At 70.7% G+C, this 41482-nt stretch carries 39 protein-coding genes (1 of these 39 running past the window's edge); 26 read left to right on the top strand and 13 right to left on the bottom strand.

The features are described 5' to 3' along the window. Positions 1–154: 154 nt before the first annotated feature. Complete coding sequence (locus tag BWR60_RS10755) at positions 155–649, bottom strand: MarR family winged helix-turn-helix transcriptional regulator (RefSeq protein ID WP_088151011.1); 495 nt, start codon at positions 647–649, stop codon at positions 155–157. Positions 650–717: 68 nt separating this feature from the next. Here BWR60_RS10755 and BWR60_RS10750 point away from each other — a divergent pair, with 68 nt between their 5' ends. The 4 genes from BWR60_RS10750 to BWR60_RS10735 all read left to right on the top strand — a co-directional run bounded on the left by BWR60_RS10750 (position 718) and on the right by BWR60_RS10735 (position 3984). After that, positions 718–1170: a GNAT family N-acetyltransferase gene (locus BWR60_RS10750; protein WP_088151010.1), complete on the top strand. Its 453-nt coding sequence runs from the start codon at positions 718–720 to the stop codon at positions 1168–1170. Between the two features lie 28 nt (positions 1171–1198). Continuing rightward, positions 1199–1951: an NAD-dependent epimerase/dehydratase family protein gene (locus tag BWR60_RS10745; RefSeq protein ID WP_088151009.1), complete on the top strand. Its 753-nt coding sequence runs from the start codon at positions 1199–1201 to the stop codon at positions 1949–1951. Positions 1952–2083: 132 nt separating this feature from the next. Then, on the top strand, positions 2084–2608 hold the full coding sequence (locus BWR60_RS10740) for a cupin domain-containing protein (protein ID WP_218823438.1): 525 nt from the start codon (positions 2084–2086) through the stop codon (positions 2606–2608). Positions 2609–2790: 182 nt separating this feature from the next. Next, complete coding sequence (locus BWR60_RS10735) at positions 2791–3984, top strand: MFS transporter (RefSeq protein ID WP_088151008.1); 1194 nt, start codon at positions 2791–2793, stop codon at positions 3982–3984. Between the two features lie 15 nt (positions 3985–3999). Here BWR60_RS10735 and BWR60_RS10730 read toward each other — a convergent pair whose 3' ends face one another. From BWR60_RS10730 to BWR60_RS10715, 4 genes are read right to left on the bottom strand one after another with little or no spacing between them, the layout of a single operon-like run. Next, entirely contained in the window at positions 4000–4686 is a 687-nt protein-coding gene (locus tag BWR60_RS10730) for a response regulator transcription factor (RefSeq protein WP_088151007.1), read from the bottom strand. Further along, positions 4676–5059: a response regulator gene (locus BWR60_RS10725; protein WP_218823437.1), complete on the bottom strand. Its 384-nt coding sequence runs from the start codon at positions 5057–5059 to the stop codon at positions 4676–4678. Before BWR60_RS10725 ends, BWR60_RS10730 begins: the two co-directional genes overlap by 11 nt. 2 nt (positions 5060–5061) lie before the next feature. Then, entirely contained in the window at positions 5062–5703 is a 642-nt protein-coding gene (locus BWR60_RS10720) for a response regulator transcription factor (protein ID WP_088151005.1), read from the bottom strand. Continuing rightward, the gene (locus tag BWR60_RS10715; RefSeq protein ID WP_218823436.1) at positions 5700–8078 is read right to left on the bottom strand and encodes a PAS domain-containing sensor histidine kinase; all 2379 of its coding nucleotides are present in this window, start codon (positions 8076–8078) and stop codon (positions 5700–5702) included. The genes BWR60_RS10720 and BWR60_RS10715 overlap by 4 nt, the downstream gene beginning before the upstream one ends. A 210-nt stretch (positions 8079–8288) precedes the next feature. On the opposite strand from BWR60_RS10715, the gene pbpC reads away from it, so the two are divergent. From pbpC to BWR60_RS10685, 6 genes are all read left to right on the top strand, one after another. Then, the gene (gene pbpC, locus BWR60_RS10710) at positions 8289–10412 is read left to right on the top strand and encodes a penicillin-binding protein 1C (protein ID WP_088151003.1); all 2124 of its coding nucleotides are present in this window, start codon (positions 8289–8291) and stop codon (positions 10410–10412) included. A 323-nt stretch (positions 10413–10735) separates the two neighbouring features. After that, positions 10736–11212: a MarR family winged helix-turn-helix transcriptional regulator gene (locus tag BWR60_RS10705; protein WP_088151002.1), complete on the top strand. Its 477-nt coding sequence runs from the start codon at positions 10736–10738 to the stop codon at positions 11210–11212. Positions 11213–11215: 3 nt separating this feature from the next. After that, positions 11216–12349, top strand: a complete 1134-nt coding sequence (locus tag BWR60_RS10700) for an HlyD family secretion protein (RefSeq protein ID WP_088151001.1) — start codon at positions 11216–11218, stop codon at positions 12347–12349. After that, complete coding sequence (locus BWR60_RS10695) at positions 12349–13878, top strand: DHA2 family efflux MFS transporter permease subunit (protein ID WP_088151000.1); 1530 nt, start codon at positions 12349–12351, stop codon at positions 13876–13878. Before BWR60_RS10700 ends, BWR60_RS10695 begins: the two co-directional genes overlap by 1 nt. Before the next feature lie 54 nt (positions 13879–13932). Next, positions 13933–14205, top strand: a complete 273-nt coding sequence (locus BWR60_RS10690; protein WP_088150999.1) for a ribbon-helix-helix domain-containing protein — start codon at positions 13933–13935, stop codon at positions 14203–14205. Beyond that, on the top strand, positions 14192–14539 hold the full coding sequence (locus BWR60_RS10685; protein ID WP_088150998.1) for a type II toxin-antitoxin system RelE/ParE family toxin: 348 nt from the start codon (positions 14192–14194) through the stop codon (positions 14537–14539). Before BWR60_RS10690 ends, BWR60_RS10685 begins: the two co-directional genes overlap by 14 nt. 9 nt (positions 14540–14548) lie before the next feature. Here the strand turns inward: BWR60_RS10685 and BWR60_RS10680 are convergent, their stop codons facing one another. Further along, positions 14549–16501: a bifunctional 2',3'-cyclic-nucleotide 2'-phosphodiesterase/3'-nucleotidase gene (locus tag BWR60_RS10680; protein ID WP_088150997.1), complete on the bottom strand. Its 1953-nt coding sequence runs from the start codon at positions 16499–16501 to the stop codon at positions 14549–14551. Between the two features lie 203 nt (positions 16502–16704). On the opposite strand from BWR60_RS10680, the gene BWR60_RS10675 reads away from it, so the two are divergent. Next, entirely contained in the window at positions 16705–17616 is a 912-nt protein-coding gene (locus BWR60_RS10675; RefSeq protein WP_088150996.1) for an MBL fold metallo-hydrolase, read from the top strand. Between the two features lie 38 nt (positions 17617–17654). Here the strand turns inward: BWR60_RS10675 and BWR60_RS10670 are convergent, their stop codons facing one another. Continuing rightward, a complete protein-coding gene (locus BWR60_RS10670) occupies positions 17655–18521 on the bottom strand; it encodes a sigma-70 family RNA polymerase sigma factor (RefSeq protein WP_088150995.1) in 867 nt (288 codons plus the stop codon). Positions 18522–18630: 109 nt separating this feature from the next. Between BWR60_RS10670 and BWR60_RS10665 the strand changes: the two genes are divergently transcribed. After that, positions 18631–19083, top strand: coding sequence for a carboxymuconolactone decarboxylase family protein (locus tag BWR60_RS10665; RefSeq protein ID WP_088150994.1), 453 nt, complete (start codon positions 18631–18633; stop codon positions 19081–19083). A gap of 55 nt (positions 19084–19138) precedes the next feature. Here the strand turns inward: BWR60_RS10665 and BWR60_RS10660 are convergent, their stop codons facing one another. Further along, positions 19139–19321, bottom strand: a complete 183-nt coding sequence (locus BWR60_RS10660) for a YegP family protein (protein ID WP_088150993.1) — start codon at positions 19319–19321, stop codon at positions 19139–19141. Positions 19322–19558: 237 nt separating this feature from the next. Between BWR60_RS10660 and BWR60_RS10655 the strand changes: the two genes are divergently transcribed. Beyond that, positions 19559–20359 carry a GNAT family N-acetyltransferase gene (locus BWR60_RS10655; protein WP_088150992.1) on the top strand — a complete coding sequence of 267 codons (801 nt, stop codon included), beginning with the start codon at positions 19559–19561 and terminating at the stop codon, positions 20357–20359. Between the two features lie 260 nt (positions 20360–20619). On the opposite strand, the gene BWR60_RS10650 is transcribed toward BWR60_RS10655, so the two are convergent. After that, entirely contained in the window at positions 20620–22062 is a 1443-nt protein-coding gene (locus BWR60_RS10650) for a helix-turn-helix domain-containing protein (RefSeq protein WP_088150991.1), read from the bottom strand. 163 nt (positions 22063–22225) lie between these two features. On the opposite strand from BWR60_RS10650, the gene aceA reads away from it, so the two are divergent. Both aceA and BWR60_RS10640 read left to right on the top strand, forming a co-directional pair. Further along, positions 22226–23503, top strand: a complete 1278-nt coding sequence (aceA, locus tag BWR60_RS10645; RefSeq protein WP_088150990.1) for an isocitrate lyase — start codon at positions 22226–22228, stop codon at positions 23501–23503. Positions 23504–23528: 25 nt separating this feature from the next. After that, complete coding sequence (locus BWR60_RS10640) at positions 23529–23723, top strand: DUF4170 domain-containing protein (RefSeq protein WP_088150989.1); 195 nt, start codon at positions 23529–23531, stop codon at positions 23721–23723. Between the two features lie 274 nt (positions 23724–23997). On the opposite strand, the gene BWR60_RS10635 is transcribed toward BWR60_RS10640, so the two are convergent. Further along, a complete protein-coding gene (locus tag BWR60_RS10635) occupies positions 23998–24783 on the bottom strand; it encodes a hypothetical protein (protein WP_088150988.1) in 786 nt (261 codons plus the stop codon). Between the two features lie 625 nt (positions 24784–25408). On the opposite strand from BWR60_RS10635, the gene aqpZ reads away from it, so the two are divergent. Continuing rightward, entirely contained in the window at positions 25409–26131 is a 723-nt protein-coding gene (gene aqpZ / locus BWR60_RS10630) for an aquaporin Z (RefSeq protein ID WP_088150987.1), read from the top strand. A gap of 43 nt (positions 26132–26174) precedes the next feature. Here the strand turns inward: aqpZ and BWR60_RS10625 are convergent, their stop codons facing one another. Then, entirely contained in the window at positions 26175–26636 is a 462-nt protein-coding gene (locus BWR60_RS10625; RefSeq protein ID WP_088150986.1) for a GNAT family N-acetyltransferase, read from the bottom strand. Between the two features lie 104 nt (positions 26637–26740). Here BWR60_RS10625 and BWR60_RS10620 point away from each other — a divergent pair, with 104 nt between their 5' ends. The 5 genes from BWR60_RS10620 to BWR60_RS10600 all read left to right on the top strand — a co-directional run bounded on the left by BWR60_RS10620 (position 26741) and on the right by BWR60_RS10600 (position 33807). Next, positions 26741–27994 (top strand): winged helix-turn-helix domain-containing protein, encoded by a 1254-nt coding sequence (locus tag BWR60_RS10620; protein WP_088151019.1) that lies wholly within the window; start codon positions 26741–26743, stop codon positions 27992–27994. Between the two features lie 111 nt (positions 27995–28105). Next, positions 28106–29251 (top strand): alpha-D-ribose 1-methylphosphonate 5-triphosphate diphosphatase, encoded by a 1146-nt coding sequence (locus BWR60_RS10615; protein ID WP_088150985.1) that lies wholly within the window; start codon positions 28106–28108, stop codon positions 29249–29251. Positions 29252–29325: 74 nt separating this feature from the next. Then, positions 29326–30222, top strand: a complete 897-nt coding sequence (locus tag BWR60_RS10610) for a cytochrome c (protein WP_088150984.1) — start codon at positions 29326–29328, stop codon at positions 30220–30222. Between the two features lie 221 nt (positions 30223–30443). Next, the gene (locus tag BWR60_RS10605) at positions 30444–32525 is read left to right on the top strand and encodes a calcium-binding protein (protein WP_088150983.1); all 2082 of its coding nucleotides are present in this window, start codon (positions 30444–30446) and stop codon (positions 32523–32525) included. A 109-nt stretch (positions 32526–32634) separates the two neighbouring features. Continuing rightward, a complete protein-coding gene (locus BWR60_RS10600) occupies positions 32635–33807 on the top strand; it encodes a serine hydrolase domain-containing protein (protein WP_088150982.1) in 1173 nt (390 codons plus the stop codon). A 133-nt stretch (positions 33808–33940) separates the two neighbouring features. Here the strand turns inward: BWR60_RS10600 and BWR60_RS10595 are convergent, their stop codons facing one another. Further along, entirely contained in the window at positions 33941–34399 is a 459-nt protein-coding gene (locus BWR60_RS10595) for a c-type cytochrome (RefSeq protein ID WP_088150981.1), read from the bottom strand. Between the two features lie 249 nt (positions 34400–34648). Between BWR60_RS10595 and ykgO the strand changes: the two genes are divergently transcribed. The 5 genes from ykgO (at position 34649) to glcF (ending at position 39512) form a co-directional block, all read left to right on the top strand. Next, a complete protein-coding gene (ykgO, locus tag BWR60_RS10590; protein ID WP_026868615.1) occupies positions 34649–34774 on the top strand; it encodes a type B 50S ribosomal protein L36 in 126 nt (41 codons plus the stop codon). 125 nt (positions 34775–34899) lie between these two features. After that, positions 34900–36387, top strand: a complete 1488-nt coding sequence (locus BWR60_RS10585) for an FAD-linked oxidase C-terminal domain-containing protein (protein ID WP_088150980.1) — start codon at positions 34900–34902, stop codon at positions 36385–36387. 175 nt (positions 36388–36562) lie between these two features. Then, on the top strand, positions 36563–37738 hold the full coding sequence (gene glcE / locus BWR60_RS10580) for a glycolate oxidase subunit GlcE (RefSeq protein ID WP_088150979.1): 1176 nt from the start codon (positions 36563–36565) through the stop codon (positions 37736–37738). 89 nt (positions 37739–37827) lie between these two features. Then, a complete protein-coding gene (locus BWR60_RS10575; protein WP_088150978.1) occupies positions 37828–38088 on the top strand; it encodes a GlsB/YeaQ/YmgE family stress response membrane protein in 261 nt (86 codons plus the stop codon). Positions 38089–38219: 131 nt separating this feature from the next. After that, complete coding sequence (gene glcF, locus BWR60_RS10570; RefSeq protein ID WP_088150977.1) at positions 38220–39512, top strand: glycolate oxidase subunit GlcF; 1293 nt, start codon at positions 38220–38222, stop codon at positions 39510–39512. Positions 39513–39522: 10 nt separating this feature from the next. Here the strand turns inward: glcF and BWR60_RS10565 are convergent, their stop codons facing one another. Further along, positions 39523–41482 carry the 3' portion of a penicillin-binding protein 1A gene (locus BWR60_RS10565; RefSeq protein WP_088150976.1) on the bottom strand. The gene runs 620 nt beyond the window's last position, so only the last 1960 of its 2580 coding nucleotides appear in the window; the start codon falls outside the window, past its right edge; it ends in the stop codon at positions 39523–39525.

The raw sequence follows: 41482 nt of genomic DNA, 5'->3' as shown, positions 1-41482 counted from the left end.
AAGGTCGCCATCGTCGCCGTCATGCGCCGGATGCTCACCATCCTCAACGCCATGCTCAGGGACAACGCACCGTGGCAAAACCACGCCGCATGACACCTCTCTCCCAAGACAGTTGCTACCCCCCTCCCGCAAGGGGAGGGGGGACTCATTTGCTTCAACCGGCTTCGCCGTCCACGGCCTCTCCACCCTCCGCCGCCACCGCCGCGAGCCAGCGGCGGATCACCGCCTCCTCCTCCGGCGTCAGCCCGGCGGCCAGTTGCGTCTCCAGCACCAGCACCCGCTCGCGGCAGCGGGCCAGCAGCGCCTTGCCGCTATCGGTGATCTCCAGGGTCAGGATGCGGCCATGCACCGGGTGCGGCCGGCGCTGCACCGACCCGGCGCGCTCCAGATTGGCGATGATGACGCTGACCGTCTGCGGCGTCAGCACCGCCAGCCGTGCCAGATCGGCGCCCGACAGGCCGGGATAGGCGGCGACCATGGTCAGCGCCGCGAATTGCGGCGGCGTCACCTCCAGATCGGCCAAGGCGCGCTCCATCCGCAGCCGATAGGCGCCGCCGGCCTGGCGCAGCAGATAGCCGAAATACCCGGCCTCACCCCGCTTGCCCTCGCCCGGCCGCGGAATCGCCGGCCCGTCACTGCCCTTGACCATATTATCAGAGCTCTTATATATTGTTCGTGTTCTGATACTATCCCGACTCTCCGGAAAGGGCCATCGCCATGTCGGCCGTGCCTGACGCCGAACCCCTGGATCTCCGAGCCGTCGAGGACGAGGCCGCGGTCGCCGCCTGCTGGCCGGTGATGCGCCAGCTGCGGCCGCATCTGGCCTCGGCGGAGCAGTTCGTGGCGCGCTGGCGGCTGCAGGCCGCGTCCGGCTACCGGCTGGCCGCGCTGTGGCGCGGCGATCGCCCGGTGGCGCTGGCCGGCTTCCGCATCCAGGAGAACCTGGTCTACGGCCCGCACCTCTATGTCGACGACCTGGTCACCGACGAGGCCGAGCGCGGCGGCGGCCACGGCGCCCGGCTGATCGCCTGGCTGGCGGAGGAGGGCAAGGCCTTCGGCTGCGCCCGGCTGGTGCTGGACACCCCGCTGACCAACGTGCTGGGCCACCGCTTCTATTACCGCTGCGGCCTGCTCGCGACCGCGCTGCGCTTCGGCCTGCCGCTGGAGTGAGGCGGGCTCCGTTCCCAAGGAGGACATCATGACGTCCAGGATCTTCCTCGCCGGCGCCGGCGGCGCCGTCGGCCGCCGCCTGGTGCCGCTGCTGCGCGACGCCGGGCACGAGGTCTTCGGCACCACACGCGACCCGGCCAAGGCCGAGGTGCTGCACCGACTCGGGGCAGAGCCGGTGGTGGTCGACGTGTTCGACACCCGGGCCCTGTCCGACGCGGTCGCCGCGGCGCGGCCGCAGGTGGTGATCCACCAGTTGACCGACCTGCCGCCCGGCCTGGACCCGGCGCGCATGGCCGAGAGCGTGCCGCGCAACGCCCGCATCCGCAGCGAGGGCACGCGCAACCTGGTCGCTGCGGCGCGGGAGGCCGGGGCCCGCCGGCTGATCGCCCAGAGCATCGCCTGGGTCTACGCCCCCGGCACGCCGCCCTATGCCGAGGACCATCCGCTCGACCGGTCGCCCGACAGCCCGCGCCGGGTCAGCATCGACGGCGTGGCAGCGCTGGAGACGCAGGTGCTGAACACCCCGCCGCTGGAAGGGCTGGTGCTGCGCTACGGCCAGTTCTACGGCCCGGGCACCGGCGTGGATGCGGCGCCGGCGCCGGGCTCGGTCCATGTCGACGCCGCGGCCCGGGCGGCGCTGCTGGCGGTCGATCGCGGCCGCCCCGGCCTGTTCAACGTGGCCGAGCCCGGCGGCCCGGCCCTGGTCGAGAAGGCAATGCGGGAGCTCGGCTGGGATGCCGGCTTCCGGTCTCCTGGAAATGCTACTGGTGAGGCCGTCTGACGGCGGTTTCTGCGCTTCCGGTGCTCACGCACCAAATGTGCGCTGCGCTCCGGTTCTCGAAACCACCGCCAGCCGACTCACACCAGCGCATTTCCAGAAGACCTCCGGACGCTGTTGAGAGGGAGAATGCTCATGTCGGCCTTTCATCCCGGCCCGCTGCCGGCGCGGCTGATGGCCCTGGCGGCCGGCGGTGTGGTCCTGGTCGCCGCCGCGGCGCTGCTGGTCGCCCGGCCGGCCGGCCCGCCCGCCGCGGCTCCTGCGATGTCCGCCATGCCGGGCCATGTCCATGCCGAAGCCGCGGCCGGCGCCGTGCCGGGCGACCGGCCGGCCTCGGTGGTCAGGCCGGTGTCCTGCGAGGCGTTGCCGAACGCGCCCGGCAAGTCGATCACCACCGTCACGGTCGACTTTCCGCCGGGCGCCTACACCCCGGCGCACCGCCATCCCGGCTCGGTCACCGCCTATGTCATCAAGGGCGCGGTGCGCTCGCAGATGGCCGGCGGCCCGCCGCAGGTCTACGGCCCCGGCGCCAGCTGGTTCGAGCCGCCGCAGGCGCTGCACCTGTTCGCCGAGAACGCCAGCGCCACCGAGCCGGCGCAGATCCTGGCGGTGTTCGTCGCCGACGACAATTGCGGCCCGCTGGTGATCCCCGAGAAGTAGCCGCCGGATGGCGGAGCCTCAGGGAGACGCTCCGCAGGCAGTGCCGGAAGGAAGGGGATTCGCGGTAGGATAAGCCCGGTGCGTACCGGCTCGCCTCGTCAGGCGTCGACGATGGGACCGCCGCACCGGCCGGGAAGGACGAGGGGATGCTCCGAACGGCGAACAGGGAGCACAGCAGCGTCATGTCTGATATCCCGCACGCGCGCTCGACGGTCCGCGATCCCATGCCCCTCGTGGTCGGCGCGATCGCCGCGCAGGTGATCGGCGGGCTGGTCGCGCAGATGTCCCCCTTCATGATCGGCGGGGTCATGACCGGCCTCGCGCTGTCGGAGCGCGAAGCCGGCTTCGCCGCCTCCGTCGAGTTCCTCGCCCTCGCCGTCACCGCGATCGCCATCGCGCCCGCCTTGCCCCGGCTGCCGTGCCGACGTGTCGCGCTCGCCGCCGTCGCGTTGGCGCTGCTCGCCCAGGGGATGTCGATCTTCAGCGCCTCGCTGGCATCGCTCGCCCTGCTGCGCGGCCTGGCCGGCATCGGCGAGGGCGCGCTCTGGGCGGTGTCGCTCTCCGTCGTCGCCTCCCGGTCCCGCAATCCGGACAAGCTCTACGGCATCTTCCAGGTCGCCTGGGCCCTGGGCAGCGTCCCGCTCTTCGCCGCCGGCGGCCAGCTGACCGACGCCTATGCGCATCGCGGCATCCTGGCCCTGATCGCGGGCGTGACCCTGGCGTTGGCGCCGCTGCTGCTCCTGCTCCCGGATGCGCGCGCCAAGGGCAGCGGGGCCGCGGCGGACGCGGCGCGAACGTCGCCATGGCTCGGCATCATGACGCTCGCGGCGACCGCGCTCTACGTCGCGGGTTCCGCCGCGCTCTACGCCTTCAGCGCGTCGCTGGGCGAGCGCGCCGGCCTCGACACCGGCGCGGTTGGCTATGCGCTGACGATCGCGTCGCTGGTCGGCCTCGCCGGCGCGGGGGCCGCCACCGCGCTCAATGTGCGCTGGGGGCGGGTGGTTCCCATCTCCGGGTTCTGCACGGTCTTCGCGCTCGCCACGCTCGCGCTCTGCCTCTCGTACGACTCGGCCGTCTATGCCGTCGCCGTCGTCGCGTCGGTCGTCATCTACTACTTCTCGATCCCCTACCTCTTCGGCCTTGCTGCCGCGCTCGACCGCAGCGGGCGCTGGGCCGCGGCGGCGGGCTCGGCTTATCTGCTCGGCTTCGCCGCCGGCCCCCTGGCCGCCGGATCCGTGATCGCGGCGGCGGGCTATGCCGGCCTCGCCGCGGCCTGCGTCGCCGTCACGGCTGCCGCCTGGGGCCTCGCCATGGTCGTCGACCGGTGCCTCAGGGCAACGGGCCGCGCCACGCCCGCCGCCGACGCCACGGCGTGATGTCGCGAGGCGCCGTCAGTCCTCCGCCGCCTCGCGCAGCCCGGCCGGCAGCGCCTCCCAGGCGCGCACGAGCTCGCCGACGGAGGCCAGCTGCATCTTGTGCATGACGTTGCTGCGGTGGAGCTTGACGGTGACCTCGCTGATGCCGAGGTGATGGGCGATCTGCTTGTTGACCTGGCCCAGCGCCACGGCGCACATCACCTGCCGCTCGCGCCGGGTCAGCGTCCTGTAACGGTCGGCGTGCAGCCGGACGACCCGGGTCCTGGCGCGCTGCGCGGCGTCACGCTCGATGCCGACCGCGACGGCGTCCAGCAAGGTCTGGTCGCGGACCGGCTTGGTGAGGAAATCGACGGCGCCGGCCTTCATGGCCTGGACCGTCATCGGGATGTCGCCATGCCCGGTGAGGAAGATGATCGGCTTGGGGTTGCCGGTCCGGGCCAAGTGATGCTGCAGGTCGAGGCCGCTCGCCCCTGGCAGGCGCACGTCGAGGATCAGGCAGCCGGGGCTGTCGATGACATCGGCGTCGAGCAGCTCATGGGTCGAGGCGAAGCACACCGGCCGGAACCCCGCCGACCGGATCAGCTCCGACAGCGCCTCCCGGACCGGCGCGTGGTCGTCGACGATGATGACGAGCGGAGGGTCCGCCTCGCTCCTCAGCTGTGGCGGCGCCGATCTCCGCGGGAGCGGCTGGTCAAGTTGCATGATCACCTCCCCTGTCTTGATTGTTCAAGGCATTGCCGACGGCCTTCAGCAGGGCCTTGGCGTCGAAGGGCTTGCGGAAGACTCCGCTGATGCCGCGGGCCCGGTCCTGATCCGCGATCTCGTGGCGGCCGGTGATCAGGAAGACCGGCAGGTTCGGACGCGCCTTGATCACCAGGTCGCGAAGCGAGAAGCCGTCCAGGCCCGGCATCCCGATATCGGTGATCAGCAGGTCCAGGCCCGACAGCCCGCTGATCAGCAGCGACTCCGCCGATCGGAAGCTGCGCGTCCCATAGCCCGCGGACTCCAGAAGCTCCTCCAGCGATTCCAAAAGCCTCGGATCATCGTCGACGATCGCCACCACGGACTTGCGCACGCTCAATGTCCCCCCGCCCGGCGCGAATGCGTGATCGGGATGTCCAGCCTCTCCGCGATCCGCACGAGATCGGCGAGCGACGCCGCCGCCATTTTCTGCATCACGTTCCGTCTGTGGATCTGCAGCGTCACCTCGCTGATCCCCAGCTCGGCGGCGGCCTGCTTGTTGAGAAGGCCGCTCACCACCAGCGGCAGCACCTCGCGCTCGCGCGGCGTCAGGTCGAGATAGCGTTGCCGCAGCACGCCGAGCTCGGCGCGCTCCGACCGCTTGCCCCGATCCTGGGCGATCGCCGCCTGGACGGCGGCGGTCAGGGCGGCGTCGCTGAAGGGCTTGGTCAGGAAGTCCACGGCGCCGTGCTTGATCGCGCGCACCGACGATGGAATGTCGCCATGCCCGGTGATGAAGACGATCGGGGGATGGGCGTCGTGGGCCAACTGCGCCTGGAGCTCCAGGCCGTTGATATCGGGCAGCTCGACATCGAGGATCAGGCACGCCGGGACATCGGGCTTCGGGGAGGCGACATAGTCCGCGGCGGCCGCGAAGGTCTCGGCCCGCCATCCCAGGGATTCCAGCAACTCGCCGACCGCCTCGCGCACCCTGGCGTCGTCGTCGACCACGAAGACGATCTCCTCGCGCTCGCTCATGACGCCTCGCCCGGCGCTGACAAGGGCAGCATGAAGGCGACGGCGGCCCCCCGCGGCTCGTTGTTGGCGGTCCAGAGGCGGCCGCCATGCGATTCGATGATCGAGCGGCAGATGGCGAGACCCATGCCCATGCCCTGCGGCTTGGTCGTGAAGAACGGCTCGAAGACGCGCTCGGGGTCCTTGAACCCGGGTCCGGCGTCGCGGACCTCGACGCGGATCGCATCGGGACCGTCGCGGGAGGAGCGGATCTCGAGCGCGCGCGATCCGTCGCCCACGGCCTCCATCGCCTCGATCCCGTTCCGGATCAGGTTCATGAAGACCTGCTGCACCTGGACGCGATCGAGCGCGACCGGCGGCAGGTCCGGCTCCAGCGCCATCCTGACGCGGATGCTCTTCATCGTGATCTCGTCAGCCACCAGCCGGCAGACCTCCCCGATCAGCCGGTTGACGTCCTCCGCCGACCTGGCGTGCGGCGTGCGGCGGAACAGGGCACGGATGCGGCTGACGACATCCGCGGCCTCGTTGGCGTCGCGGGTGATGCGCTCGGCTGTGATCTTGGCGCGCTCGAGATTCGGTGGATCGGCGGACAGCCAACGGTGGCAGGCGTGGGAATTGGCGACGATCGCGGCCAGTGGCTGGTTCACCTCATGCGCGATCGAGGCGGACAGCTCGGCCAGGCTCGCCGCCTGCGTCGCCCGCGCCAGCTGGTCCGAGGCGCGCCGCAGCGCCTCCTCGGCATGCACCTGGTCGTCGATGTCGTGGCACAGGCCGAACCACTGGACGATGCGACCGTCCTGGTCGCGCATCGGCTCGGCGCGGCCCGACATCCAGCGATACACGCCGTCCGCGCGGCGCAGCCGGTACTTCATCGAGAAGCGCTCGCCGGTGACCAGGCAGCGGCCGAGCACGTTTCCCACCTCCTCGGCGTCGTCGGGGTGGAAGATGGTGCCGAACACCTCCTCCAGCTGGCTCTTGTCCCCCAGATCCATGCCGAGGAACTCGGCCATGTGCCGGTTGGCCAGGGTGGTCTCCCCGTCCGGGGTCAGGCGCCAGAGATTGCTCGGCACCATGTCGACGAGCAGCGACAGCTCCCGCTCGCGGCCGCGCAGCGCCTCCTCGGCGTGCAGCTGATCGTCGATGTCGCGACAGAGGCCGTACCACTGGACGATCCGTCCGCCCTGGTCGCGCATCGGCTCCGCGCTGCCCTCCATCCAGCGATAGACGCCGTCGGCGCGGCGCATGCGGTACTTCATGGCGAAGCTCTCGCCGGTGGCGAGGCAGCGCTTCAGCGCCTGGCTGAGGCCGGCGGCATCGTCGGGATGGACGGCAGTCTCGATGAAGGCGGCCAGCCGGCTGGCGCCGGGCGTGACAGCCTTGACCAGATCCAGGCCGAGGAAATCGATCAGGCGCTTGTTGAGGAAGTTCGGCTCGCCCTCCGGGGTCAGCCGCCAGAGATAGATCGGGACCATGTCGACGAACTGGGAGAGCTCCCGCTCCCGTTCGCGCAACGCCTCCCTTGCGCGCACCTCCTCGTCGATATCGAGGGACACGCCGTACCACTGCACGATTGCCCCGGCCTGATCGCGCCGCGGCTCCACGCGGCACTCCGCCCAGCGATAGGCGCCGCCCTGTTCGAGCCAGCGGAACCGCATCACGGCCGTGCCGCCGGTGGCGGACGTGCCCTGAAGCGCGCGCATGACCTCCGGAGCGTCCTCGGGATGGACGAGCTGCTGCAGCAGCACGTCGATGCGCGGCTCCTCGAGTTCCTCGAGATGCGGAACGACGGAGCGGAGATGATCCCGGTATCTCTTGTTGAAGTAGACCGGCCCGCCGGTCGACGCCGCGCTCCAGATCCGGATCGGCACGGCGTCGATGGTCTCCTGAAGCTGCTGCCGGCTCTGCCGCAGCACCTCCTCCGCCCGCATCAGGTCGTCGATGTCGTGACACAGGCCGTTCCAGTGGACGATGGATCCGGCCTGATCCCGCATCGCTTCCGCGCGGCTCGACATCCAGCGATACACATCATCGGCCCGGCGCAGGCGATACCTCATGGAAAAAGGCTCGCCGGTGGAGAGGCTATGGCGCAGCGTGTCCGCAAACACCGCCGCGTCGTCCGGATGGACCGTGGCCTCGATCATCGCCGCCAGCCGGGTCATTCCCGGCCTGTTCGTATCCGCCACGTCCAGGCCGATGAACTCCACCATGCGGCGGTTGAAGAAGCTCGGCTCGCCATCGGGTCCCAGGCGCCAGACATGGCTCGGGACCATGTCCACGAGCTGCAACAGCTCCCGCTCTCGGTCGCGCAGCGCCGCCACGGTCTTCTCGTGGACGTCGATATCGACCGACAGGCCCTGCTCGGGGCGTGCTGCTCTCATGATCGGCTGCTCCTGCCGGACACTGAACGCCAGGGACCGTGAACGCTCCGCCCAACGCTTGTCATCGACATCCAGGGTCGCACCCATCCTACCCCCGCCCTGGCCCGGGACGCACCTCATGGAAATCCATGCATCGCATCGCGGTGCGGCCGCCGCGGCCTCTGCCCGCTTCGGCCATCAATCCGCCATCGGCTGCGCTAGACTGGCGGCATGGCGGCGACTCGGGGCATCTGGCGAAGGATCGCGATCGAGGCGGGGGCGTTCACCGTCCTCGCCGTGCTGGTCGTCGGCACGGCGTTCTGGCTCGACGCCCGCTACCCGCCGGCGCTCGACCGCTATCTCGACCGCTCGACCATCGTCCTCGACAAGGACGGGCAGCTGCTGCGCGCCTTCACCGCCCGGGACGGCACCTGGCGGCTGAAGGCGATGGTCGGCGACGTGTCGCCGCTCTACCTCGCCCTGCTGCAGGCCTATGAGGACAAGCGCTTCCGCCGGCATCTCGGCATCGACCCGCTGTCCACCGCCCGCGCCTTCGGCCAGATGGTGCGGCATGGCGGCGTCGTCTCCGGCGCCTCGACCCTGACCATGCAGGCCGTGCGCCTGCTGGAGCCGCGGCCGCGCACCCTCGGCTCGAAGCTGATCGAGATGGCGCGGGCGCTGCAACTGGAGATGCACTATTCGAAGGACGAGATCCTCGGCATCTACCTGACCCTGGCGCCGTTCGGCGGCAATCTCGAAGGCGTGCGGGCCGCGTCCCTGGCCTATTTCGGCAAGGAGCCGAAGCTGCTGACGCCGGGCGAGGCGGCGCTCCTGGTGGCGCTGCCGCAATCGCCCACAAGGCTGCGGCCCGACCGCTTCCCGAAATCGGCGCGGGCGGCGCGCGACCGGGTGCTGATGCGCGTCGCCGCCGCCGGGGCGCTGGACCCGCAGGCGGCGCGCGAGGCGACCGAGCAGCCGACCCCGACCACCCGGCAGCCGCTGCCGTTCCGGGCACCGCACCTGGCCGAGCGGCTGCTGGCCGGCAACCGGGATGAGGAGGTGCTGCGCAGCACCATCGACGGACGGCTGCAGGCGGGGCTGGAGGAGCTGGCCGATCGGTCGCTGCGCGGCCTCGACGCCAGCAGCAACCTGGCCGCGGTGGTGGTGGAGAACGCGACTGGCCGGGTGGTCGGCTATCTCGGCTCCGGCACCTTCTTCGAGGAGCGGCGCGACGGCCAGATGGACCTCGCCCGCGCCGTGCGCTCGCCCGGCTCGGCGCTCAAGCCCTTCATCTATGGCATGGGGTTCGAGGATCGCATCATCCTGCCGGAGACGGTGGTGCTGGACCTGCCGATGCGCTTCGGCGACTACGCGCCGAGCAATTTCGACCCCGGCTTCTCCGGCGAGGTCTCGGTGCGCGAGGCGCTGCAGCGATCCCTGAACATCCCGGCGGTGCAGATGCTGGACCATGTCGGCCCGGCCCGCTTCGCCGCAAGGCTGCGCCAGGCCGGCGCGCCGCTGCGCTTCGACGACCCGACGGTGCTGCCCAGCCTGGCGGTGGCGCTGGGCGGCGGCGGCACCACGCTGCTCGACCTCGTCCGCCTCTATGCCGGCATCGCCCGCGGCGGCATCGTGCCCGACCTGGTCTGGCGCGCCGATGCCCCGCCCTCCGGCGACGACGGCCCGCGCATCCTCGACCCCTCGGCCGCCTGGTATGTCACCGACATCCTCGCCTCGGCCCCGCCGCCGGTGGCCATGGCCGATCCCGGGCTGATGCGCGACGGCCGCCGCATCGCCTTCAAGACCGGCACCTCCTACGGCTTCCGCGACGCCTGGGCGATCGGCTTCGACGCCGAGCACACGATCGGTGTCTGGGTCGGCCGGCCGGACGGGTCGCCCAGCCCCGACCGCTTCGGCCGCAACACTGCGGCGCCGCTGCTGTTCCGCGCCTTCGCCCTGCTGCCGCCGCCGACCCGCGACGTGGTCGGCCCGGCGCCGTCCGGCACGCCGGTGCTGCGGGCGGAGGACCTGCCGCCGCGGCTGAAGCGGCTGGCCGCCGGCCCGGTGTCGCTGGCGCCGCTGCCGTCGCTGGCCGGGCTGGAACCGCTGGTGATCGCCTTCCCGGCCGATGGCGCGGCGGTGGAGCGGCCGCAGGATGGCGACCGCTTCGGCTCCCTGTCCCTGGTCGCCACAGGCGGGCGCCGGCCGTTCCTGTGGATGGTCGACGGAAGGCCGATCCCGTCCTCGCCGCTGAAGCGCGACGCCGACTGGACGCCGCCGGGCCCGGGCGCGGCCCAGATCACCGTGATCGACGCCACCGGCGCCACCGCCACGGCCCGGGTCTGGCTGCGCTGACCTTCTGTTGACGGATTGATCGTCATGCCGTGCGCGCCGCTGCGCCACGGGATGAGGACGATGAGACCTTTTCAGAATCCCACCACCGTCATTGCGAGCGCAGCGAAGCAATCCAGGGGCCAATGCGAACCGGCCCCTGGATTGCTTCGTCGGCTTCGCCTCCTCGCAATGACGCCGAGGGGCGGATGGGAGAGGGCGAGAAACCGGCCCCGCTGCGCGAATTCCTGTCGGCTGCCCTGCGCTGGACCGATGGGTCCAGAGTTTGCCGGCGTCGGTCAGGGGCCATATAGTAAGGCAGTTTACAGTCAGGTCGTTTAGTCTCTATGAGCGAGATCAAGCCTCTCGTCAGCCTCTACACGCTGATCAAGGATCTGGACCAGGTGCTGCGCCGCCGCTTCGAGGAGCGGGTGCGCGCGGCCGGCCTCGACCTGTCCCGGCCGCAATACCGGGTGCTGATCTTCCTCGACCGCAACCCCGGCATCACCCAGGCGCGCCTGGCCGAGATGCTGGATGTCGAGAAGATGACCGTCACCGGCCTGCTCGACCGGATGGAGAAGCGCGGCTGGGTCGAGCGGCGGCGGGACCCGAACGACCGGCGCGCCTATTCGCTGCACCTGCTGCCGCCCGCGCGGCCGGTGGTCGACCGGCTCGAGGCCGTGATCGCGCAGTGGCAGGAGGACACCAACGCCCAGCTGCCGGCCGAGGTCATGGTCCGGCTGATCGGCGACCTGCAGCTGATGAAGACCAGGCTGACCTGTGATTCCGACGAACCGGCGGCCGATGCCGCCAAGCGGTGCTGAGACATGCCGGACGGTAGCAACGACTCCACCCTGAAATCCCAGCCGCAGCCGGCCAGCGGGACGCCCGCGCCGATCGCGTCGCCGCCGAAGCGGCGCCGGCGCGGCCTGCGCCTGGTGCTGCTGGGCGGCGTGCCGCTGGTCGTGGCGGTGGTGGGGCTGGCGCTCTACGCCATGGGCGGCCGCTACGCCGGCACCGACAACGCCTATGTCCATGCCGACACGGTGTCGATCGCGCCCGAGATCTCGGGCCGGCTGGTCGCCATCGACGTCGCCACCAACCAGCCGGTCAAGGCCGGCCAGGTGCTGTTCCACATCGACGACCGGGCGCCGCGCTACGCGCTGGAGCAGGCGGAGGCCGACATGCGCCAGTCCGCCTTCGACTTCCAGGGCATCAAGGCGAACCTGGTGGAGCAGAAGGCGACGCTGGACCAGGCCCGCACCACCCAGGACTATCGCCAGAAGGACTTCGACCGCATCTCCGCCCTGGCCAGGAACGGCAACGCCTCGCAGTCGTCGCTCGACGATGCCCGCCAGGCGCTGGACGTGGCCAAGAGCAATGTCGACGTCACCCAGTCGCAGATCGGCATGACCCTGGCCAAGCTGGGCGGCGACGCCGACCTGGCGCTGGCCGACTATCCGCCCTATCGCCAGGCCCAGGCCCGGCGCGACCAGGCGCAGCTCGACCTCGACCACACCCAGGTCAAGGCGCCGTTCCCCGGCATCGCCGCCAAGGCCGATGCGGTGCTGCCCGGCGCCTATGTCACCGCCGGGTCGCCAGTGCTGGCGATCGTCCGCTCCGACAAGGTCTGGATCGACGCCAACCTGAACGAGACCGATCTGACCAACGTCAAGACCGGCCAGCCGGTCGAGGTCACGGTCGACACCTATCCGGGCGTCACCTGGCAGGGCAAGGTCGACAGCCTCAGCCCGGCCAGCGGTGCCGAGTTCTCGCTGCTGCCGCCGCAGAACTCCAGCGGCAACTGGGTGAAGGTGACCCAGCGCATCCCGGTCCGCGTCCTGGTCGACACCGCCGGCAAGCCGCAGCTGCGCGCAGGCATGAGCACCGAGGTCGCGATCGACACCGGCCATGCCCGCGGCCTGCCCTTCCTCGGAGGCACGGCGTTCGGAGCACAGTGATGGCAGCCCCAGGCGAAACCGTCCCCTACCGGGGGATGATCACGGTCTGCGTGATGCTGGCGACCATCATGCAGGCGCTGGACACCACCATCGCCAACATCGCCCTGCCCTACATGCAGGGCAATCTCGGCGCCAACCAGGACCAGATCAACTGGGTCCTGACTTCCTACATCGTCGCCGCGGCGATCATGACGCCGGTCACCGGCGCCCTGGTCAGCCGCATCGGCCGCAAGAACCTGTTCATCATCTCGGTGATCGGCTTCGTCGTCGCATCGGTGCTGTGCGGCCTGGCCCAGAACGTCACCGAGATCGTCGGCTTCCGGCTGCTGCAGGGCGTGTTCGGCGCGCCGCTGGTGCCGCTGTCCCAGGCCACGGTGATCGACATCAACCCGCCGGAGCGGCGCGGCCAGGCCATGGCGATCTGGGGCGTCGGCGTCATGGTCGGCCCGATCCTCGGCCCCGTGCTCGGCGGCTGGCTGACCGACCACTACTCCTGGCGCTGGGTGTTCTACATCAACGTGCCGATCGGCGCCCTGGCGCTGGCCGGGATGTGGATCTTCATGTCCGACAGCGGCAAGCAGGCGGCCAAGCGCTTCGACTGGCTCGGCTTCGCCTTCCTCAGCCTCGGCATCGGCGCGCTGCAGATGATGCTCGACCGCGGCCAGGACCAGGACTGGTTCAACTCGCTCGAGATCATCATCGAGCTGGTGCTGGCGGTGCTCGGCTTCTACCTCTTCGTCATCCACCTGCTGACGGCGGACGCGCCCTTCGTGCGGCCGGCGCTGTTCACCGACCGCAACTTCGTGGTGGCGATGGTGGTGATGGCGATCGTCGGGTCGCTCTACTACTCGATCATGGCCCTGGCGACGCCGTTCCTGCAGAACATGCTGGGCTATCCGGTGGTCACCGCCGGCCTGGTGATGGGCCCGCGCGGCATCGGCACCATGGCGGCGATGATGGTGGTGGGCCGCCTGATCGGCAAGGTCGACACCCGCATCCTGCTGCTGACCGGGCTGGCCATGATCATCGGCTCGCTGTGGCGGATGAGCGGCTACAACCTCGACATCTCGCAGACCGAGTTCATGGTCGACGGCCTGGTGCAGGGCGCCGGCCTCGGACTGGTCTTCGTGCCGCTCTCGACCATGGCGTTCTCGACCCTGCCGCGGCTGTATCTGGACGAGGGGGCGGGCATCTACAGCGTGTCGCGCAACCTCGGCAGCTCGATCGGCATCTCGATCGTCACCGCGCTGCTGACCCGCAACACCCAGGTCAACCACCAGCTGCTGGGCGAGCATGTCACTGCCTTCAGCCCGGCGGTGCAGCAGCTGCCGGACATGATGTCGCCGGCCACGCTGACCGGCCGCGCCATGGTCGACCAGATGGTGAACCAGCAGGCCTCGCTGATCGCCTATATCGACGACTTCAAGCTGCTGATGGTGCTGGCGATCGCCGCGATCCCGCTGCTGATCCTGCTGCGCAAGCCCAAGGGCGGCGGCAGCGCGCCGGCGGTGTCGGTGCATGCGGATTGACGACGCTCTTGGACGTTGGTGCTACTGAGTAGTATAGTGCGGCAGGAGGCACCGATGACCGTCAAGACCTCGATTTCGCTGACCGACGACCAGGAAGCCTATGCCCGTGGCTTGGTGGACAGCGGCCAGTACCCGAGCCTCAGCGCGGTGCTTCAGCGCGGGCTCGACATGCTGCGCCGCGACAACGAGATGCAAGATGCTGAGCTCCAGGCGCTCCGGACGCTGATCGATCAACGCCGGGCGGGACCCTTTGTCGACCTGGACGAGGGCGAGGCGGAGACCCGGGCAATGCTGCAGCGGAAACGGAAGGCGCGTGCGCCGCTATAGGGTTCGCCGCGCACCCGGCGTCACGCGGGACCTCGACCTGATCGAGGACCATCTGGTCCGGGTCTACCAGGATCTGGGAGACGACGTGGCGAACGCGGTCGAACGCGCCGCTTCTCGGATCGACGACGCGCTCGCCTACATGCGGACCTTCGAGACCCACCCGCATCGGGGCACCGAGCACCCTCGCATCCGACCCGGCATCCGCACCGTGACCGACAAGAGCTTCGTCTTCTATTTCGAGATCGACGAGCCGGTGTCCGAAGTCAGAATCCTGGCCGTGTTCTTCGGGGGCGCCGACCACAGGCGGCAGATCCTGGGTCGGCTTCGGCACTGAGAACGCCCTCTACCCCGCGAACACCAGCCGGTACTTGGCGAAACCGTCCCCCGCGTCGCCCATCGGTTCGATGCCCAGGCCCGGCGGCATCGCCGCCTGGGCGGCGGCGGGGGCGCTGGCGAAGGTCACGACCGTGGTCTTCGGCAGCGGCACGAAGCCCCAGTTGCCGTCGGCGGTCGGGTTGATCTTGCCCTGCTCGTGGATGAAGCGCACCAGCACGTCGCGGTTGGTGTCGGGCGCCTCGACCACGATGTTCTTGCCGTCCAGCCCCGGGAAGCTGCCGCCGCCCCCGGCGCGGTAGTTGTTGGTGACGACGACGAAATCCTGCTTTTCGTCGATCGGCTTGCCCTCGAACGACAGGTCGACGATTCGGTGCGAATCCGGCGCCGCCAGCTTGCCGTCGCCGTCGTAGCGCGAGGGCTGGGAGAGGTCGATCCGGTAGGTCACGCCGTCGATCACGTCGAAATTGTAGGACGGGAAGGACGGGTCGATCAGCGGCTGTTCCTCCGCCTTCGCCGGGTCGATCCGGTTGAAGATGCCGGCCGATCGCTCCAGCCACTCGCGCACGATGGCGCCGGAGACGCGCACCGCCCGCACCGTGTTCGGGTAGAGGTACAGGTCGGCGACGTTCTTGATCGCGATCGGCCCGGCCGGGACGCTGGTGTAGTAGTCCGGCCCGCCGCGGCCGCCGGCCTTGAACGGCGCGGCGGCGGACAAGAGCGGCAGCCCGGCCGCCGCCGTGCCGGCCAGGAGCGGGGCGACGTACCAGAGCTGGGCCTGGCTGACGATCTGCACCGACGGGTCGTCCGCCACCAGGGCGAAATAGCTGGTGATCGGGGCGGTGATCTCGCCGACCGGCTGGCGCACATAGGCCAGGGTGGCGTCGTGCTCCGGCTGCGCCGCCGCCAGCACCTCCGGCTTCGACTCCACCAGCGGCGTCACCTTGCGGTCCTTGCGCTCATAGATCGGCCGCGCCTCGGTCTTGAAGGCCGCGACCGTCCAGGCGGTGCCGTCGTGCTGCAGCTCCAGGTCGATGATGCCGAGATGGCTGCCCCAGAAGCCGGCCATCACCGCCGGGATGCCGTGCAGCGTCCCGCGCTCCGCATCCACGCCGTCGATGCCGGCGAAGTCCGGGCCGGGGAAGACGCGGTGCTGGTGGCCGGTCAGGATCACGTCGATGCCCGGCACCTCGGCCAGGAACAGGGCGGCGTTCTCCTCGCCGCCCTCGCGCGGGCCGCCGGCGATGCCGGAATGGCACAGCGCCACCACCAGCTCGGCGCCGGCCTGGCGCAGCTCCGGCACGTATTTCTTCGCCGCGTCGACGATGTCGGTGGTGGTGACATGGCCTGCGAGATGGCCCTGGTCCCACTGCATGATCTGCGGCGGCACGAAGCCGATGACGCCGATCTTCACCGGCACCGCGGCGCCGCTGTCGTCCTTCAGCGTCCGCTCCAGGATCTTGTACGGCGCCAGATAGGGGCTGCCATCCGGCTTCAGCAGGTTGGCGCAGACCAGCGGGAAGTTCGCCCCCTGCATCATGGCCTTGCCGAGATAGTCGAGCCCGTAGTTGAACTCGTGGTTGCCCATGGTGCCGCAGTCATAGGCCAGCAGGTTCATGGCCTTGACGATCGGGTGCACCGCGCCGCCGTCCAGCCCTTGCTGATAGGCGACGTAGTCGCCCATCGGGTTGCCCTGGATCACGTCGCCATTGTCGAACAGCAGGACGTTGCCGGCCTCGGCCCGGGCAGCGGCCAGCACCGTGGCGGTGCGGGCCAGGCCCATCGTGTCGTCGCCCTTGTCGCGATAGTAGTCATAGGGGAAGACGGCGACATGCAGATCCGTCGTCTCCAGGATCCGCAGCTTGAGTTTCGGCGCCGCGGCCCGCAGCGCGGCGGGGGCCAGGCCGATCGCGGCGGCGGCGACGCCCGCCTTCAGGGTGGTGCGGCGGGTGATGTCGGGCATGCGGCGCTCCTGCGATGGATCGGCGCAGTCTAGAGCGAAGCCGGTGACGGTTCCTAGGCCCGCGCGCGGCGACGCCTCGCCCCGCGGATGACCGAACCTATCTCCCGGTATGGCTCGCCCTCGCCCCCGACCCAATCGACCGCGAACGCGCCCGGCCATAGCGTCATCGGTGCCGTGTTCAAGGCGATCAGGAGGAGACACAGATGAGCCCGGACAGCATCTTGCACCCCGGTCGACCGGGGGCTGACGAGCCGGTTCCGTCGCGCTATGCGCTGCGGGTCGGCGAGATCGACGTCATGGTGGTCAGCGACGGGGTGATCTCGATATCGGCCGAGGCGATGGCCACCAATGCCGACCCGGCCGTCCGGTCCGCCTGGCTGCGCGAGAGGCTGCAGCCGGAGGTGATGGATTGGGCGCTGAACGAGGTCGTGGTCCGCAGCGGCGACCGGACGATCCTGATCGATTCCGGGCTGGGCATGGAGGCGCCGAACTTCCCGCGCACCGGGCGGTGGTCGTCACGGCTGGAGGCCGCCGGCATCGATCTCGCCGCCGTGACCGACGTGGTGCTCACCCATATGCATTTCGATCACGTCGGCGGGCTGCTCGTCGACGGGGTGCAGGACCAGCTGCGTCCGGACCTGCGGATCCACGTGTCGGCGGCCGAGGCCGAGTTCTGGCAGTCGCCCGATTTCTCCCGCACCGCCATGCCGGGGCCGCTGGCAGACATGATCCGGTCGGCCGCCAAGCGGTTCCTGGCCCAGTACGGCGGCAGGCTGCAGACCTTCGAGACGGACTATGAGGTGGCGCCGGGTGTGGTCGCCACCCGCACGGGCGGCCACACCCCCGGGCACAGCATGGTCCGCCTGGCCTCCGGCGGCGACCGGCTGACCTTCGTCGGCGATGCCGTGCTCCCGCACGGGTTCGACCACCTCGAATGGCACAACGGCTTCGAGCACGACCCCGAGGAGGCGGTCCGCGTCCGGGCTCGTCTGCTGCAGGAACTGGCGGCGAGCGGCGAGCCGATCCTGGGCACCCATCTGCCGTTCCCGTCCGTCTGCCGGGTGGCGGCGGTCGGCAACGGCTACCGCTGGGTGCCGAGCATCTGGGGCTACTGACCGCGCCGGTCGGGTTGGGGCCGAACCGGACGACAGCCCTAGAGCACCGCGAGGTCCAGCCGGCGCAACCGCTCCGGGTCCATGATCGCCTCGATCGCGGTGATCCGGCCGCCTTCGATGGTGAAGCCCAGCGCCAGGAACAGCCGGCCCTGCGGCGCCACCACAGCACCGACGGCGCCGTCGATCAGCGCCGGCCGGGCGCCGGTGGCACGACCCAGGAAGAACCGGGCGACGGCCTCCGGTCCGCGAATCTCGCTTGGCGCGCCGGCCCGCATCGCGGCGGTGTCAGGGCGTACCACGATGCCGGGGTCGAGCACCGCCAGGAGATCCTCGAAGCGGCCGCCGCGCGACGCCGCCAGGAAGGCGTCGACCACCCGGCGCCGGCCGGCCAGGTCGGGGTCGGGCATGCGCGGCGCGCCCTGCACCCGGCGCCGCGCCCGGCTGGCCAGCTGCCGGGTGGTGGCCGGGGTGCGGCCGAGGATCGGCGCGATCTCGTCGAAGGTCAGGTCGAACAGGTCGTGCAGCACGAAGGCCACGCGCTCGGCCGGTGCCAGGGTCTGCAGCACCACCAGCAAGGCGAGGCCGACCGAATCGGCCATCGCCGCCTCGTGCTCCGGGTCGGCCCCCGGCCCGGCCGGCGGCTCGGGCCTATCGTCCGCCTCCAGCGGCTCCTCGCGGCGCGACCGGCGACGGCGCAGATGGTCCAGGCACACCCGCGCCACCACCGTGGTCAGCCAGCCGCCGAGATTGGCGACGTCCCCGACCTCGGCGCGGCTCAGCTTCAGCCAGCTCTCCTGCACCGCATCCTCGGCCTCGCTCAGCGACCCCAGCATGCGGTAGGCGACCGCGCGCAGATGCGGGCGGCTGGCCTCGAACTGCTGCGCCAGAAGTTTCGTCTCGTCCATCGGTCACACTTTCCGCTGCCGGCTCCGTCATGGCCATGACGAGCGGAGACCGGGCCGATGTGACCGGTCGGTGCCGTCGAGACGACGAACAGCAAGGAAGGAACCGATCATGCAGGCCCGAATGAAGAACCCGGCGCTGGTGCTGCCCGAAGCCCTGCAGGCGCTGACGGCTTTATGGAAGGCGGTCGAGGCGGCCGGCGTGCCGCCGGCGACGCTCGACCTGGTCAATCTGCGCACCAGCCAGATTAACGGCTGCAGCGTCTGCGTCGAGGCCGCCTTCACCATGAAGAAGGACAAGGCCGATCCGCGGCTCTACGCCGTCACCGCCTGGCGCGACATGCCGCATTTCAGCGAGGCCGAGCGCGCCGCGCTGGCGCTGGCCGAGGCGGTGACGCGGGTCGGCGAGCGGGGCGACGGCGTTCCCGACGACGTCTGGGCGGAGGCCGCCCGGCACTATGACGAGAAGACGCTCGCGGCGCTGATCCTGCAGATCGCGCTGGAGAATGTCTGGAACCGGCTCAACACGGCGGTGCGGCAGCCGGCGGGGACGCCCTGGGCCTGATCGCCGGGGCCGTGCCGGGCGGGGCGTGGGCCGCCCGCGCCCGGCCGGCCGCCGGTCAGGACTCGGTGGTATCCTCGGTCGGCGCGGCCGGGCCGTTCTTCTTGATCGACTCGATCGCGTTCTTGGCCGAGGCCTTGCTGGTGTAGCCCTCGGTCGAGAAGATCGTCTCGGAGTTGTACTTGAACCGCACCCGGAACTCGCCGGCCTTGTCCTTGTAGATCTCGAACTTGTGCGCCATGGGGGTTTCCCTCCGGGATTGATTGACGTTCGCCCGGCAGTTTGATCGCGATATCCCAATATTCGCAAGCCGCTTCGTTGAAAAACGGCAAGGCCTGCCTGCCGTTCTTTCCGGATTGCCGCTCGACGATGCTAGCGATGCTGCCGGTTACGCCTGCAACCCCTTCCCCAGATCGCCGTAGCCGAACCGAAACCGAGCGGACCGATCGTCGCCGCATCGGACATCTCGGAGCGCGTCATGGGCGGTGTTTCCCCGGAAGCCATCGAATCGGTTCAGCAGCTCGCGGACACCTGGCGGGCGGTGGTGCACGACCGTGGCACCGGCGACGTGGCGGACCCGCCGGGCATGGCCATCCGTTGGGCCGACAGCCGGTTTCCGTTCTGGAACTGCATCACCTTCACCGACCGGGACTGCGACGCCCGGCTGCTGGAGGAACGCTTCGCCCAGGCCGCCGACTATATGCGCCGCCGCCGCCAGCCCGGGCTGATCTGGCTGTTCGAGGAGCTGCTGCACCCCGCCTGCCGCAAGGCGCTGCCGCAGGTCGCGGACCAGGCCGGTCTGGCCCTGTCGCTGACCGGCTTCGGCATGGCGGGCGACATCCTGCCGATCGCCGAGCCGCATCATCCGGAGCTGGAGTTCGTGCGCGTCACCACGGAGGAGCAGCTGACCGCCTATGCCGACCTGAACTCCCGCGCCTACGGCATGCCGCTGGAGGCCGGGCGTCACGGGCTGGCCGGTTCGGCGCTGTGGAAGACCGGCATGTACACCTATCTCGGGCTCTCGGACGGCGTGCCGGTCTCGGCCGCGGCGACGGTGGCCACCGGCGACTGCCTGTTCCTGGCCCTGGTCGCCACTGCGCCGGAGGCGCAGCGCCGCGGCTATGGCGAGGCGACCGTGCGCAAGGCCCTGCACGAAGGCGCCCGCGCCACCGGCCTGACCCGCACCGTGCTGCACGCCACCCTGGTCGGTGCCCCGGTCTATGAGCGCATCGGCTACCGCAAGGTGGCGTCGATCGGGTTCTGGGGGCTGAAGGGCTGAGGATGGTTAGAGCATGACTGATTCAGGTTGAATCAACCGGCCGAAGAACAACAGAGATGTCGAGCGTCTTCTCGCATTGCCTCTCCCGCCGGACGCGGGAGAGGTCGGGCGCCCGCAGGGCGACCGGGTGAGGGCTGGTCCCGGCCTCGACAAAGGGCCCTCACCCGGAGCCGCTTCGCGTCTCCGGCCTCTCCCGCAAGCGGGAGAGGCAACGCACAGTGTGATCCCTCCAACGTGGTCAGGCCCGAAATCATCTCGCTCTAGGCCGCCGGGGTGAACTGGTAGGGCGTGGCGCCGCGCAGGTTCTCGTCCACCGACAGCACGTGGTTCAGCGGCGGGAAGGCGCGCTGGTCGCAATCCGGCCGCTCGCACAGGCGGCAATGCAGCCCGATCGGCGCCGCCGCCTCGTCGGAGGCGAGGTCGATGCCGTCGGCATAGACCAGCTGCGCCGCCTGGGCGATCTCGCAGCCCAGCGCCAGGGCGAAGCTCTGCCCCGGCGCGCGGAAGCCGGCGCCGGGCTTCGACACGGTCCGGGCGATGGTGAACCAGCGGCTGCCGTCCGGCAGCTCCGCCACCTGGGTCTGGATCCGGCCGGGGGAGCGGAAGGCGTCGGGCAGGATCCACAAAGGGCAGGCGCCGCCCATCCGGGCGAAGGCGGAGTTGGTGGCGCCCAGGCGCTTGGACACGTTGCCGGCCTTGTCGCTGCGGATTAGGAAGAAGGGCACGCCCTTGGCGCCCTGGCGCTGCAGCGTGGTCAGGCGCACCGCGACCTGCTCGAACGACGCCTCGAAGCGGCTCTGCAGCACCTCGATGTCGTAGCGCAGCGCCGTCGCCGCCCGCCAGAACCGGTCGTAGGGCATCATCACCGCCCCGGCCAGGTAGTTGGCCAGGACGATGCGGCCGAGGCGCGACCCCTCGGGGCCGGAGAAGCCGACCGGCGCCACCATCTCGTCCAAGAGCGCGCGGTACTTGATCAGCGCGATCTGCACCGCCAGGTGGAAACTGCGGCTGGGCAGGGGAAGCATCTCGGACAGGAGGATGCGGCGGCCGTGCCGGTCGTAGCGGCGGCGCACCGGCCCCATCACCTCGACCGGCATCACCTTGACCCGCAGCGCCAGCTCCTCGTCGAGATAGCGGATCAGGCCGGGGAACAGGGCGCCGGGCTCGATCGCCCCGGCCTGCCAGATCTCCTCCGCCGCCGTCTCCAGCTCCGGGAAATGGTGGCCATGCGCCTGCACCCAGTCGCGCACCTCGTCCAGCGGCGACGAGCCCTCGGCGATGTCCGGCGCCGATTGCTGCTCGGCCAGCAGGCGCAGCGTCTCGCGCCCCTCGCGATAGGCCTGGTACAGGGCCAGCACCGCCTCGGCCGCCGCCGGGGCCTGGGCCGCCAGGTCGATGATGTCCTGCCGCTTCAGCCCGGCCGTGCCCGGCCGCGGCGTGGCGAAGAGCGGGTCGCCGAACACCTCGCTGAGGCCGCCGACCAGCCGCTCGCCCTCATCCTCGGCGAAGCTGGCGAGGTCGAGGTCGAAGATTTGGCCCAGCTTCAGCAGGATCTCGACCGTCACCGGCCGCTGGTTGCTCTCGATCAGGTTGAGATAGGAGGCGGAGATGCCCAGCCGCTCCGCCAGCTGCGCCTGGGTGACCTCGCGGTCGCGCCGCAGCCGCCGGATCTTGTGCCCCAGCATCGGCTTGCGCGCGGCCATCGGTCTTCTCCGATTTACAAAATCTGTATCAACAAGATTTACAACATTTCCCTTTCACGCTCAACGCCGCGTTGACGCTGCCCAGAGCCGCACCCAACATCAGTCTTATCACCGCAGCGCAACATGACGCGCTGTCCGGAACGGACTGAAAAGGATTTACAAGATGGCTCCCCTCGACTCCCCGACCCCGACCCGAACCCAGCCCGGCCGGTTCGACGGTATCGTCCGGGACTACAGCCCGGCGGATGTCGACCGGCTGCGCGGATCGGTCCGGATCGAGCACACGCTGGCCCGGCTGGGCGCCGAGCGGCTGTGGGAGCTGATGCACAAGCGCGACTTCGTCAACTCGCTCGGCGCCACCAACGGCACCCAGGCGATGCAGCAGGTGCGGGCGGGGCTGGAGGCGATCTACCTCTCCGGCTGGCAGGTGGCGGCCGACGCCAACACCGCCGGCCAGATGTATCCGGACCAGAGCCTGTACCCGGCGGATTCGGTGCCGGAGGCGGTGCGCAAGATCAACCGCACGCTGCAGCGCGCCGACCAGATCGAGCATGCCGAGGGCGGCGCCAAGCGCCACTGGTTCGCGCCGATCGTGGCCGATGCCGAGGCCGGCTTCGGTGGGCCGCTGAACGCCTTCGAACTGATGAAGGCGATGATCGAGGCCGGCGCCGCGGGCGTGCATTTCGAGGACCAGCTGGCGTCGGAGAAGAAGTGCGGCCATCTCGGCGGCAAGGTGCTGGTGCCGATGCGCGGCTTCATCCGCACCCTCAACGCCGCCCGCCTCGCCGCCGACGTGATGGACGCGCCGACCGTGCTGCTGGCCCGCACCGATGCCGAGAGCGCCAAGCTGATCACCAGCGATGTCGATGAGCGCGACCATCCCTTCATCGACCGGACGCAGCGCACCGAGGAAGGCTTCCATCCGATCAAGCCGGAGAACCGGATGGAGTACTGCATCGCCCGCGGCCTGGCCTTCGCGCCCTATGCCGACCTGTTGTGGATGGAGACGTCGAAGCCGGATCTCGGCCAGGCCAGGCGCTTCGCCGAGGGCATCCACCGGCACTTCCCGGGCAAGCTGCTGTCCTACAACTGCTCGCCCAGCTTCAACTGGAAGGCCAATCTCGACGACGCCACCATCGCCAAGTTCCAGCGCGAGCTGGGGGCGATGGGCTACAAGTTCCAGTTCATCACCCTGGCCGGCTTCCACAGCCTGAACTACGCCACCTTCGAGCTGGCGCGCGGCTACAAGGACCGGCAGATGGCCGCCTATTCCGAGCTGCAGCAGGCGGAGTTCGCGGCCGAGGCCAACGGCTACACCGCCACCAAGCACCAGCGCGAGGTCGGCACCGGCTATTTCGACGCCGTCAGCCTCGCCATCTCCGGCGGCAAGGCCTCGACCACCGCGCTGCGCGAATCGACCGAAGCCGCCCAGTTCCACTGATCACTGCGCCCGAGAGGAGGACACCATGACGAACCGCTTCTGGATCATCGGCGGCGAATATGCCGACACCCGCTTCGACCGGCTGATCGGCGGCACCGAGAGCCTGCAAGGGCCGTTCGAGAATTACGACGAGGCGCTGCATGCCTGGCGGCAGCTGGCCGCGGCCACCACCAGCAACGCGCATCAGCGCTACACCATCGCGCATGAGGGGGCCCGGTGAGGTCGTCCCGAAACCCTACTGCGACGGCCATCTGACGCGGGACTCGAAGCTTCCGGTGCTCACGCACCAAACGTGCGCTGCGCTCCGGTTCTCGAAAACCACGCCAGCTGACTCGTCGCAGCGGGTTTCGGAACGACCTCGAAGGCTCCCTGATCGCGACCGGGCCGGGCGGCGCGGGCGCACCGTCCGGCCCTTTTACCGAGAGACCGACCCTTTGGAAGACCCCAGGCCCGGCCGATCCGTTCGGCCGGGCCGTTTCTCTATAGTCCTGGCCTCAGTTGATATGGATCCGGACGTCCATCGGCACGGCCTCGTTGATGGGAAGCTTGTCACGCTCGATGCCGAGCTTCTTCCCGACCGCCCAGATGTCGTAATCGATATCCCCGTCGATGTTCTTGTCGCCGATGGTCCAGTTCCTCTCGGCCAGAGGCTTGAGGGCGTTCGTCTGCTGGTCCTTGTTGCTGCCGGCGACCCGGTTGACATAGGCGTAGATGATCTGCTGCCGGCAGGGGCCGTTGTCCTTCGTGTCGAAATTCTGCGGCAGAAGCTTCGTCACGGCATCGAGCGGATCTTCGGCGCTGTTGACGTAGTCGTTGATCCACTGGTTGCGCGTCTTCTGATCCGGCGCGGCTTGCAGGCTGGCTGCGAACTTCTCGGGCGTCGAGGTGTCGGGCTTGGTCGCCGGCTGCGGCGTGTCCGAAGCCGGCTTCTCCGGCGCAACCGGCAGCATGATGAAATCGGGCTTCAGATCCCCCTCATGATAGGTCTGGATCAGGTCCGGGTTGCCGATGTGGTCGTTCAGCGCGACGACGCTGCCGTTGATGTCCTTGGGCGCGATGCCGGCCTCCGTGGCCATGCGCCACTGCGAATCGCCGGCCTCGGGCACCTCGACGGTGCCCTGGCTGAGCAGCTCCTTGGCGTCCTTGAGCTGATGCTGCTTCGCCAGGCCGTCCAGCGTCTGCATCCATTGCTGCTGCTGGGCGGCGTTGACCTCGTAGGTCCGCCCGTCCTTGCCGACCAGCGAGAGCTTGTTGTCCTTGTAGGTGACCGTGAGCGACATCGACACCTCCAGATATGGGGCAACGCAACGGGCAGGCTCCCGCCTGTGCGGCCGCGGCCGGCCGGGGCCGCCGCCGATCTCCCGGCCCAGGACTGAATTCCGGATTTTCCCCCGAACCGCTACAGCAACCCCGGGCGGCGGCAAATGTTCCATAACGTTTATGGAGCCTGGCGGCATGCCGCCGGGCGGCCTTGGCCGGCAAATGACGGGACTGAAGAACTGCCGTTTCGCTTGAAATTCCGGCCTTGCCGTATCGAGTTCAGGCGCAGTCGGCCGGCAGGGCGGCTTCGGAATTTTCTGGGCAAGACCTGCAATCGTCCGGATCCGGGACGGGATCGACAGATCACGTCGGTGACCATGGTGGACCGTGTTGCCGCCGTGTCTTGCCGAGCAAGTCGCCGGAAGAAAACGGCGGATGGCGGCTTATGACCGAGCTCTTTGAAGCGCCGGTCAGCCGGATCTGCCGGTCCCTGATCCGCTCGCCGGCTATTGCAATCGAACTTGAGACAAAAGATCGACATCGTCTAAAAGTCACTTTATTGCGCGCTATTACATAATACTATATCTTGGAACTTCGGTTCTCCTCGCCACCAGCGGCGGTGGGAGATCGTATGGAGGGAACGACATGCTCAAACGAGTCCTTGCCGAGGCGCTGGGGACGTTCTGGCTCGTCCTCGGCGGTTGCGGCACCGCGGTCCTGGCCGGATCGCATGTTGGGTTCGGCGGCGTCGCCGCGGCCTTCGGCCTCACCGTCCTGACCGGCGCCTTCGCCCTGGGCCGGATCTCCGGCGGCCATTTCAACCCGGCGGTCACGGTGGGGCTGTGGACCGCGGGCAAGACCAGCGCGTCCGACGTGGTGCCCTACATCATCGCCCAGGTGGTCGGCGCGATCGTCGCGGCCGCGGTCATCTACATCATCGCCTCCGGCATGCCGGGCTTCGACATCACCAAGGGCTTCGCCCTGAACGGCTATGACGCCGGATCGCCGGGCGGCTACAGCCTGACGGCCGCCCTGGTCTCCGAGGTCGTGCTGACCGCGGTCTTCCTGGTGGTCATCGTCGGCGTCGTCAGCAGCCCCGCCACGGCGCCCTTCGCGCCGATCGCGATCGGCCTGGCGCTGACGCTGATCCACCTGATCTCGATCCCGGTCACCAACACCTCGGTCAACCCGGCGCGCAGCACCGGCGTGGCGGTGATCGCCCAGGGCCTGGCGCTGGGGCAGCTCTGGCTGTTCTGGGTCGCGCCGATCGTCGGCGGCGTCATCGGCGGCCTGATCGGCCGCTTCCTGAGCGAGCCCGAAGCCGCGGTCAGCGCGGCGCCGACGATCCCGGGCGCCCCGGCCGAGTGATCCTGGGCTGGACTGAAGTCCTGGCGGTCCGGCCGCCGGGGCTTCAGTCCAGCGCCTTCTCCATGAACAGGCTCAGCGGGTCGGGCTGGTAGTCGCCGAACGGCCCGCAATCCTCATAGCCGAAGCGGCGGTACAGGCCGATCGCCTCCGGCTGGTGGATCCCGGTCTCCAGCCGGACGACCCGGATGCCCAGGCCGCGCGCCTCGCCCTCGATCCGGGCCAGCAGGTCGCGGCCGACCTTCAGCCCGCGCGTCGCCGGGTCGACGAACATCCGCTTCAGCTCGGCCTCGCCATCGGCCCCGACCACCAGGGCGCCGCAGCCGACCACCCGGCCGTCGCGCCGGGCCACGAAGAACCGCACCTCCGGCCGCTCCAGCGCGGCGATGTCGAGCATGTGGTTGCTCTCGGCCGGATACAGGCCGGCCATCAGCGCGTCGGACTGGCGGATCAGGTCGAGCACCGCGTCCTGGCGCGGCGGCTCCGGGGCGATCAGGGTGGCGGTCACGGGCAGGAACCTCGGTCGTTTTCACCCCGACTATAGCCGGGCGCGGCGGCGGGCGAAGGGCTTTCCTCTTGCCCGGCACGGGTATCCATGTTCTGGTATTGTTCATGGCCGACTCCGCTCCGCTCACGATCCCGAACGCCGACGCCCGGCGCCTGTTCCTCGACCTGCACGCCCTGTCGGACCCGCCGCTGGGCCGGCTGACGGTGGAGGGCTGCCAGGCCCTGGTGGACCGCATCGGCTTCGTCCAGGTCGACAGCATCAACACGGTTGAGCGGGCGCATCACATGATCCTGTTCGGCCGCCGCCACGGCTACGCCCAGACCCAGCTGCCGCGGCTGGTGGAGAAGACCCGCGGCCTGTTCGAGGGCTGGACCCACGACGCCTCGCTGATCCCGACCCGGTTCTTCCCGTACTGGTCGCGGCGCTTCGCCGACGTCCAGGCACGCGCCGCCACCAGCCGCTGGTGGACCGAGGCCGGGCCGGACTTCCCCAAGGTGCTGCAGCAGGTGCGCGACCGTGTGGCGTCGGAAGGCCCGCTCCTGACCCGCAGCTTCGAGGAGGAGCGCCAGCGCCCCTCCGGCGGCTGGTGGGACTGGACGCCGTCGAAGATGGCGCTGGAGTTCCTGTGGCGCACCGGGGTGCTGGCGGTGGCGCGGCGCGAGGGCTTCCAGAAGGTCTACGACCTGACCGAGCGGGTGATCCCGGAGCCGCATCGCGGCCCGGCGCCGGACCCGGAGGCGGTGGTCGACTGGGCCTGCCGCTCGGCGCTGGAGCGGCTGGGCGCCGCCCGGCCCGGCGAGATCGCCGGCTTCTGGGACCTGATCACCATCCGCGAGGCGGAGCAGTGGTGCGACCATGCGGCCCGGCGCGGCGATCTGCGCGTCGTCCATGTCCAGGGCGCGGACGGCAAGACCACCGCGGCCTTCGCCTTCGCCGATATCGAGGACCGGCTGGAAGCGGCCGCCCCGGCGCCGGAGGTGCTGCGGGTGCTGTCGCCCTTCGACCCGGTGATCCGCAACCGCCAGCGGCTGGAGCGGCTGTTCGGCTTCGACTACCGCTTCGAGGCCTTCGTGCCGGAGGCGAAGCGGCGCTGGGGCTACTACGTCTTCCCGATCCTGGAGGGCGACCGCTTCGTCGGCCGCATCGACATGCGGGCCCGGCGCGACAGCGGCGACCTCGCCGTCGCCGGGCTGTGGTGGGAGCCGAAGGTGCGGTCCAGCAAGGCGCGGCAGGCCCGGCTGGAGAAGCAGCTCGACCGCATCCGCCGCTTCGCCGGGGTCGAGCGGGTGACGTGGCCGGAGGGCAAATCGACGCTGTCATCGCCGGGTCATCAAACGGTCGCAAAGCTCGGGGCATAAGGGCGCCGCGCGCGGGCCGGCGTTGCGATGCCGGGTCGAGCGCCCATATAAGGCCGCGCGGGCGCACCCCGCCGGACCGATCGTGCGGAAGCGGATAGAGAAGGACTGGGTATGCCGGGGGATCTGATCGTCGCCCATGCGCGGATCGTGACCGCGGAGGCCGTGCTGACCGGCAGCCTCGCCGTCGCCGGCGGGCGGATCGCCGATCTCGACCGGGACGAGTCCCTCCCGCCCGGCGCCGTCGATTTCGAGGGCGACTACCTGCTGCCCGGCCTGGTCGAGCTGCACACCGACCATCTCGAGCGCCACTACACGCCGCGGCCCGGCGTGCGCTGGCCGGCGGTGACGGCGGTGATGGCGCATGACGCCCAGGTCGCCGCAGCCGGCATCACCACGGTGTTCGACGCGCTGGCCCTGGTCGGCGGCCGCAACGGCGAGGACCGGCTGGAGACGCTGCGGCCGATGGTCGACGGCATCCGCCAGGCCCAGGCCGGCAGCATGCTGCGGGCCGAGCATTTCCTGCATCTGCGCTGCGAGGTGACCGAGGCGAACGTGCTCCAGCTGTTCGAGCCGTTCCGCGACGACCCGCTGGTGCAGTTCATGTCGGTGATGGACCACGCCCCCGGCCACCGCCAGTTCGCCGACCTGGCCAAGTACCGCGAGATCTACAAGGGCATGCTCGGCATGACCGACGAGCAGATCGACGCCCAGACGGCGGAGCGGATCGCCGCGTCCCGCACCCATGGCGTGACCAACCGCGACGCGCTGGCTGCGATCGGCCGCGGCCGCGGCCTGCCGATCGCCAGCCATGACGACGAGACCGTCGCCCATGTCGAGGAGGCGGCGGCGCTGGGCATGGTGGTGTCGGAGTTCCCGACCACCCTGACCGCCGCCCGCGCCGCGCGCGAGCACGGGCTGCAGATCCTGATGGGGGCGCCCAACCTGGTCCGCGGCGGCTCCCATTCCGGCAACGTCTCGGCCGGGGAGCTGGCGCGCGAGGGGCTGGTCGACATCCTGTCCTCCGACTACGTGCCGGTCAGCCTGCTGCACGGCGCCTTCACCCTGGCCGACGGCGAGCATGGCATCGGCCTGCCGCAGGCGCTGGCGACGGTGACGATCAACCCGGCCCGCGCCGCCGGCCTGGAGGATCGCGGCCGGATCGAACCCGGGCTGCGGGCCGATCTGCTGCGCGTCCGGCTGGTCGACGGCGTGCCGGTGATCCGCGCTGTGTGGCGCGAAGGCGAAAGAGTCGCATGATCCCGGAATAACGGGCCCGGCCGGCGGATCGGGTTATAAGGGCTGAGTCGCCCGCTCGCAGTCCGGAGGCCAGCATGCGCCCGTTCCCGGTTCTCACGGCCCTGATGCTGGCTCTCGGCCTCGCCGGCGCCGCCCGGGCCGCCGATCCGGTGGCGCCCGACCCGGCCTCGGCCGACCCGGTGGCGCGCGGCGCCTACATCTTCGCCGCCGGCGGCTGCGCCACCTGCCACACCCAGCCGGGCCCCGACGCCAAGCCGCTGGCCGGTGGGCGGGCGCTGAAGACCGCCTTCGGCACCTTCCACACCCCGAACATCACCCCGGACCCCGAGACCGGGATCGGCCAGTGGAGCGAGGAGGATTTCCGCCGGGCGCTGCGCGAGGGCGTGTCGCCGGCGGGCGACGACCTTTACCCGGCCTTCCCCTACACCTCCTACACCGGCATCACCGACCGCGACCTGGCCGACCTCTGGGCCTATCTGCGCAGCGTCCCGCCGGTGCAGCAGCCGAACACGCCGCATGACCTGTCCTGGCCCTATTCCTGGCGCTCGCTGCTGCCGGGCTGGCGCCTGCTGAACTTCAGCGAGGGGCCGTTCCTGGTCGCGGCCGGCCAGTCCCCCGCATGGTATCGCGGCGCCTATCTCGTCCGCGTGCTGGGCCATTGCGGCGAATGCCACACGCCGCGCGACATGCTGGGCGGGCTGAACTGGTACAGCGCCTTCGCCGGCAACCCCCAGGCGCCGGATGGCGGCGGCAAGATCCCGAACATCACCCCGGACCCCGACCACGGCATCGGCGGCTGGAGCGACCGGGACATCACCTATTACCTGGAGACCGGCGCGACGCCCGACGGCGACTTCGCCGGCGGCGCCATGGCCGAGGTGATCCGGGACAACACCGCCAAGCTGGTGCCGGCCGACCGCGACGCCATCGCCACCTATCTGAAGAGCCTGGCGCCGCTGGCCGGGCCGTAACCGCCGCATCACGGGCGATGGCCGGAAGCCGCGGAATCACCTATAGTGCCGCGGCATTCGTAATTTTAGGAACATTTACATTGTATTGACCGGCGCCGGTGGTTTCGAACGGTGCCTCACGCTTTCAACCGCGACATGCCGCCTGGGCATCGGGCACGACCGACGCCGTTCCCGCCCGCCCGGCCGGTGCGCCGGCCTGCATTCATCGGAGGCTTTTCATCGTGACCAGCTACACCGGCACCGTCGACCCCGACACCATCTACGGCCTCGGCGACACCGTGGTGGTGCCGCCTGGCGCCAATGGCGTGCAGCTCGACCTGTCGGGCGACGACACGCTGAGCGGGGTGGGCGGGGACGACTTCGTCCTGGCCGGTGCGGGCAACGATGTCGTCGATGGCGGCGACGGCGCCGACCAGCTCGACGGCGGCGCCGGGGACGACCTGCTGCGCGGCGGCCTGGGGCCGGATGCGCTGACCGGCGGTGACGGCATCGACACCGCCGACTACAGCACCAGCGTCAAGCCGGTAACCGTGGATCTGTTCGCCGGCACCGGCGTCGACGGGGATGCCGAAGGCGACACCCTGACCGGAATCGAGAACGTCACCGGCAGTGCCGGCGACGACACCATCGACGGCGGCACCGACGACAACGTCCTGTCCGGCCTGGCCGGGAACGACCTGCTGGTCGGGTATGAGGGCGCGGACACGCTGATCGGCGGCGACGGCAACGACATGCTCGCCGGGGACGCGGAGCCGGGTGCCGGCGGCTGCGGCTGCGGCGACGGCGCCGACCATCTGCAGGGCGGCGCGGGCGACGACATCCTCTATGGCGGCGGCGCCGCCGATTTGCTGGAGGGCGGCGACGGCAACGACCTGATCGGCATCATGGATGCGTCCGAGGTCGTGGCCGGCGAGGTCATGGACGGCGGCGACGGCTACGACGTCATCGCCTTCACGCCGCTGCCGGGCGCCGACACGCTGCTGGTGCTGCAGGGCGACATGCTGGTCGGGATCGAGGAGATCGACCTCGGCTTCCCGGGCGGGCCGATTGGCCTGCCGGCGCATCTGATGCTGATCGGGGTGCAGTCGAACCTGCTGATCGTCGGCAGCGACGACCGCAACGTGGTCACCGCCGGCGACGCCAACGACACCGTCCGCGGCCTGGGCGGCGACGATGTGCTGCTCGGGGGCCTGGGCAACGATTCGCTCGATGGCGGCGCGGGCGCGGACCAGCTCGATGGCGGCGCCGGGGATGATGTGCTGATCGGTGGGGCAGGGGCGGACCGCCTGACCGGCGGCGACGGGATCGACAGCGTCCTCTATGCCTCGACCGGGGCGGTGACGATCGACCTGCTCGCGCACACCGCCACCGGCGGCGACGCCACGGGCGACATCCTGACCGGGATCGAGACCATCTACGCCACCAGCCTGGCCGACACGCTGGGCGGCGATGGCAGCGGCAACCTCCTGGCCGGCCGGGCCGGCGACGACGTCCTGGCCGGGCGCGGCGGCGACGACGCCCTCTATGGCGAGGGCGGCAATGACAGCCTCGACGGCGGCGACGGCGCCGATCGCCTGGTCGGCGGCGACGGCCTCGACACCATCCATGGCGGCACGGGCAATGACTCGGTCGATGCCGGCACCGGCGACGATTTCGTCTATGGCGAGGCCGGCCACGACACCCTCTATGGCGGGGCCGGCGACGACACCATCGATGGCGGCGACGGCAACGACACGATCGATGGCGGCGCCGGGGCCGACACCATCATCGGCGGCGCCGGCATCGACACGGTCAGCTATGCCGGCTCGGGCGCGCCGGTGGCGGTCGACCTGGGGACCGAATCCTTCGCGGGCGGCGATGCCACGAGCGATTCCCTGACCGGCATCGAGCAGGTGCTCGGCTCGGCCTATTCCGATGCGCTGACCGGCGACGCCAATGCCAACACCCTCTGGGGCATGGCCGGCGACGACCTGCTCACCGGCGGCGGCGGCGGCGATGTGCTGAAGGGCGGGGCCGGCAACGACATCTTCGCCTACGCCGCGCTGTCCGACAGTGCCGTGTCGGGCAGCGGCAAGGACACCATCGCGGATTTCTCGACCGGCGACAGGATCGACCTGTCGGCCATCCGCATCGACTTCACCCTCGGCACCGGCGCCTTCACCGGCCATGCGGGCGAGATCCGCATCGTCACCGCCGGGGCGGTCCAGGTGGTCTATGCCGACAGCAACGGCGACAAGGCGCCGGACTTCGCCATCAACGTGGTCTCCGACCACGTCCTGACCGCGGCGGACTTCATCCTCTGAAAAAAGGGGGGGCCATCACCCCCCTGCGGTCCGCCGCCGACTTCGTCTAGTGTAGGACCGCCGCCCCAAGGCGGCGGCCCCTTCAAGGGCGAAAGAAGCAGGGACGGCGATGGTGATCGAGCTGCAGAGCAATGGGGCGGCGCCGGAGGCGACGCTGGCCAACTGGCGCCAGGCGCCCTACAGCCGCTGGGGCTTCCAGAATGTCCGGCGGCTGGTGCCGGCGGCGGAGATCCCGCGCGGCGAGTTCGCCGCCTGCTTCAGGTCCGGGCCGGGTCTGGATCTGGACCGGATCGCGGTGCCGGGGCAGGGCGTCTCGGTCGCCGGGCTGCTGGCGGGCAGCGACACCGACGGCTTCCTGGTGCTGCATCGCGGCGCGATGGTGGCCGAGCACTACGGCCATGGGCAGGGGCCGAAGACCCAGCACATCGTCTTCTCGATCAGCAAGTCGATCACCGGCCTGGTCGCCGGCATCCTGGCCGGGCGCGGCCAGCTCGACCCGGAGGCACCGGTCACCGCCTATGTGCCGGAGGCGGCGGGGTCGGCCTATGACGGCGCCACCGTCCGCCACGTGCTGGACATGACGGTCGGCATCCGCTTCGTCGAGGACTATGTCGACCCGGCCGGCGACGTCGCCCGCTACCGCGTCGCCATGGGCTGGAACCCGCCCAGCGCGGTGGCGCGGGACAACGACCTGCACGGCTTCATCGCCCGCCTGCCGGCCGATGGCAGCCGGCATGGCGAGACCTTCCACTACGTCTCGCCCAACTCCGACATGCTGGGCTGGATCTGCGAGCGCGCCTCGGGCATGCGCTTCGCGCCCCTGATGACCGAGCTGCTGTGGCGGCCGATGTGGGCGGAGGCGGATGCGTACATCACGCTCGACGGGCGGGGTGCTGCGCGCACCGCCGGCGGCATCGGCATGACCCTGCGCGACCTGGCCCGGATCGGCGAGCTGGTGCGGCGGGACGGCCGTGTCGGCGGCACCCAGGTGGTGCCCCAGGGCTGGATCGACGACATTCTCGACAACGGCGACCCCCAGGCCTGGGCCCGGGGCGACCTGGCCGACCTGGCGCCGCAGGGACGCTACCGCAGCCAGTGGTACGTGCCGGGACCGGGCCGCGACGTGGTCTGCGGCATCGGCATCCACGGCCAGTGGATCTATGTCGACCGCGCCGCCGAGCTGGTCATCGCCAAGATGTCGTCGCAGCCCGCGGCGGTGGACGACGCGCTCGACCACCGGCTGCTGGCCGGCTTCCGGGCGGTCGCGGGGGCGGTGGGGTAGGACAAGCCGGCAAACGGACCGTCATCGCGAGCGCAGCGAAGCGATCCAGGGTGGCTCGAACCGGCCCCTGGATTGCTTCGTCGGCTTCGCCTCCTCGCAATGACGATCCTCGTCGGCCCGCCGACGAGGATCGTCAGCTCTTCTTGACGCGATAGGTCTCGTGGCAGGCGCCGCAGGACTGGCCGACGGCCGGGAAGGCGGCCTTGACCTTGGCCGCGTCGCCGGACTGGGCGGCCGCGTCCAGCGCCACGATGGCGTCGTGGTTGGCCTTCACCTTGGTCTGGAAATCGGCCCAGTTGGCCCAGATCTCCGGCTTGGCGGCGCTCTTGCCGACGCCGACCGCCGTGCCTTCCGGGAACAGGGACAGCAGCTCGGCGCTCACCCCCGCCATCTTCGCCGTCGCCGCCTTGACGTCGTCGATCGAGCCCTGGTTGTCGCGCACGAAGCCGGTCAGGGTCTTGACGCTGGCGCCGTAGGTCTTCATCGCGTCCTCGCGCTGGGCCACCGTCTCCTCGGGCGTGGCCGCCCAGGCGATGGCGGCGCCGCAGCTGACGATGGCGGCGGTGATGACGGCGAACTTCAACGAACGCATGGTGCCTCCCCTGGGGTGGGTGCCGGTCCGGCGATTGACGGGCGCGAGTATGCTGGAGGAGTTGTGGCGATCTCCAGCCCGTTCGCGCTCCGCGGTTCCTTTCGCTGCGACGTGTCGCAGGGTTACGCGGGAAATCGTTACGCGCCCGGTTGACAGGATGCGGGGTGGCCACTATGGTCCGCGCCTCGAATTCCGGCCCGCGAGCTCCTGCTCCCGGCGGCGCCGGCGCTGCCGCATGGGATATGGATTATGAAAGTCGCGAACTCGCTGAAGACCCTGAAGAGCCGTCACCGCGCCTGCCGCGTCGTCCGCCGCAAGGGCCGTGTCTACGTCATCAACAAGGAGAATCCGCGCTTCAAGGCGCGCCAGGGCTGATCTCAGCCGCTCCTTGAGACGATCGAAGGCCGCGTCCCCGGACGCGGCCTTTTTCGTTGCCGGCGGGCTGCCCTGGCTTGCCGGATCGGCCCGGCCTTCCTATCGTCGCGGCGGAGGTTCCGCCGATGAAGATGCCAGCCCCCGATGCCGCCATCCTGGCGCGCCGCGAGGAGATCGCCGCGGCGCTGCGCGCCATCGTGCCGGGCGAGGGCGTGATCACGGCGGAGACCGAGCGCCGGGCCTACGAGTCGGACGGGCTGACCGCCTATCGCACCCTGCCGATGATCGTGGTGCTGCCCTCGACCACCGCCCAGGTCTCGGCGGTGCTGCGCACCTGCCACGAGATGGGGGTGAAGGTGGTGCCGCGCGGCGCCGGCACCTCGCTGTCCGGCGGCGCTTTGCCGCTGGAGGACGGCGTGCTGCTCGGCCTCGGCAAGTTCAACCGCGTGCTCGAGATCGACTTCGACAACCGTTGCGCCCGGGTGCAGCCGGGGGTCACCAATCTCGGCATCACCAACGCCGTCGCCCATGCCGGCTTCTATTACGCGCCCGACCCGTCCAGCCAGATCGCCTGCACCATCGGCGGCAACATCGCGGAGAATTCCGGCGGCGTGCACTGCCTGAAATACGGGCTGACCACCAACAACGTGCTGGGGCTGGAGGTGGTGCTGATCGACGGCACCGTGCTGCGCCTCGGCGGCAAGCATCTCGATTCGCCCGGATACGACCTGCTCGGCGTGCTCACCGGCTCGGAGGGGCTGCTGGCCGTGGTCACCGAGGTGACGGTGCGGCTGCTGCGCCGCCCGGCCACCCAGCGCGCGGTGCTGATGGGCTTCCCGTCGTCGGAGGCCGGCGGCGACTGCGTCGCCCGCATCATCGGCGCCGGCATCATTCCCGGCGGGCTGGAGATGATGGACAAGCCCGCCATCCATGCGGCCGAGGCCTTCGTCAAGGCCGGCTACCCGCTGGATGTCGAGGCGCTGCTGATCTGCGAGCTGGACGGCCCGGAGGCCGAGGTCGACCACCTGATCGAGCGGGTCGAAGCGATCGGCCGCGACTGCGGCGCCAGCGTCTGCGTGGTCAGCGCCAGCGAGGAGGAGCGGCTGCGCTTCTGGGCCGGGCGCAAGGCCGCCTTCCCGGCGGTGGGCCGGATCAGCCCCGACTATTACTGCATGGACGGCACCATCCCGCGGAAGCGCCTGCCCGAGGTGCTGGCCCGGATGCAGGAGATGTCGCGCCGTCATGGGCTGCGCGTCGCCAATGTCTTCCACGCCGGCGACGGCAACCTGCACCCGCTGATCCTGTACGATGCCAATGTGCCGGGCGAGCTGGAGAAGGCCGAGGAATTCGGGTCGGACATCCTGCGGCTGTGCGTCGAGGTCGGCGGGGTGCTGACCGGCGAGCATGGGGTCGGGGTCGAGAAGCGCGACCTGATGGAGGTGCAGTTCGGGCCGGAGGACCTGGCGCAGCAGCAGCGGCTGAAATGCGCCTTCGACCCTGACGGGCTGCTGAACCCCGGCAAGGTGTTCCCGACCCTGCACCGCTGCGCCGAGCTCGGCCGGGTGCACATCCACCACGGCGCCACCCGCTTCCCCGACCTGCCGCGCTTCTGATGGCGCTCGCTGCCGATGGGCCGGTGCCACCCCCTCACCCGGAACCGCCGACGCGGTTCCGACCTCTCCCCGGGGGAGAGGCGAAACTCCCCTCTCCTTGGGGAGAGGGAGGGGCCCGACGCCGCAGGCGGCGGGAGGGTGAGGGGGCTGCCGCCTGCAATTCCTGGTGCGATCGATGACCGAGACGCTGAAGCCCGAGACCGACGACCAGGTGCTCGAGATCGTCCGCTGGGCCCTGGCCGGCGCGGTGCCGCTGGAGCTGACGGGTCGCGGCAGCAAGCGCGGCTTCGGCCGGCCGGTGCAGGCGGCGCATGCGCTCGACCTCTCCGGCCTCGCCGGCATCGAGGTGTACGAGCCGGAGGAGCTGGTGCTGACCGCCCGGCCCGGCACGGGAATGGCGGAGATCGAGGCGGCGCTGGCCGCAAGCGGCCAGGCCCTGGCCTTCGAGCCGCCGGATCTCGGCCCGCTCTATGGCGGGCCGGCCGGCGCCGGCACGCTGGGCGGCGCGGTCGGCTGCAATCTCGCGGGCCCGCGCCGGCTGAAGGCCGGGGCCGCGCGCGACCATGTGCTGGGGATCGAGGCGGTGTCCGGCCGCGGCCAGGCCTTCAAATCGGGCGGCCGGGTGGTCAAGAACGTCACCGGCTACGACCTGCCGAAGCTGCTGACCGGGGCCTTCGGCACGCTGGCCGCCATGACCCGGATCACGGTCAAGGTGCTGCCGGCGCCGGAGACGGTGCGCACCCTCGCCGTCGCCGGGCTGGATGACGCCGCCGGCGTCGCGGTGCTGACCCGGGCGCTGACCAGCCCCTACGAGGTCTCGGGCGCCGCCCATCTGCCGGCCGGCATCCTCGGCGACACCGCGCGCAGCCTGGTGCGGATCGAGGGCTTCGGCCCCTCTGTCGACAGCCGGGTGGCGGCACTGTCGCAGCTGCTGGGCGATGCCGGGCCGCTGACGGTGCTGGATCCGGACGAATCGGTCGATCTCTGGCGCCGGATCCGCGACGTCGCGGCCTTCGTTGCGGATGATCGGGCCGTATGGCGGGTCTCCGTGGCGCCGACCGCGGGTCCCGGGGTCGCGGCCGCCGCCGGCGGGGCGCATTATTTCGACTGGGGCGGGGGGCTGGTCTGGATCGCCGTCCCGGCCGACGGCGACGCCGGGGCCGCCGCGATCCGGGCGGCGGTCGCGGCTGCGGGCGGCGGGCATGCGACGCTGGTCCGCGCCCCGGCCGGGCTGCGCGCAGCGCTGCCGGTGTTCGAGCCGCAACCGCCGGCGCTGGAGGCGCTGGGGCGCCGGGTGCGCGAGGCCTTCGACCCGAAGGGCATCCTGTCGCCGGGACGGATGATCGCCTGACGGGCCTGGGGCGTCCGAAAGGACCGGAAACCTCGCCGGGGGCTCATGGGTTATGATTGGACGGTCGACTCGCCGCGGAGGGAGAGCCCATGGGCATCATCGTCACCATCATCATCGGTTTCGTGATCGGCTTGGTTGCGAAGTTCCTGATGCCCGGGCGCGACCCGGGTGGCTTCATCATCACCATCTTGCTGGGCATCGCCGGCTCTTTCGTTGGCACTTGGCTCGGCCAGCAATTTGGGATCGCCGAGCCAGAGGGCTTTCTGAAATTCGTGCTGGGGGTGATCGGCGCGGTCATCCTGCTGATCATCTACCGCGTCATCGCCGGCCGCAGCAGCAGCGCCGGCTGAAGCAGCCGGCCGCCCGCCCTCGGGCCGGCCGTCCTGCCGCACCGATCCCGGCGGATGCGCGCGCAGCATCCGCCGGGTTCCCATTCCTCCGCGCCGCAGGCTAGTGTCGGCGCAACGACGGGAGGGTGCGGGTGCAGACTCATTTCTCGCTGGCGCAGCTGGCCGATCCGGACAATGCGGTGTCGGAGCAGATCCTGCGCAGCTGCGTGCATTGCGGCTTCTGCCTCGCCACCTGCCCGACCTACACGGTGCTGGGCGACGAGCTCGACAGCCCGCGCGGCCGCATCTACCAGATCAAGTCGATGCTGGAGGGCGGCGGCCCGGCGCCGGCCAGCGTCGCCAGGCATCTCGACCGCTGCCTGTCCTGCCTGTCCTGCATGACCACCTGCCCATCGGGCGTGCACTACATGCACCTGGTCGACCACGGCCGCGCGGTGGTGGAGAAGACCTATCGCCGGCCGCTGCAGGATCGGGCGATCCGGGCGCTGCTGGCGGCGGTGCTGCCTCGGCCGCGGCTGTTCCGCCTGGCGCTGATCGGGGCGATGGCGGCACGGCCGGTGGCGGGGCTGCTGCCGAAGCGGCTGCGCGCCATGCTGGCGCTGGCGCCGCGCCGGCTGCCGCCGCCCAGCCCGGTCGACCGGCCGCAGGTCTTCGCCGCCGAGGGAGTGCGGAAGCGTCGGGTGGCGCTCTTGTCCGGCTGCGCCCAGACGGTGCTGGACCCGGGCATCAACGAATCCACGATCCGCCTGCTGACCCGCCACGGGGTCGAGGTGGTGGTGGCGCCAGGCGCCGGCTGCTGCGGGTCGCTGACCCACCATATGGGACGGGAGGAGGCGGCGCTGGCCTCGGCCCGGGCCAATATCGAAGCCTGGGGCCGGGTGGTGGAGGAGGGCGGCCTCGACGCCATCGTCGTCAACACCTCCGGCTGTGGCACCACGGTCAAGGATTACGGCCACATGTTCCGCGCCGACCCGGCCTGGGCCGGGCGTGCCGCCAGGGTCTCGGCCCTGGCCAAGGACGTCACCGAGCTGATGGACGAGGTCGGGCTGCAGCCGCCGGCGCGGCCGACGGGGCAGGCCGTGGCCTACCACTCCGCCTGCTCGATGCAGCACGGCCAGCGCATCGCGGCGCCGCCGCGCCGCCTGCTGGCCGCCGCGGGGTTCGAGCTGCGCGAGGTGCCGGACGGGCATCTCTGCTGCGGCTCGGCCGGCACCTACAACCTGCTGCAGCCGGAGATCGCGGACGAGTTGCGGGCGCGCAAGGTGCGGGCGGTGGAAAGCACCGGGGCGGCGATGGTCGCCGCCGGCAACATCGGCTGCATCACCCAGATCGGCCTGGGCACCGCCCTGCCGGTGGTGCACACGGTCGAGCTCTTGGACTGGGCCACCGGCGGTCCCAGACCGGCTGCCTTGGACGCGGCGTGAGGCCGGACGCCTAGTAAAGGCCGCCCGTTCCCGTCAGCGCATCCTGCGTGGTCTCGCCGAAGGTGTCGGCGACCGGCGGCGGGCCGGGCTCGGTGCCGGGGCGGAACGCCTCCATGATCACGTCCGACCCGCCCGCCTCGGCGGCATAGCCGTTGCGGCGGTCGACATAGGCGAAGCTGACGCCCGGCGGCACCGCGAAGGCGCCCGGATCGCTGCCGGCCAGCGCGTCCTTGATGAAGTCGCTGAAGATCGGCACCGCGATCGAGCCGCCGGTGGCGCCGGCGCCCAGGCTGCGCGGCTTATCGTAGCCGACATAGATGCCGACCGCGAGCTTCGGCGAGAAACCGACGAACCAGGCGTCGTTCGAATCGTTGGTGGTGCCGGTCTTGCCTGCCAGCGGCAGACCCAGCCCGGCGAGGCGGGCGGCGGTGCCGCGCTGGGTGACGCCCTGCAGGATCGAGATCATCTGGTAGTTGGCGATCGGGTCGTCCAGCTCCTGCCCGCGCGGCCGCTGCGGCGCCGCCTGGCCGGTCCAGGCCGGGGCGGCGCAGGGGATGCAGTCGGCCCGGTCCGGGCCGGTCACGCCCGGCTGCCGCAGGCTGCGGCCGTCGCGGTCCTGCACCCGCTCGATCAGATAGGGGCTGATCTGGTAGCCGCCATTGGCGATGGTGGCGTAGCCGGTGGTCAGCTTCAGCGGCGTGGTCTCGCCGGCGCCCAGGCCCATCGCCGGGTACAGCGGCATGTTCTGGTAGATACCGAAGGCCTCCGCCGTCTGCTTCACCGGCTGCAGCCCCATCTCGACCAGCAGGCGGATGGTCATGACGTTGCGCGACCGCTCGACGCCGGAACGCAGCGTGGCCAGGCCGATGAAGCCGCCGCCGTAGTTGCGCGGCCGGTAGCGGCCGGCGCCCTGGCCCTGGTCGACCGAGATCGGCGTGTCGTAGATCAGGCTGGACGGGGTGTAGCCATGCTCCAGCGCCGACAGGTAGACGAAGGGCTTGAAGGCCGAGCCCGGCTGGCGCTGCGCCTGGGTGGCGCGATTGAACTCGCTGAGCGAGAAGTCGAAGCCGCCCGACATGGCCAGCACCTTGCCGGTGAAGGGCTCGATCGCGACCAGCGCGCCCGACACCTCCGGCACCTGGCGCAGCGAATAGGCGGCCAGCTGCGGCGCCGAGGCCTTGGCCGTCGCCGGCTGCACCCAGATCACGTCGCCCTTGGCCAGCACGTCGTCGGCGCCGCCGACCTGGCGGCCCATGCGGCCGTTCTCGACCCGGCGGGCCCAGGTCATGTCGCTGCGGTCGATGCGGCCCTGGCTGCCGTCCTCCAGCCCGATCACCGCGGCCTGGCGGTCGACCTCCAGCACCACGGCCAGGTCCCAGCCGTCGATGTCGGCCGGGCGGTCGATGCCGGTCAGGAAGCGCTGCCACACCGGACGCTCATCCTTCGGCGGGGCGGTCGGCGCCACCGCGGGCTTCGGCTCCTGCTGCTCCGGCACGTGCACGCCCATGGCCGACAGCGCGCCGAGCAGCCGGCCCTGCTGCGCCGGGGGCGGGGAGGCCTGCTGGGCCGGCGCCTGGGCGGCCTCGGCCTGCGCCACGGCCTGGGCCGAGGCCGGCAGGTCCAGCATCGCCGAGATGTTGGTGATCGGCCCGCGCCAGCCGCGGTTGCGGTCGAACCGCTCCAGCCCGGCGCGCAGCGCCCGGTCGGCGAAGACCTGCAGCCGCGGATCCAGCGTGGTGCGCACCGCCAGCCCGCCGCGATAGAGCTGGTCGTTGCCGAAGGAGCGGCGCAGCGACCGGCGCACCTCCTCGGCGAAATAGGGGGCGTGCACGGTCTCCAGCGGCGCTTGCGCGCGCACCGCCAGCGGCTCGGCCTTGGCGGCGGCCGCCTGTTCGGCGGTGATGGCGCCGTCCTGGGCCATGCGGTCCAGCACGTAGTCGCGGCGGGCGCGGGCGGCGTCCGGCCGGGTG

The sequence above is a fragment of the Inquilinus limosus genome, assembly GCF_002195995.1.
GTDB classification, from domain to species: Bacteria; Pseudomonadota; Alphaproteobacteria; order DSM-16000; family Inquilinaceae; genus Inquilinus; species Inquilinus limosus_C.
This window is presented reverse-complemented; position numbering and strand designations above follow the sequence as displayed.

Excerpts from the sequence above, each read along its gene's own strand:
- BWR60_RS10755 (WP_088151011.1), bottom strand. The coding sequence starts at position 649 with ATGGTCAAGGGCAGTGACGGGCCGGCGATTCCGCGGCCGGGCGAGGGC.
- BWR60_RS10750 (WP_088151010.1), top strand. The coding sequence starts at position 718 with ATGTCGGCCGTGCCTGACGCCGAACCCCTGGATCTCCGAGCCGTCGAG.
- BWR60_RS10745 (WP_088151009.1), top strand. The coding sequence starts at position 1,199 with ATGACGTCCAGGATCTTCCTCGCCGGCGCCGGCGGCGCCGTCGGCCGC.
- BWR60_RS10740 (WP_218823438.1), top strand. The coding sequence starts at position 2,084 with ATGTCGGCCTTTCATCCCGGCCCGCTGCCGGCGCGGCTGATGGCCCTG.
- BWR60_RS10735 (WP_088151008.1), top strand. The coding sequence starts at position 2,791 with ATGTCTGATATCCCGCACGCGCGCTCGACGGTCCGCGATCCCATGCCC.
- BWR60_RS10730 (WP_088151007.1), bottom strand. The coding sequence starts at position 4,686 with ATGCAACTTGACCAGCCGCTCCCGCGGAGATCGGCGCCGCCACAGCTG.
- BWR60_RS10720 (WP_088151005.1), bottom strand. The coding sequence starts at position 5,703 with ATGAGCGAGCGCGAGGAGATCGTCTTCGTGGTCGACGACGACGCCAGG.
- BWR60_RS10715 (WP_218823436.1), bottom strand. The coding sequence starts at position 8,078 with ATGAGAGCAGCACGCCCCGAGCAGGGCCTGTCGGTCGATATCGACGTC.
- pbpC (WP_088151003.1), top strand. The coding sequence starts at position 8,289 with ATGGCGGCGACTCGGGGCATCTGGCGAAGGATCGCGATCGAGGCGGGG.
- BWR60_RS10705 (WP_088151002.1), top strand. The coding sequence starts at position 10,736 with ATGAGCGAGATCAAGCCTCTCGTCAGCCTCTACACGCTGATCAAGGAT.
- BWR60_RS10700 (WP_088151001.1), top strand. The coding sequence starts at position 11,216 with ATGCCGGACGGTAGCAACGACTCCACCCTGAAATCCCAGCCGCAGCCG.
- BWR60_RS10695 (WP_088151000.1), top strand. The coding sequence starts at position 12,349 with ATGGCAGCCCCAGGCGAAACCGTCCCCTACCGGGGGATGATCACGGTC.
- BWR60_RS10690 (WP_088150999.1), top strand. The coding sequence starts at position 13,933 with ATGACCGTCAAGACCTCGATTTCGCTGACCGACGACCAGGAAGCCTAT.
- BWR60_RS10680 (WP_088150997.1), bottom strand. The coding sequence starts at position 16,501 with ATGCCCGACATCACCCGCCGCACCACCCTGAAGGCGGGCGTCGCCGCC.
- BWR60_RS10675 (WP_088150996.1), top strand. The coding sequence starts at position 16,705 with ATGAGCCCGGACAGCATCTTGCACCCCGGTCGACCGGGGGCTGACGAG.
- BWR60_RS10670 (WP_088150995.1), bottom strand. The coding sequence starts at position 18,521 with ATGGACGAGACGAAACTTCTGGCGCAGCAGTTCGAGGCCAGCCGCCCG.
- BWR60_RS10665 (WP_088150994.1), top strand. The coding sequence starts at position 18,631 with ATGCAGGCCCGAATGAAGAACCCGGCGCTGGTGCTGCCCGAAGCCCTG.
- BWR60_RS10660 (WP_088150993.1), bottom strand. The coding sequence starts at position 19,321 with ATGGCGCACAAGTTCGAGATCTACAAGGACAAGGCCGGCGAGTTCCGG.
- BWR60_RS10655 (WP_088150992.1), top strand. The coding sequence starts at position 19,559 with ATGGGCGGTGTTTCCCCGGAAGCCATCGAATCGGTTCAGCAGCTCGCG.
- BWR60_RS10650 (WP_088150991.1), bottom strand. The coding sequence starts at position 22,062 with ATGGCCGCGCGCAAGCCGATGCTGGGGCACAAGATCCGGCGGCTGCGG.
- aceA (WP_088150990.1), top strand. The coding sequence starts at position 22,226 with ATGGCTCCCCTCGACTCCCCGACCCCGACCCGAACCCAGCCCGGCCGG.
- BWR60_RS10640 (WP_088150989.1), top strand. The coding sequence starts at position 23,529 with ATGACGAACCGCTTCTGGATCATCGGCGGCGAATATGCCGACACCCGC.
- BWR60_RS10635 (WP_088150988.1), bottom strand. The coding sequence starts at position 24,783 with ATGTCGCTCACGGTCACCTACAAGGACAACAAGCTCTCGCTGGTCGGC.
- aqpZ (WP_088150987.1), top strand. The coding sequence starts at position 25,409 with ATGCTCAAACGAGTCCTTGCCGAGGCGCTGGGGACGTTCTGGCTCGTC.
- BWR60_RS10620 (WP_088151019.1), top strand. The coding sequence starts at position 26,741 with ATGGCCGACTCCGCTCCGCTCACGATCCCGAACGCCGACGCCCGGCGC.
- BWR60_RS10615 (WP_088150985.1), top strand. The coding sequence starts at position 28,106 with ATGCCGGGGGATCTGATCGTCGCCCATGCGCGGATCGTGACCGCGGAG.
- BWR60_RS10610 (WP_088150984.1), top strand. The coding sequence starts at position 29,326 with ATGCGCCCGTTCCCGGTTCTCACGGCCCTGATGCTGGCTCTCGGCCTC.
- BWR60_RS10600 (WP_088150982.1), top strand. The coding sequence starts at position 32,635 with ATGGTGATCGAGCTGCAGAGCAATGGGGCGGCGCCGGAGGCGACGCTG.
- BWR60_RS10595 (WP_088150981.1), bottom strand. The coding sequence starts at position 34,399 with ATGCGTTCGTTGAAGTTCGCCGTCATCACCGCCGCCATCGTCAGCTGC.
- ykgO (WP_026868615.1), top strand. The coding sequence starts at position 34,649 with ATGAAAGTCGCGAACTCGCTGAAGACCCTGAAGAGCCGTCACCGCGCC.
- BWR60_RS10585 (WP_088150980.1), top strand. The coding sequence starts at position 34,900 with ATGAAGATGCCAGCCCCCGATGCCGCCATCCTGGCGCGCCGCGAGGAG.
- glcE (WP_088150979.1), top strand. The coding sequence starts at position 36,563 with ATGACCGAGACGCTGAAGCCCGAGACCGACGACCAGGTGCTCGAGATC.
- BWR60_RS10575 (WP_088150978.1), top strand. The coding sequence starts at position 37,828 with ATGGGCATCATCGTCACCATCATCATCGGTTTCGTGATCGGCTTGGTT.